Genomic DNA, 57,671 nt, shown 5'->3' on the forward strand with positions numbered 1-57,671 from the left:
CCCTGCCGCCTTATCCGTTTTTGAATAACGGACCATTTATAAAGATGAAGATGTCTTCAACATTTTCTCTTTAATGACCAAGGATCCAGCTAGTAGGCCATTTTTCAGAAGGACTCTTACTAAGTTAGAAGTTATTTAGTGATGTTTCCGTTTCTCTCATACACGCAAGGAGGTACGGGAAATTGCGAGACTCCAATGGGAGGATAGTACATGGTGAGATCCCGCAGGGCTTTAGCCCGAGGAAGCTCACCGTACCCCCATGGAAAGCGAGTAATTTCCCGAACCTCCAAACCCGTTACTACCATAACGGAAACAAACTATCTCGAAACTGAGTCTTCAGCAATTGGGAGCTTTATTGTAATATCAACACGGAGGTTTAACTGAGCGTTATATTTAAAGCAACTTATTAATACATTCTCTTTCCGTGACCATCTTCCCTGCTTTTTTCATTAGCACGTAAGAAGATGAATAAGATGTTAAAAACGCAGGAAAAGAGGTGAATATATGGACTTCACTGTGAACGACCTTGATCCGTGTGATCTTCCATTTTGTGCCCATACGAATGACACTGCCCCTTCCTTCCAGGCAGAAGCTTATGATAATGTCTCTAAAAAAATTACATCAGTAGACTTAGCAAGCTACCGTGGCAAGTGGGTCGTACTCTTTTTCTATGCCAGTGATTTTACCTTTGTATGACCGACCGAACTGGCAGCGGTCGCTGCCATTCATCCTCACCTGAAACAGTTAAATACGGAAGTGCTGGCTATCAGTACCGACAGTGTCTATGCTCATAAAATTTTCACCGAGACCTCGCCATCGGCTTCCAGGGTAACCTTCCCACTTGTCAGTGATCGGACACAGGTAATCAGTAAAGCATACCGGGCGTTCAATACAAAAACCGGAGCGGCACTCCGCACCACTACCATCATCGATCCGAATGGTATCATTTCAGCAAAGCTCACCAACCCGCCGGAAGTTGGACGTAACGTCCCGGAAATTTTGAGGCTAATACAGGGAATACAATACGGCAGACAAACAGGAGAAGGCGTTCCCGCTAATTGGATGCCAGGACAGCCGGGAATCAAGCGAGACCCTAATATGATTGGTAAAATATAAGAGATACTGAAAGCCCGGATGATTCTCACATCCGGGCTTTCAGTATACGAAGTAAAATCCGGGGTTCCACGTTGGGAACTCCGGATTTTATATTTACCTTAAAATATTCCTTTCATTGGCGCTGACATCTTTTACTTGTGTGACAGATACTTTTTCTCCTTCGTTTAAATTAGTAAATACGATTGGAGAAATCGTGGATGGTACATTCGCTTTCAAATGCTCAAGATCTGCCTGCAACAGCTTATCACCTTTGTTAACCCGCTGTCCTTCAGAGACAAATACTTCGAATCCTTCGCCTTGAAGTTTTACTGTATCGAGACCAACATGGACTAAAATTTCATGACCGCTGTCAGCTTTGATTCCGATTGCATGCTTTGTCGGGAATACATTGATAATCTCTCCATCTACAGGGGAAACGAATAATCCGTCTGCAGGGTCGATGGCAAAACCTTCCCCCATCATTTTCTGTGCGAACACTTCGTCAGGAACATCGCTTAAATCCATTAATTTCCCTTTCGCAGGAGAAACAATGTCCGCTTTATCGAAAGCAGGTAACCCAGCGCCATTAGTTGTTGTTTCTTCCTGAGCCTCTTCCCCACCAGGTGCCTGCATGTCATTATTGTCCATTCGCTTACGCATGGCATCAGCCAGGAAATCGACCGTCGTACCGACGATGACATGCAAGCTGGTTTTATTAAGCTTCATAACCCCATTTGCGCCCTGGCGCTTTAATGCTTTTTCATCTACCGCTTCCATATCCTTTACCTGGAGGCGAAGACGAGTAGCGCAATAGTCTAATGTTCTAATATTTTCCGGACCTCCAAGCGCAGTAAGGTAATGATACGCTTTTGCATCATAATCTCTTCCTTTACCGCTGGCAGGCTGACCGACCTGTTGATTTTCTTCTGCAAGCTCTTCGTCTTCATCTTCGCGCCCAGGTGTTTTCAGATCAAGCTTTACAATGAGGAAGTAGAAGACGACAAAATAGATGGCCGCAAACACCAAGCCTTGGACAAACAGCATGATCGGTTTCTGTGCAATACCGAAGTTCAGCAAATAATCAATGAACCCGGCAGAGAACCCGAATCCATGCCTGATATCCAGCCATAAGGAAACCATCATGGATAAAGCTGTCAATAATGCGTGCACCACGTAAAGTAACGGTGACAGGAACATGAAAGAAAATTCAATTGGTTCAGTAACACCAGTCAGGAATGATGTAACGGCGATACTGAACAACATCCCACCGACCGCAGCTCTACGATGTTTCTTCGCTGCCGCATACATAGCAAGACATGCCGCAGGCAGACCGAACATCATGATTGGGAAGAAACCGGCTAAGAAGCTTCCCGCACTAGGGTCTCCCGCCAGGAACCTGCTGATCTCACCACGGACCGCTTCATCAGCACCTGGTGGCATATACGAGCCGAAATCGAACCAAACAACCGTATTGATAACGTGGTGCAGACCGATTGGAATCAACAATCGGTTGAAGAAACCGTATGCACCTACACCGAGCGCTCCTGCGCCAAGCATCCATTCCCCTAACCCATTGATTGCTGCCTGGATTGGCGGCCATAGGAAGCCGAAGACACCAGATAATATAACCATAACGACAGCTGTGACAATTGGGACAAACCGCTTGCCTCCAAAGAAGGAAAGCCAGTCAGGAAGCTGGGTCTGGTAATAACGATTGTATAAAAGACCTGCAATAATCCCAGCTATAATACCTCCAAAAACCCCCATGCTTAAATCATCACCAAAAGACTCTACCCCTCCTGTCAGGACGAGGTAACCTACTGCCCCCGATAACGCCGCTCCCCCGCTGCCGTCTTTGGCGAAGCCCATGGCAACACCAATAGCAAAAATCAGCGGAAGGTTAGCCAATATACCATCCCCCGCTGCAGCGACAAACGGGATGTCCAGCATGTCATCCGCACCCAGCCTAACAAGCAGTGCAGCTGCCGGAAGCATCGCGATCGGGAACATCAATGACTTACCGATACGTTGCAAAAATGCTAACATTTCTTTTCCTCCCTTTTATGTAATTGAAATTTGAAACCGCTTAATTGAATTATAACACCCGCTTATATAGACGTATAGACCAGAAATGTAGGTACTCCGCTATAATTTATTAATTAACCTTATGTAATATAATTCCTGCCTTATTAAAAAATAAAAGTGAATGGCTTCGTTTTGCTGCCATTCACTAACACGCTAGTTTTGTAACTCTACTCTCACCCAGCCTCTGACTCCATTAATCAGCCAAACGACTTCAGCCTTATCCAGTTCACGCTTGTTAATTGGTCTCTCCATGACGACTCCTTTCTCCATTAATTCTTGTCGGAACGTACCATTTAAAAGTCCACATTCCACGGGAGGGGTGTACAGCTTCCCATGTTTTTCTATCACCACATTACCAATGGTGAATTCTGTGATTTCTTCTTTTTCATTCCAGAGCAGCACAGAAAAAACGTCTTCGGGCGAAGCTTTGGTGTGCCCATCATAAACATCACGATGAGTCGTTTTATGATATAAAAAAGGATCCTGCTTATCGACTGGAGATTGTGCCAGAGAACAAACTACAGTTTCCAGCGGACGGATGGCAGCAGCTTCTGCTGTAACTTCCCCAGCCTTGCTCATCAGCAGACGAACTTTGAAGTCCCCCACTGGATGATCAGCGGCAACATTTTGCAAAGCTTTCGACACGATTTCGGCATCCATGGAAAAACCAAAATAACGGGCTGAGGAGATCAGCCGGTTCATATGCCGCTGATACAAAGGATAGTATCCATCCTGCAGTTTCAGTGATTCCAAAAGATGAAATTTCTTTCTTTTTTCCTTTAACAGCCGGGCTTTTGCCATTAGCTCCTCATACTCCCCGTCCACGGTAGAATCCCATGTAACACCACCTCCGGCCCCGTAAATGGCTGTTTCCTCTTCTTTATCTATTAAGACTGTTCTGATAGGAACGTTAAATATCGCCTTTCTATCAGGAGTAATGTAGCCGATCGCTCCACAGTATACATGACGAGGGGATTTTTCCAATTTGTAAATATAATGCATCGTGCTGATCTTCGGCGCACCTGTGATGGAACCACATGGAAAAAGAGCATAGAACCAATCCAAAATGGTAGTATCAGGCTCCAATACCGCTTCAATAGTAGAGGTCATTTGGTGAACGGTCGGATAGGAATCAATAGCGAATAAGTTGGGCACCTTTACCGTTCCCGGCTTTGCGATACGTCCCATATCGTTGCGCAACAGGTCAACGATCATGAGATTCTCTGCCCGGTCCTTTTCAGAAGTAGAAAGTTTATGCTTAAACTGCTCATCTTCTTCCATACTTTTTCCCCGTTTTGCTGTTCCTTTCATCGGTTTTGTTGTGATGACCCCATCACTGACTCGAAAAAAGAGTTCGGGAGATGCCGATAAAATCCGGTACCTCCCTATATTCAAATAAGCGGCATAGTCAGACTGCTGATTTTCCTTCAATTGCTGATAAAAAGAATAATCATCCCCTTGAAACTGGGCGGCCAGTCTTGCTGTATAGTTGACCTGATAGGTGTCTCCTGCTTCAATTGCCTTCTTAATGGTCATAATTCCCTGCCGGTATTCTTCCTGGGTCGTATCGAGTTCCCAATCAGAAATCTGATACTCGGAAAGGGACTCAGTCCGGGAATTAGGTTCGACAGGATTTTCAAAAATCCCAAACCAGACGAGCGGGAGGTCTCCTGTTGCCTGATGGACCTGGTACGCTGTATCAAAACCTGGAGCAGCTTCATAAGAGACAAACCCCGCTGCATAATACCCTTCTTGAATGGCAGCTTCTATTTTTTGAAAAGCTGCTGGAACTTCTACCGGGCTATATACCGCAATCACCTGGATAGGGTTCACAAAACATATTGGCTGATTATTGTCTGCTTCAGTAAAGTCAAATTGTAAGAACGTTTCCATATCACACCTCTTCCTGTATCGACCTCATTGCCCAGCGTTTGGCGTTACGATAAACATTCCCAAGCATTTGTAAGCCGGTTTCTGACAGGATGGATTCAGGATGAAATTGCAACCCCTCGATGGGGTATTTCTTATGCCGGACCCCCATCACTACTCCATCTTCTGTCTCGGCGGTTACCATCAAGCTTTCTGGCATGGTATTTCGTTCCGCTACCAAAGAGTGATAGCGTGTCACCAAAGCAGGAGAAGGCAGATTAAGATATGCACCCTGATGATCATGAATAATTCTGCTTACTTTTCCGTGTACCGGCCTTGCCCCTTTGACTACGTTTCCTCCAAAGTACGTAACAATTGACTGATGTCCAAGACATACTCCCAAGATCGGAGTTATGGCATGGAATGCAGCCAGAATAACCTGGTTTCCCAATGTATCCTCCGGTCTTCCCGGGCCGGGTGATAGGACAATCAAGTCCGGACCTAAGCGTTGGAGTTCTTTCACGGTCACCTGATTATTTCGATATACAAGAACTTGTTCATCCATCTGCCTGAAATATTGAACCAAATTGTATGTAAAAGAGTCATAATTATCTATGATGACAACCATCTTGCCCACCACTTTCTGAAGGATGCATACCCACTTATTATAAACCGCTGGAACATTAGTCACAAACTAAAAAAACCCTGAGAACTTTAGTCTCAGGGGAATCTCTTTATTGTTCAACTCTTACCCAATAAGCAGACTTTCCACTTTCAGGGGCTCCCGGAAATTGTTCATCCTGTGCTACCCGAATCACCTTATTCTCCTGCTGCTGTGAAAAACCTTCGACCAGACTGTCAAACCGGTACTGTCCTGTCTCCGGTGCCTTATCACCTGTTTGATAACGCTCTTCTGACATTGTGCTCACCTCCATTAGGGATCTGCTGACTATTTAGGTGTATTTTTACCGATTCCCCTCATTCGTAAACGTCGCCAGGTGAAATATTAACTCCCAAGACATGAGCTATAAGAAGATAACAGGGGTGCTCAGTATTTATGGTTTTCAAAAGGATATTTACGATGAAGGACAATCCTGGCTATATATTTGTGAAAAAAATATTCACCGACAGCCATGGTAAATGCAACTATTGCCCCGGAAATAATAAGCGATACTGAATTATTAACCAAAAGGTTTCCGAGCAGCCATATCACGCCAAACACTATTGCAAAATCGACCAGCGTTGCTACCATATTACCTGCTTTAGGGAATACTTTCAGATCACCCAATGGATAGGAAAGCGCCGCGATGGTAAGAGTCAAGATCATAACTTGCCCTAATGTCATCTGCCAACCTAAACCAAGGATAAAAAACACAGTAGCAAAGGTCATTACACTTTTGATTCCAATAGCTTTAAGGTGTTCCATCATCGACCTCCTTACCCGAGTTCTACAAGAAAATATTTCCTGGTTTTATGTGATACAAACATAATCTGACAAATCGTAAAAATAATGTAAACTCATAGAGAGCATTGTCTTCTACTTGTAATTCTTATCAAGTTTAAAAACGCAGTATAGGTGAAATGAGGACACAAAGACGATTACTAATAAGAGAGGGTGTTTGGATGACAGACCAAAATAAAAACGGACGGTATGAGGACTCTCCAGAACAAAAGATCAAGGAAAAAGATAATCAAAAAGATATTGATCCACAGCGTGAGCAAGTAGATTCAAAAAAGGTTAAAGAAAGCGAAAAGAACCCGGATGATTTCGAACAATAATTCCCCCTTCGTAAAAGCTGCTTTCCCAGGAAAGGAAGGCAGCTTCTTTTATATTGGTAGGTCTTTCGAGGGATAGTGGTAGGCTGGAATGACATCCCCGCTTACCCAATTGCAGGGTATCTAACAGATTATGAAACAAGTGGATATTAAAAGTGGAACTGCCGGCAGTAAATTGCCGGCAGTTTTTATATATAATGTGACCATTTTCCCTTACTAGTAGATAAGGGTTATTTTTTCGATACCCTTCTACAATTCTATCAATTAATCGACACGATTTTCAGGATAAAAGTATCACTTCCACTAATTAAATTCCATTTTATGGAATTTAAGAAATTTACTTACAATTGAAAAAATAGGATAATGTCATTGTCTATTAATCTATCAGTACAAGGGAGGATCTTTATGTACCGTAAAACATTAACAGCTATTCTGGCGGCCGGACTGGCAGTAAGTTCAGGGATTTTACCGGCAGAAGCAGGAAACAACGCTCCAAACGAACAATCGGATCACGCTTTTGACAACAAAGTAATCAAAAAGGTTGATTCGGAAAACATGTATGAACACATCGAAGTATTGGCGCAACAGCCGCGTGAAGCAGGAACAGATGGAGAATGGCAAGGTGTCCAATACATTAAAGAGCAATTTGAAAGCTATGGGTACGAAACAGAAATACAGCCCTTTGAATTCAATAAGGGCTTTGAACGTGGCACTTCTTCCATCTCTTTGAACAGCGAGGAGTTTTCCGGTGATGTCCATACGTTTACTGGCTCTGTCAATAGTGAGGCAGAAGCACCACTCGTCTATGTCGGTCTTGCTTCTGAAGAAGAAGTCGATGAGGAAGTCGACGGAAAAATCGCTTTGATTGAACGAGGTCAGATACCTTTTTATAACAAAATCCAAAACGTCCTCGATAAGGGTGCCGTAGGTGTCATAATGTTTAACGGTGAAGGAAATACAGGCAATCAATTCGGTACAGCTTATGAAGGACAAGATATCCCTGCTGTCGCTATTACACGTGAAGGCGGTCTGGAATTGGTCGAGCGTCTGGCTGCGGAAGATGTAATAGCGACGGTTTCGGTAGAAGGTGCAGGTTATATTACAGGGACAAGCCATAATGTCATTGCTAAAAAAGCCCCACACCCTAACAAGGATAACGGACAAATTGTCATGGTCGGTGCCCACCACGATTCGGTAAGTGCTGGTCCAGGAGCGAATGATGATGCCTCTGGTGTCGCAGCCGTTCTTGAACTGGCAAGGGTTATGGCAAACATCCCTACCGATACGGAGCTTCGGTTCGCCACTTATGGTGCAGAAGAAAAAGGCCTGGTTGGATCGTATCATTATGCTGGTTCTTTGAGTGACGAAGAAGCAGATAATATCGTTGGTCACTTCCAGCTCGACATGGTGGGCAGTCGTGATGCCGGCGAATTAATCATGTTCACTCCCGACGGAGAAAAGAACTTGGTGACAGATTACGGATCAGCCGCTGGTGCCCGCGTTTCCGAAACTGTGCCATACGGACAGCTTGGGCGCAGTGACCATGTTCCTTTCTTTGAGCGTGGAATCCCGGCAGCATTGTTCATCCATGCTCCACTGGAGCCATGGTACCACGGTCCTGAAGATACGATCGATAAAATCAGTAAGGAAAAGCTGCAGGACGTTGGGGAAATTGTAGGAGCGGCGGTCTACCAGATTGCCAGACCGGATACGCCTGCTTTAGAGAATGCTAATGTTGCCCCAGGACCAGTAGAATATGACTTCGACGACCGCCCACTTTAATCACAGCTTAATTTTTGCATTGTAATAACTTCACCAAAACCTAATTACAGGAGGTACGTCGTATGAATAAATTCAAAAAGAAAGCAGCGGTTTTATTGTCAGCGGTCATGCTGTCCAGCGGGCTGGCTTACTCCCCTGCAGTTTCACTACCGTCAGCGGATGCAGCTCCTTCGGAATATAAGAGTGCTTTTGATCAAAAGGTCATCAAGCGATTTCAGGCTGAGCGAAGCATCGAGCATATTGCCTACTTAAGCGAAGAGATCGGACCACGTGTTACTGGTACAGAAGCAGAACAAGAGGCTGCTGACTATATTAAAAATCTATTAAACTCTTATGGCTACGAAGTCGAAGAACAGGAATTCGCAATTCCGGACCGGATGTCGGGCATATTAGAGACAGTGGATGGAAATGAAGTGCAAGTGAATATTCCTTCCGGATCTGGATCTACAGACACAGATGGAATCACGGGCTTGTTATTTGATGCCGGCCTAGGTTATCCGGAAGACTTTTCAGAGAAAGCAGAAGGAAAGATTGCCCTCATCTCCCGTGGCGAATTCAGCTTTGCTGAAAAAACACAAAATGCGGTTGAAGCAGGTGCTGTTGGTGTATTGATCTATAATAACGCAGCAGACCAGCCTCCCCTCAATATGTCACTCGGAGACTATGAATCTCCAGTTCCGCTAGCAGGGTTGACCATGGAAAGTGGTCAGGCGTTGCTTGAAGATGTGGCAGCTGAAGAAAAAGAGGTGACATTTGCTGTCGAACGGTTGGAGGATGCCACCTCGACAAACATCATTGCTTCTAAAAGTCCAAAGCATGTCGACAATCCTGAGATTGTTCATGTGACCGCACACTTCGACAGTGTCCCTTATGCCCCTGGAGCAAACGACAATGCATCAGGAACCAGTGTGGTTCTCGAACTAGCACGTATCCTGAAAAGCTATCCGGTCGATAAAGAACTTCGGTTTGCCTTCTTCGGAGCTGAAGAGATCGGTCTTGTCGGTTCCGAACATTATGTCAGTGAACTTTCTGAAGATGAAGTAAGCCGAAGTATCGGTAACTTCAACCTTGATATGGTGGGAACCAATTGGGAAGAAGCTTCTTCCATTTATATGAACACCCTGGATGGACAGGCCAACACGGTGACAGAAAGCGCGGAAGCCGCAGCTGAGAGAATCGGTACCTCCTCCCCACTTACGCTGTACCAGCGCGGTGCTTCTGATCATGTTTCCTTTTATGAAGGAGGCATTGATGCCGTCAACTTCATCCGTCGTGAACCGGAAACAGCCAACCTTGAGCCTTATTACCATACACCAGATGATCTCATACAATACATCAGCGAAGAACGGCTACAGGAGATTGGAGAGCTGGTTGGAGCAGCAGTATATGAATTGATAAGAAAATAACTTCACCTCCCCTCCTTGTGAGGGGATTTTTTCTGTTTTTGTCAGAAAATTTTAAATAAAAGGGTGACATTTCCTGTTAATTTGTTATACTATTTTTAACGGAACATTTAAGGAATATTTCCTTAAATAAAAAGGAGTGACCTAAACGATGAAATCTACCATCCAAACTTATATAAATGAAATACAAGATGAAATGATAGAAATTCGACGTCACTTGCACCAGCATCCGGAATTAAGCGGAGAAGAATTTCAAACATCCGAACTGGTGCAAAAGAAACTGCAGGCGTATGGAATCGAGTACAAAACCGGTTACGCAGGAACAGGCGTGCTGGGCATCATCAAAGGCAGCAATCCCGGTAAAACAGTTGCTTTACGCGCTGATATGGATGCCTTGCCTATTCAGGAAATGAATGACCACCCTTACATTTCTAAAGAAAATGGAAAAATGCACGCTTGCGGTCATGACGCCCATACTTCCATGCTTCTCGGTGCAGGTTATGTATTAAATCAAATGAAGGAGCATATATCCGGAACAGTCTTATTAGTATTTCAACCAGCCGAAGAAAACGCGCCTGCCGGGGGTTCGAAGCAAATGATGGAGGATGGTGTATTTTCGGAATACCAGCCCGATGTCATTTACGGACAACATGTCTGGCCCGGCCTTCCTGTCGGTGAAGTCGGTATAAGAGATAAAGAGATGATGGGAGCATCGGACCGCTTCAAGGTAACGGTTACCGGACGTGGCGGCCACGCTAGTATGCCCCAGGACGGCAATGACGCGATCATAATTGCGAATCAAATGATTACCAGCTTGCAGACGATTGTCTCCCGCAACGTGAATCCGCTTGATTCGGCAGTACTTACAGTCGGAAAAATTGAAGGCGGTTACCGCTATAATGTCATAGCAGATAAGGTGACGTTCGAAGGTACAATTCGCACTTATCTTCCGGAAGTGAAACAAAAAGTCAAGAGCCGCTTCCATACCATTTTATGGCAGACTGCGGAAGCTTTTGAAGGTTCGGTCGATATCGAATATTTGGATGGGTACCCGGCAACAATCAATACGCCGGAATGGGCACATGTAGCGCGCAACTCTGCTAAAGACCTGCTTGGCGAGCAAGCTGCACCTGAAGTGGAGCCCTCCATGGCTGGAGAAGATTTCGCCCGCTTTTTAGAACATTATCCAGGCGCTTTTATTTGGCTGGGAACGCAGATTGAAAACAAAGAAGAACAAAAACCTCTCCATGATCCGAAGTTCAAACTGGATGAACGAGCATTACCGATGGGCAGCTCTTTTTTAGTAAAGCTGGCCATAGATACTTTAGATAAACTCGCAAGGAGGTGATGACATGAATGATAATTTCACCAAAGAAATTACTCCTCTGCTAATGGAATGGCGCCGTACCCTCCACCAGAAACCCGAACTTGGTTTCATGGAGTATTACACCACTTACCGCATCGGTAAGGAGTTAGAAAAACTCGGCTTTAAAATTCATTTGGGAATCGATGCCCTTGAAAGCACGTCTCGCATGGGCGTTCCTGATGAGACCTTATTAACGGAACAGGAAAACAAAGCGCTTCATTGGGGAGTGGAAGATACCTGGATGGAGAAGATGCGTGGAGGCAATACAGGGATAGTTGCTACATGGGATACCGAAAAGAAAGGAGAACATCTTGGCTTCCGGTTTGATATCGATGCCTTGCCGATAAAGGAAGCAGAATCTAGCGACCACTTCCCTTCTCAACAAGGCTTCCGTTCCCAGGAAGAAGGCGTTATGCATGCATGCGGGCATGATGGTCATACTGCCATCGGCCTTGGAGTAGCTCATTTTATTGCAAATTATGAAGAATCATTAACTGGGCGCTACACCCTTATTTTTCAACCGGCAGAAGAAGGCGGACGCGGAGCGAAAGCGATAACAGATAAAGGCTGGCTCGATGGTGTGGATCATTTTTATACCGGCCATATCGGCATCAATCCTTACCCTGTCGGCACCATTGCAGCAACGACGAGAGGCTTCCTGGCATCTACCAAGTTGAATGTCCATTTCACGGGTGTGGCATCCCATGCCGGCATGAAACCGGAGGAAGGGAAAAATGCACTGCTCGCAGCCGCAACTGCAGCGACACAACTCTATGCTATCCCCCGCCACAGTGGGGGCCCGACTCGAATCAATGTCGGAAAAATGACTGCCGGCAGCGGGCGTAATATCATCCCCGAAACTTCGTATATGGAAATCGAAACCCGGGGAGAGACGAAAGAGATAAACCGATACGTTCTTCAGGAAGCAAAACGTATTCTTCAAGCCGCAGGTGCCATGCATGCTGTAGAGGTTACGATGGAGTTTGTAGGTGAAACAGAAGAAATCGAATGTGATGATTCATTGATTCCTTTTATCACCAAAGCTTGCGAAACCAGCACCTATGTTACCGAGGTACTCCCGTATGCTAAGGTGTCTGGTTCAGAAGATGCCAGCTTCATGACCAATGCTGTACAAAAAAACGGCGGAAAGGCGACATACATGCTGTTTGGTACAGAGCTCCCATATGGTCATCATCACCCTTCCTTCGATTACCAGGAAGCAGTTATTTCTGTAGCTGTTGATGCATATATTCACATTTTAAAAGGAGGGATGTCCCATGAGTGAAGATTCCCATTGGTTGAAAGAAAAGCTATTACAGTTGAACCTCGCAGATACCATGGATCAACCAGGAGGATTCACCCGGCTTAGCTACAGTCCGGAAGAATCCCGCTCCCATGAAGCTTTTCGAAAAATAGCAAACGAACTCGACTTACTAGTGACTAGCGATGAAGCAGGTAACCAATGGGCTGTTTGGAAAGTGGACGTTTCGGCTCCTACTGTTGCGGTCGGGTCCCACCTCGATACGGTCAATGCAGGCGGTGGTTATGATGGGGTAGCCGGTGTTCTTTGCGGCCTTGCAGCAATTAAGCAGATGAAAGATCAGTCTTTTACGCCAAAGAAAAATATTGCGGTCATTTGTTTCGCTTCTGAGGAATCGGCCCGTTTCGGCGTATCAACTATCGGAAGCAAAGCAGTTAGTGGATTGCTGGATAAACAGGACCTTGAGTCCGTCACCGATGGAAATGGTGTAACGATCAAACAGGCGATCGAGGAGTTTGGATTGAATTGGGAAACCATTGAACAAGCAGAAGAGCCACCAGATTTTTTAGAGAGTTTTCTGGAATTGCACATTGAACAAGGGATGCAAATTGAAAATAACGGAGCAGACATCGGGATCGTGAGAGGAGTAGCCTGCCCGATTCGTCTCAAAGTTACCGCCACCGGCATGTCCAATCATACGGGGACTACTCCAATGGACAATCGGAAAGATGCCTTCGTTGCTATCGCTCCCCTTGTTAATTTTGTCGAACAGGAAGCAAACAAGATTAACGATAGACAGGAAGTCCCCCTTGTAGCTACGGTAAGTACCGTTCAATTAAAACCCAATGCCATGAATGTTATCCCTGGTGAAGTCGAACTGGGCATAGATATCCGCAGTGTAGACGACTCCGTCAAATATGAACTGGCAGACCTGATCAAATCCTATTGCAGCCAGGTCGAAACAAAACGGGAAATATCGGTCAAAGTAGAGACATTAGTTAACAATGATTCTGTCTTTCTAGCCCCGCAGGTTCAGGGGAAACTTCAGAAGTTAAGTGAAAAACTTGGATATAAGGCGTTGCTGATGGATAGCGGTGCAGGACATGACGTCATGAACATGGCGGTCCGTTGGCCTTCTGGTCTGATATTCATCCCTTGTAAAGAAGGAATCAGCCATCACCCTAAAGAATATGCAAGTATAGCCGATTTACAAAAAGGAAGTAACATAATCGCAGCATATTTATTAACAGAAACAGGTGATGATGATGAAGACAAGAATTGGAGTAATCAGTCCAGCTGACTCGATGCAGCGGATTGAATATGTGGCACAAGAATTTAAGAATATAGAATTTGTACCTTTTATATATGAAGAATTGTCGGAAATTACTAACATTTTAACCGTTCACAGGTATGAGGTGGACCAATGGTTTTTTTCCGGAGTCCTGAACTACACCTACGCTACCGAAAATCAATTGATTACGGAAGAAGAAGCGAGCTTCCCTCCCCTGCATGGTTCCAGTTTTTTCGGTATTCTCCTGGAAGCACAATTAACCGAGCAGACAGTATTCCAGCAGGTAGGAATCGATACGATTTCTGATGAAGAGATTTCGAAAATACTGTCGTATTACAATCTCGAAAAATTGACTTATTACAACCATCCATTTGAAGGTTACGACAAAATCCAAAACCTTGTTGAATTCCATAAAGACTTATACGAACAAGGGAAAACCGAGGTCGTCATTACCTCAATCAAAGATGTATTTTTTCAATTAAAGAAGATGGACATTCCCGTTTATCGTGTAACTCCTTCTTATTTATCAATACGCATGGTCATTCAATTTTTAGAGGAAAGGGCGCAATCGAAACGGTATCGCAACTCACAAACGGCGATTATCGGCTGCCGTGTTCAATTTAATATGGATACACTCGATGACCTTTATTATTCCTTTAAAACTAAATATCAGGAATTAGACTTGAGAAGGTCACTGCTTCAAGTAACTGAAAAAACAAATGGCTCGCTTATGCAATTAGGAGATGGATTGTTTTTCATCTTTACGACACGCGGAGAGGTCAGTGAAGATGCTTATGAAGACTTACTGGAACTGATTGAGGAAGTCAAAATACAAAATAACATTGAAGCGAGCATTTCTATTGGTTTCGGAGAGACAGTATCACAAGCAGAGCAGAATGTCCGGTTCGGGTTCAGGAATATGACCAAACAAGAACAAGCAACCATACTATTGGTAGACGAGGATCAATCGATTACATTAAAGAACAAGCAAACGAAGGATCTGTCCTACCAAACGGTCGAAACTGGTGCTGATTGGCGCAAAAAAATTAAAGATGCCTCCATAAGTCCAGGAGTTGTTTCAAAAATCATTGCTTACGCCAAACAATATCAACGGGATCAATTCACTTCCCAGGATATTTCCCGCTGGCTCCAAAGTACAGAACGGAACGGACGAAGAATTTTGACAGAGATGGAAAAAACGAATGTCGTAGAACAATGCGGGGAAGCACAATCAGGCGAAAGGGGCCGTCCTCGTAAAGTATATCGATTCACTCCATTGTAATTTTAAAAAGTTTTTCTGTCAGTAAAATAATAATTTTGTGTATTTTCGGAAGTTTAACGGTATATTTCCAATTTTATGAAGGAAGGTGAAACATATGGCTACTCAGTCAAATGCTTCGGAAGGAAAAGGACTCAGCCGCTTTTTGAATGTAATTGAACGTGCAGGTAACCGCCTGCCTGATCCATTCATGTTATTCGTATACCTTGCTCTGTTTGTTATCCTATTGTCCTGGTTCATCTCTTTATTTGATGTTTCATTTCAACAACCCGGCAGCGAAGAATTAATCACCATCAAAAGCCTTGTCTCTGCAGAAGGACTCCAATACATTCTTACTTCGATGCTGGACAACTTCGTCGGTTTTAAGCCGCTGGGACTCGTACTGGCCATGATGCTCGGAATTGGCTTGGCTGATAAAATTGGTCTGCTGGAAACAGCCATTAAGAGTACAATTCTTAAAGCCCCACCTGCTCTCGTAACTTATGCAGTAATTTTTGTCGGTATATTAGGTAACCTCGCCTCAGACGCAGCTTTCGTTATCGTCCCGCCACTTGCTGCAATGGTATTTTACACGGTCGGACGGCATCCACTCGCCGGTCTTGCTGCAGGTTTCGCTGGTGTCGGAGCCGGGTTTACAGCTAACATCATCATCGCTGGTACAGATGCCTTGCTTTCAGGTATCTCAACAGAGGTCATGCAAAATCTGGATTCCAACATTGTTGTCACACCAGTCGATAACTGGTATTTCATGATGGTATCAGTAGTTGTTCTCTCTATCACAGGCGCTCTTATCACAGAAAAAATTGTTGAACCTCGATTAGGTAAGTATGAAGGAAAAGGCGGCGAGGCTCTGAAAGCTTCGACCAGTCTGGAGAAGCGTGGGCTTAGGAACGCTGCTATTGTAGCCCTCGCCTATGTAGCATTAATCCTGTTAGTCATATTCCTTCCGAATTCTCCACTTCGAAATGAAGAGGGCGGCATTATTCCTTCTCCATTTTTAGATGGGATTATCCCGATTATCTTATTCTGGTTTGTCGCGGTAGGGGTAACTTACGGTAAAACGGTTGGAAAACTGGAAAGCTCAAGAGATATCTCTAAATATATGGGCGAAGCTATGAAAGATATGTCCGGTTTTATCGTACTGATCTTTGCGGCAGCTCAATTCATCGCTTACTTCGACTGGACGAACTTAGGAACATGGATTGCTGTTAGTGGGGCAAACTTCCTCGAGTCCATTGGCCTTACTGGAATAGCCGTCATCATCGGTTTTGTCTTATTGACCGCTGTCATGAACTTATTCATCTTCAGCGGGTCAGCACAATGGGCTTTAGAAGCTCCAATTTTCGTAAAGATGTTCTATTTCTTAGACTATCACCCGGCATTCATTCAGGCAGCATATCGTATCGCCGACTCATCAACCAATATCATTACTCCAATGAACCCTTATATCATCATCGTGTTAGCGTTCATGAAAGAATATGATAAAAAAGCCGGACTCGGAACATTGATTGCACTTATGCTTCCCTACAGTATCATTTTCCTATCTGTCTGGATCGTGTTGTTGCTTATCTTCGCATTCCTTGGTATACCATTCGGGCCAGGAATCGGTATCCACCTCTAAATTACCTGGTTAATTTTTCTGGGGTATTTAACAGAAACTTCTTAACCATATAGTAACTAAGTAACAGGGCTGGTTTTCCCGATCAAGGGAAGACCAGCCCTGTTTGTTTAAAGCAAGCAATTAAGGGTAGAGTACCTTTGAAATAATTCCAATGATAAAGGAGATGAGTGAATGAACAATGTTCAATGGTCAGGTTTCCTGGAAGGAATCCCCAACCTGATAGTTGCATTATTAGTCTTACTTATTGGCTGGATTATTGCCAAAGCCATTGAAAAAGGTGTCAAGAAAGGACTGGAGAAGACCGACCTTGACGACAAATTATTTTCTGGAGGAAAAGAAAGAAGGAATGACAATAAAAAATGGACATCCGAGAAAATAATCAGTAAAGTCGTCTACTGGATTGTACTTATTTTTGTATTTGTCATTTTCTTTAACATTTTAAACCTGGATATCATCGCTGCTCCACTTTCCGATATGTTATCCACCCTATTTGCAGCCATTCCTAACATCTTGAAAGCTGCACTTATTCTATTGGTTGCCTGGTTAGTCGCAAAAGCGCTAAGCTGGCTTGTCATTAAAGCCGGTGAAAAGTTCGACCTTGGACACAAAATGGAGAGATTCGGATTAGCAGAGGATGAGCATTCTTCCAATCGTGGCATTCAAAGCGCCGCTAATATTGTTTTTTATTTAGTATTGCTGCTCTTCCTGCCAGCTGTTCTGGCTGCATTACAGATCACTGGGATTTCTGAACCGTTCACGAACATGATCCAATCTTTCTTAGCCTTTATTCCAAAGCTGTTTGCAGCGGCTCTCATTCTACTGATTGGATGGTTTGTAGCTAAGCTTGTACGGGATATTTTGACTAAATTCCTTAAGAGCATCGGCACAGAACGGGCTGCTCATCGCATGGGGCTCGACAAAGTTCTTGAAGGTACGAGCTTGTCCAGAATCATTGGTACGATTGTTTATATCCTGATCTTGATTCCTGTTGTAATCTCCGCGCTGGAACAACTGGAAATCAGAGGTATTACGGACCCGGCGATCAACATGCTGAACAACGTCCTTGCCATGATTCCAAATATCGCGATTGCCATTGTACTTATTTTGGCAGGTATTTGGGTCGGTAAATGGGTCGGCCAGATTGTAGCCAACTTACTAGAGCGCCTTGGCGTCAACTCCATGGCAAGAAACATGGGAATCGGAAACTGGGATCCTAACGAGAGCAGTTACAGCATCTCCCGTATTATCGGACGTATCGTTCAAATCCTGATTGTCGTCCTATTTACTGTGGAAGCTCTGCAGATTATTCAGCTGGAATTCCTTGTCGATCTTGCAACTGGCGTTATCGCTTATCTGCCTAGCGTGTTTGCAGCTATTGTAATCCTATTCGTAGGGCTCTATGTCGGAAACCTTGTTCAAAAACTATTGCACAACATCCTGCATGGTCCTGGTTACCGCATGCTGTCTGCAATTGCTAAATATGCCATCTTCGCTCTAGCTGTATTCATGGCACTGGATCAGCTTGGTGTAGCAGACAGTATCGTGAACGCAGCATTTATCCTGATCCTGGGCGGACTGGCTATCGCCTTCGGTCTTTCCTTCGGTCTTGGTGGACGCGAGCTGGCAGCTAAGTATCTGCATAAATGGGATACTAAGTTAGAGAAAATCGAAGTCCAGAATCAAAATAAATCGAAGTACGACCAGACAGGCAACGATATGCAGAATAGACCAAACCGACCAGACACAGATCCAAACAATCCATTCAACGGTCCGGACAACAAACTTTAATAGTTAAACAACTGGGAAAGCGGCCACAAGGTCGCTTTCTTTTTTATGGCACAACTTGTCACACAACTATCATTTAACAAACCATACGAACTTTGATAAAGTTTAAGAAAGAAAAGCTTTATACAAAGGAGGATTCGCCTTGTTACAGCTGTTCATCGCATTCATTGCAGCAATTCTAATCATCAGTGCTTTTATAATAAATCGTTATTTCGCGAGAAAAGGTCAAATCACCAACAGCATGATCTACCCTTCGGTCATCGTAGGGGGGAGTCTCGGTCTTATAATAGGAATTGTGGGCGAAGGCTCGGTTGCAGGAATTATCCTGACCATGGCTATTTTAACATTGCTCGTTTTCATCCAGATGTTCATCATACATCGTATTTCTAAATTGATTGGTCCTATGAGAAAACATAGAGAAGAATAATAACCGGTCAGCTCTTGCAAAATAGGGAGCTGACTTTTTAATGAGCTTGTGCATCGTAAAGTTGTAAATCAGTAACTGAACAAAAAAATAACACGCCGGTTAAGCGTGCCAAGAAAAGGGGGTTACTTATCAAAATTCAGGACAGCGACTACAAACATGCCAAAGCTTAACATTAACGTCAGTACTTCAAAGGTGTTCATCGATTATCGCCTCCTTATGTTAAGCATCCCCAAACATATGTTTGTCCTATTCAATTTTCTTAAAAAAAGTTAAATTTTTATAAACATCTAAAAACCCCCTTTTTAGCAAGGGAGGCTAGATGCTTATTTCATTTTTCCTACGTAACTCAGTTCTTTCACATTCTTTGTATCACTTGCCCCATCTAATATCTTCCGGACATCTTCCAGTGTTTCTTTTAACGATACTGTTTCTCCTTTTTGGCCTGTAAATTCTTCTGCTACGTAAAATGGCTGAGTTAAATACGCTTCCAGTAATTCCCCTCGCTTATATGTTTGCTTTTCTGTGGCAGGTAAACTGTCCAGTCCTTTCACATTAACAATCGAACGTAGCTCCCTATACCGTCTTAACAGCTTTTGGGAACGTTTTTGTATCGTAAGGTGTGTTTGATCCAGGTGTGCCCCTTCTAATACAGAGGAGGTAGAATAAACGGGGTTGATAGCAGGAAACATGTGCCTTGCAGCTAAATCTGCATCAAACTGCAAAAGTGTTTCCAATGGACCATAGGGCAGGTCTTCATCGACGGCTTCCCCTTTTAAATCAACTAAAAACGTTGTAACGGAATCCATTCCAATATTCAGCAGGCGTTCTTGCAATTCCTGAATTTCTCCAGTTAAAACATGGGAGCGGTCAGCAGCGAATAGGACCTGTTGCTGAGTCCCAAGTTGCGCAATATGTTCGTAGGCTTCTTTAATAGATTCTACTACTGTTTCAGCTGCATCCAGGATGTCATTAACCCCTTGCTGATTATCATCTGGCTTCCATAGTACAGTAGCATGACCTTGCTGTCTCAACCGATAAAATACTTCTGATAAAATAACCAGCTGCCCCATCCCTGGTCTTGCCACCAATCCTATCGTTCCACCTTTTGTCAACGGTGCCAACAAATCCAACGCTTTAATGCCCGTCTCAATCATCTCTACCTTCTCCCCTCTGATAATCAATTCATCCAGGCTGCATTCTGCAAGTGAGGCTAATGCGACCAGCGTGCGCACTTCCGCTCTTCCCACAGGAATTTTTCCAGTACTCAGGTTAGATACAGTGGCTGGTCTCAGTCCAACTGAACGGGCGGCACTTGTCAAATTGGGCACACGTCTTCGTAGCAATGCTACATTCAACCGTAAATCTTCCATTAACACACCTCCTATTACTTTATATAGTAATTCATATTACTTTTTAATGCAACAAATAATTACTTTTTAGCGTAATTATAATTACAGAATATTATTTCACAAAAAAGAACGGTTGGCTTCAACCGTTCTTCTCTATATTTTCTGGCTTGGTTAATATGATTCCGATTAAAGCACCAATACTGATAATGCCAGCCACTGTCATTACCTGGCTTCCTGTATCACCATTGATGATAAATGTACCAATCAAGGAAATCGTAATACTGATGAGGGAAATAACATATAAGGTGGCTACCGTTTTTGACTTTTTCACATAACCGCTAAATCCCAGCGTTCCGATTAACGTCAATACGACCGCTACAAATATCACGTGCAGCCACGCTCCTTTCCATACTGAGTATCTTCTTATAGGTTCCCTTGAATAGTCATTATCATGCCTTCTTCTCTATATTTTTCTTGAAGACTACTGGTTAGCGCACGTTCATTTCCGAAGGCTTCGGCCCTTTGCGTTCGTTACGGTCCAGCGCATCGATTTGCTCCATATCCAACGTATCCAATTCAAAATCAAACACATTAAAATTTTCTTCAATTCGTGAAGGTTTCACTGATTTCGGAATGACAATTGTATCGTTTTGTAAATGCCAGCGAATGATAACCTGCGCCGGGGTTTTGTCATGCTTTTCAGCAATTGTCTTAACTGTATTATTCCCCAGCACTTCCCCACCTTGCATCAAAGGGCTCCAGGCTTCAACGTAAATCCCATGCTGCTTACAGAAGTCTTTCATTTCTTTTTGAGCAAGGTATGGGTGGCATTCGACCTGATTCAATACGGGTGTCACTTCACATTCATCAAGGAGACGCTGCAGATGGTCGATATCAAAATTACATACCCCAATGGCTTTTGCCCGTCCATCGTGATACAACTTTTCTAACGCTTTATAGGTTTCTACGTAGTCATCGAATTCCGGTGTCGGCCAATGGATCAAGTATAAGTCTACGTATTCAAGACCCAGTTTTTCTAAACTCTCATCAAAAGCTTTTAACGTGTTTTCATAGCCTTGATCGGTATTCCATACTTTTGTAGTAATAAAAAGCTCCTCACGCTGTAAACCACTTTCCTGGATGGCCTTTCCGACTCCGCGTTCATTTCCATAAATAGCAGCGGTATCAATGGAACGATAACCAGTTTCTAAAGCCTTTTTCACTGCTGGTACCGCCTCATCGTCCTCTACTTGCCATACGCCAAATCCAAGCTGGGGCATGGTAAGACCGTTATGTAAGGTTACTTTCTGCATAAAAACACTCCTTTATTTATGATAATTGTAGTTTATTATAGGAGAATAGGGTAAGGCCTATATAACAGCTTTTTAATTTCGTAGACCGGAGGGATCGCATGCATGCTGGATAAGGCTAAACTATTCGCAGAAAAAGCCCATGAAGGCCAAGTGAGAAAAGGGACCGGCAAGCCATATATCGTTCATCCTACACGTGTAGCTGAAACCTTGCACCAGGCTGGCTGCTCAAAGGAATTGATTTGTGCCGGGTACTTACATGATGTAGTGGAAGATACCGATTATACGATTACAGATATTGAGAAAGAGTTCGGCAAGAAGGTAGCAGACCTCGTAGCAGCTCATACGGAAGATAAAATGAGGTCCTGGCAAGAACGTAAGCAGCATACAATCGATACCGTAAAAACAGCATCGAGGGATATAAAATACCTAATAATCGCTGATAAACTCGACAACCTGTTATCAACGGAAGAGGAAATGAAAACGAAGGGCGCACAAGTTTGGCATAACTTCAATGCAGGCTACGAATCTCAAAAATGGTATTACGAATCAGTAGCCAGCCATATGTATGACAACCTTCTCAAGAAAGATGCTCCAGAATTCTTCAAAACTTATGAAGAAGCTGTTTTGCGAGTATTCACTTAATATTACAAAACGATTAATAGTACACCAAATACGTTAAAAATGGACAGTTCCATTTAATGGGCTGTCCGTTTTACGTATGTCCAATAATTGTTTTATGCATCCAGATGGCAGCCTGCAGGCCATCTCCCATCGCGATCGCGACTTGCTCTGAGTGAGCGACCACATCTCCTGCGGCCCAAACACCAGAGACATTGGTCATTTTCGTACGATTGTCGACAAGAATATGACTGTTTTGATGCAATTCTACACCAAGTCCCTTTGCTAGTTCTGACTTTACCTTATTCCCCCCAAACGCTATAAAAGCATAGGGCGCTTCTACCTTTTCCCCATTTTGCAGGATGACTCCTTTAACAGCCTCCTCCTCCGTAAGAACACATGCAACTGGTTGATGAATGTAGGTGATCTCCTTCTCCTCTAATGCATTTTTCAATTGCTCATCTACATCACGTAATTCGTGATTGATATACGTCAAGTCCTCCGTCCAGTAGGACAGGGTTAAAGCCATATTCGCTCCTGGGTTCCCTGTCCCTAACACCATTGTCTGCTTATTTTTAACTTCATAACCATCACAATCCGGGCAAATGAATACACTCACTCCTAAACAAGGATAAAGCTCTGCAAATACAGGTGGAATACGGTCAACTACTCCTGTAGCTAATAAGACAGTTTTGGTAACGATACGGAAGCCGTCATTGGTGACAATACGAAAGGATTCACTCTCCTTCCTAATATCAGCAACCGTATCCTCGAGGAATTCTACACCCAAATCAACGGCTTGTTTTCTTCCAATAGCCCTTAAATGCTGGCCACTGACCCCCACAGGCCAACCAAGCAAATTGTGATAACTGCGACAAAGGTTCGAGCGCCCGCGATCAGAATCAATAACCAGCAACTGGTGTTGATATCTTCCCAGTTGAATAGCCGCCTGAAGACCGGCAATACCCCCGCCTACTATTACCGCCTCATAGTTTTTCAATACACACCCTCCTCACACGCACCAATTTACACTTTTCTTATTGTCACATTTTCAAGAGATATCATGCATCTAATTTCCTTTTCACTGCATATTCCCCGGGAAATACGCAGTGAAAAGATAAAAAAAAGAAAGTATTTCTAAGGCACAAAAGCGCAAGCGCCTTGTTCACCCCCGACAAGCTTAAGACAATCCTCGCCGTGACGTTCTATGTCACAGAGAGGATTGTCTTAAGACCTCGAGGGGGTAGGCGCTGGAGCTGGATGTAACCCACCACGTAAAGTTACCCACAAAAATAAAATTTTATAATTTCCTAGACAGTAAATAAACCTCTCAAATGAGAGGCTAACTCTTTATTGAATCTAATAGTGGGAGTCCTAATTCCTCAAAGGAATACAATAGAAACTCTACTTCAAACATTTCAGAAGTAACAGAGGTAACATTAGCATCCAGCTTTCGTAATAGCTTTTCTTTCGCCTCATTGTTGAAAGTACTAACGATGACGTAGCTCACATGAAGTTTTTTATTTCTGGGAAGCAGCTTTTTATATTCCGCTGTTTGGTGGAGTATATGCTGGACGGATTGGTATAGAGGTTCTAGTGGAAATGAAGCATGAGGTATGATTTTTGAAGCGCAAATGATACTTTTATTTTTCAGTTCTAGCAAGCCATCAAATTCTAATTCTTTATCTGGAGAGATAATCCGTATATGACGCTGTATGGGTTTATTATAACGCCTTTCTATTTCCTTAAAAGCAAAGTCTTCGGCAATCAGAACAAGCTGCAGCGGGCTCAATGATTCACTCATTCCTGTTTCAAAAGCAGGCTTGGCTGACACTGGCTCCGTATCTTTTTTCTCAGGTTCTTCGTGTTTGAATTCGATTATATCCTGAAGTTTATGATCAAATACTTCCTTATTCGACACGAACTCTTTTTTGTAATCAAAATAATCTTTATTCCCTCGTATTATAGCAGCTAAATTCTGCAAATACTCGGTCCTTGTGACAGCTGTTGCAATAATGAATATGCCAGCAAGGTAGCTCCAGGTGTTATTGGCGAAAAGGCATAAGCCAAGCAGCAATAAAATTCCCGCAATTTTCAGGGCATGGGTCTTCCATTGCTTCTTAAAAGACAGAAATGAACTGACCAGCCCTAATACCAGGATGACAGCAGCTAACCCTTCACGGAAGTTTGCCGGTAAAAGTATTTCGATCCCCTCCACCTCCCCGGTTATTTCTTTCATTATATGCGCCAAAACATGGAAAAACAACGAGCCATCCTCACTAAATATATAGGGAGGGATACTTATTTAATTGCTCCTTTTTATTTCATCTTTCACTAAATTTTATATAAAAAATGACTTTCAAGAAAAGCTGCTACTTTTCTGAAAGCCATTTTTATTAATTATTCATTTTAGAAAGGAAACCACCGAGCAGATCTTCATCCGACTCTTCTTCTTCCTCATTTCCGTCGACCTGTTGTTCTTTTAGCTGGTCTTTCATTTCATCAAAATTCAAGTCATCTAAAGCCTTATCCATTTCAGACCAGTCTTTCTGATCTTGACCCTCACTTTGAACTTCAGGCTCCGGAACAGGTATTTCTTCCGCCTGCACCGTTGTAGCTGCTACTTCTTCCTGTAAGTATAAAGCTTCATCAATATTCACCTGATTACTGTTCATCGAAGCAAGAAGCGCAGTAGCCCGGACGGGATCAGCAAGCAAGTGGTGGATAATGCTGCCCAGCAGCGCCTCCGAATGCTCATGTTTGAGCCAGTTGCGCTGTTCCTTCGTCAATTGTCTTGGTAGTGGAATCGTGACAGTTTCTCTATCTTTCGAAAAAGATTGATTGACACCTTCTAAAACAAACTGAGCGATTTTACTGGAAAAGTTTCTTCGCTCTGTTTCTTTTAATTTACTTAATTGCTTTAAAAGATGGTCAGGCGTGTCAGAGGGGACACGAAAGGTAATCGATTGTCCCCTCTGAATGCCTTTCCCTGCATTACTCATACAATCACCCTATTTTGATGAAGATGCTTTTTGCTTTTCACCTTTTTTATCTTCCACTTTACGGCTGTCATTTTTGCGGATAAAGTCAGAAATCAACTTGTAGTAGGCATTGGACATCATCCAGATGCTTTCCTTTTCATCCTCGAAGAACTCAATATTGAAACCATCAAGGTTGTTGTTCAATGTTTTCAAATAATCTTTAAGCACGGAAGCTCCGCCACCAACAAAGTAGCAGATTTCAGACTGTGAATTCTTTTGCCAGACATTACGAAGGAAACGGTATTCCTTCTTCGCAAGCTCAAGCAAAATCCGGTCAGTAATATCATGGACACTCGTTCTGCTTCCTTTAACCATGATATGATTGCGGTCATTTTTACGAGTGATGATATCCACCACATCTCTACGGCTATCTAGTTCTACACCATGCTTGCTTCTGATCTCTTCACGAATTTGCTCAAGAGATTCCGAAACTCCCAGGTTGAAACCTTGTGCCTTATCGTCATCAACATTACGGTTACGAATAACAGCAATATCTGTGGATAGTCCACCAATATCCTGAATCAAAATCTGTTTATCTATCAGATCTTTGTTGATGATATTCAGGTGGTTGTCCATTACCAGGTTGATATAGGCCGCAAATCCTTCTGGATAAACTTTAACTTCATCAAATTTAATATTTACTTTTTTCCCCTGATATTTAGGTGTAACTAGAAATTCCACCTGGTGCACAGAGCCTAACAATTGGGAACGATAACCAACATCTTTTCCTTCTTTTACTTCTCTTAGAGGAAGTCCAGTACCCAAAGTGTAGTTGGCATCTATCACGCCATTATTTGTTTTAAATCCTTTTTCCGGCGTTTTTTCATTTACAGCATCCATTGCCAAGGCCGCAAATAGCATGACCAATGTCTGATCCTCTTCCGCTTTACTGCTTCCTGGATCAAGTTCTGTAGAGTTGCTGCTTTTAGTTGCCAGATTTCCGACACGGTAAATCGCATTATTCTCTGATAGGGCAGGGGAGTGGACACGAATGTGGATATTATCGAGCGGATCTTTATCATCCAAATCTTCTATACCGATTACCGGACGATCTTCTACCTCACGCGCAATCACATTAGGTATGTACAGATCAGAATCTAATTTCCCAAATAGTGCTTTCACAGCATCATTTCCAACATCAACTGCTGCAATTCTTGAATTTGTCATATTCACAACTTTCCTTTCTATTATGAGATTACTAATAGGCTTATACCAAAAACTACCTATATAACCAGTAACTACTTTAAAGTTATAGTAGATTGCTAATATCGTCAATAAGAAAAAAGTTGCATACAATCAAGCAAACATGCATACAAAACTGTATTCTTGTAAGACAAAATGTACACATCGCTTTAAATAAACATGCATTCGAGTTTGTATACATGTACACACAATTGTGTACGTTTCGTATTCTTTTTGTGTACATGATTTCAATTTTGTGTACTTGTATACGTTTTTGTGTACATAGGGTGTTTCCAAAGGGGAATATATGGAAGATCGTAAAGCTTTAATTTAAGTGAAGTGATTGGAATTTAATAATAATCGGATTTGGTGGAGCCTGGTAAAATTAAATAGATAAGGAAGGTGTGGAGAAGATAGAAAAATTGTAGGAATGTACAGGCGGAAACCAAATAGAAACGGAGGAATTTAGAGGAAGGGTTAAAACAGGAGGACCAAAGCTCTCTCCCCACCCATAAGAGGGGGAGAAGAGGAATAGAAATATAAACAATTACATATTTTGTAACTTAGATCGAAAACCCATACTATACACGTCTATTGAGAATAAAAGTTACAAAGGCAGGAGAACTCTATTATCCCCTGCCTTCAGCCTGTGTTTAAGCTATCATTTTGTTGAGTTTTTATCATATCAGCATAAAAACCATCATTTTTAAGTAACTCCTCATGGTTCCCCTTCTCGATAATTTCTCCATCTTTCAAGACAAGAATTAAATCCGCTGAGCGTATGGTATGGAGGCGATGTGCGATCACAAAGCTGGTACGTCCCTTCATCAATTTACTTAATGCTTCATTAATTTTAATCTCTGTCACAGTGTCTATGCTGCTTGTAGCTTCATCTAATATTAATAAAGATGGATCGGCAAGCAATGCTCTAGCTATCGACAACAGTTGGCGCTGACCGTGGCTGATACCTTTGCCATCGGCATCAAGGACAGTATCATAGCCATCGGGAAGGCTACTGATAAAGCTGTGAGCATTGGCTGCCTTTGCAGCCGCCTCTACCTCTTCATCACTGGCATCCAACCGGCCGTATCGCAAATTTTCCCTAATTGTCGTATGGAATAAAGTCGAATCCTGCAATACTACGCCCATTTGTTTGCGAAGGCTGTCACGGCTAATTGTCTTTATGTTTTTTCCATCGATCAATATTTCCCCCTCATTCGTCTCGTAAAAGCGTGACAGTAGCGATATGATCGTAGTTTTACCGGCTCCAGTAGGTCCTACTAATGCAACAGTCTCCCCTGGTGCTGCATGAAAAGTGATATTCTTCAGTGTCGGCTGTTCATCTTCATAGGAGAAATAGACGGATCGAAACTCAATGTTACCCTGTAGTTCTCGAATAGCTTCGGCATTCCCTTCATCTTTGGTCTCTATCGGCTCATCAATAATTTGAAAGACACGGTCTGCACCTGCCACTGCGGAAAGTATCATATTGAATTGATTGGCCAGATCATTTAAGGGCCTGGTAAATTGTCTGGAGTAGGTCGTAAAAGTGACAATTACTCCAATCGATACAGCTCCATTAACAGCAAGGATCCCTCCCCCACCGACGATGATGGCAAAGCTGACGTTGTTCAGCATATTCATCAACTTCGGAATAAAACCAGTATAGGTTTGTGCCCAGTAGCTCGCATGCCTTAAAGCTTCGTTCTTCTTTTGAAATGTGTCGATGACTTTCTGCTCCTGTGAAAACATTTTGATGATTGTCTGCCCGGAAAACATCTCCTCTACGTACCCATTCATGTCCCCCAGTTCTTTCTGCTGTTCTTTAAAGAAGCGTCCTGTCCGTCTGGTAATCCACTTCATCCCGGCATACATCACTGGGACGATTGTTAGTGTAAGTACTGTCAGCAAAGGACTAAGCCATAGCATCATGCCTATCGTACCGAAAATGGTGATCAGACTGGTTGTAAATTGAATAATTGCCGTGTTCAACGTTCTGCTCACATTTTCCATATCATTGGTAAGGCGGCTCATCAGTTCACCGAATTGTCTTTCCTGGAAAAATAGGATCGGTAGCTGCTGGAGATGAGAGAATAAGTGGTTGCGCATCGTAAAGACGGTGTTTTGAGATATACCGATCATCCAAAAATTTTGCAGCCATAACGTCAAGGAATGAAAAAGATAAACCGTTCCCAACAGTACCACCATTTGAAGCAGTGTACTGGTTTCAGGATCTTCAATCACTCTGTCGACTGCTACTCCGAGCAGGTATGGGCCGAGTAAGGATAACAGCGAACTGATCAGGACAATAACCAGCACCAGCCAGAATAACCGCTTCTCCCTTCTCAGATAAATCCACACTCTTTTTATAGTGGCCTGGATGTTTTCTACTTTTGGCAGGCGCGTGCCAATGCCGTGGTGGTGAGCCCTGGGCCCACGGAGGTTATCTGTCGTTTTTTGACTTCCTTTAACTGCCACTTATAACGCCTCCGTTTCCTGCTGGGACTGGTAAACCTGCTGATAATAACCATTGGTACATAACAAGGAGGGATGATCGCCACTTCCGATTATTTTCCCCTGGTGCATCAATAGAATCTTATCAGCAGCTTTTAGCGAACTTATTTTTTGAGCTACAATCAAAACCGTACAGTCTTTTTTGCGTAAAGAGGTCAGTAATCGCGATTCTGTATGGGCATCCAGAGCGCTTGTACTATCATCCAGCATTAATATATTTGGATTGCGAATGAGAGCCCTTGCTATAGATAATCGCTGCTTTTGTCCACCCGAAAAGGTAACGCCTTTCTGGCCCAACCTTGTTTGATAGCCATCCGGCAATGTGGAAATAAAAGCATGGATTTGCGCATCCTTCGCTGCTTTGATCACCTCTTCTTCACTGGCTTCGTTCTTCCCCCACTGAATGTTTTCCATCACCGTTCCTGAAAACAGATGGATTTCCTGAGGTACAAGGCTAATTTGCTTCCGCAATGCTTTCACATCATAGTGTTCGATAGGGAGACCATCGATAAACACTTGTCCACTACTGGCTTCCTGAAGCCGTGGAATAAGGTGTAATAGGGTGGATTTTCCTGAACCGGTTTCTCCCAATATTCCAATTGTCTCCCCTGCTTTTGCCTCAAAAGTAATCGCTTCGATAGCCGGAACCTTCATGCCTGGATAAGTATAGTTAACCTCTTGGAACCCTATCGCACCTTGTATTTTTTTGTTCACGCCATCCGTCTGGTCATGGTCCTTTTCCCCTTCAGCATCCAGGATTTCCGTAATCCGGCTGGCAGAAGCTTTCCCCCGAGAAAAGACCATGATTAAAAACGTAAAGACAGAAAAGGTGAACATCATCCGGGTAGCATAATTGATAATGGCAACAACCTCACCCGCCTGAGCAGTACCGACATTCAATCCGATGGCTCCAAACCAAAGTATGACTAATATAATCAAGTTCATGCCAAGCATGACCATTGGCATGGCCAGCTCCATCAGCCACAATGCTTTTTTGTTATCGTTCATTAACGAGGTGTTAGCTCCTTGAAAACGTGATTCTTCAAAGTCACCCCGATTAAAGCCCTTAATCAGCCGGATTCCGGCAAGATTTTCACGGATAATCGTATTAAGGTTATCTAACTTCTCCTGAACACGCCGGAAATACGTGACCCCTTTTGTCAAAATCCAGAATAAGAACAGCAGCATAACCGGCACAGACACTAATAGAATGGTCGCCAGTTCTTTATGCACGGTAAACGCCATCACCAGCCCTCCGATGATGAATAACGGGGCTCGTAAGGCGATTCGCATAAACATGAATATCAAGTTCTGGATTTGGGTGACATCATTTGTCATTCTGGTTATTAATGTCGGGGTGGCAAAACGCTGAAAGTTCTTACTTGTAAATTGCTGGACTTTCCGGAACATATCATCACGCAGATCATAACCTGCCCCCTGACTGACATTCGCAGCGAAAAAGGAATTGATGATACCGGCTGCAAACGCAATCAAAGATATAGCTACCAGAATGCCGCCCCAAATCGCCACCGTTGTCAAATCTTCCTGTAAAATTCCATCGTCAATGATTTTCGCCATGAATAAGGGTTGAATCAACTCGACGACCAGCTCGACAAGCATCAGAAATAATCCAATATACATGGAAGTTTTGTATGTATAAGCATAAGTGAAAATTCTTCGCATCCAGCTTCCTCCGTAAGTTCTGAAAGTTCTTATAATTATACAGGAAAAATCATAGTGAGCGTACTAATTAGGCAGGTCTAATAACCCTCCTTTTTGGAAAAGATGCTAAGAGCTGCAAATAGGAGTGAAACCTGATGTTAGATATGATAAAAGAATCGCTGCTTGTTGTCGGAAGGATATCAACCATTGTTCCATTAATGCTTGTCATAGCTATTTTCATGGGAAAACGTGCCATTGGCGAACTGCCGATATTCGATCTGTTAATTATTTTGACACTTGGTTCTGTAGTAGGGGCCGATATCGCAGACCCCAATATCAACCATATTCCTACCGCTGTCGCTATCGTAGCGTTAGGGGTATTGCAGCGGCTTGTCGCCAAACTGAAAATATCCAGTCGATCGTTCGGACGGTGGATCACCTTTAAGCCAACGGTTGTCATCCAGAATGGGAAATTCATAGATGCTAATATGAAAAAAATCCATTACTCCATTGACAATGTTCTTCAAATGCTGCGGGAGAAGGATGTATTCGACATCAATGAAGTACAGACAGCGATTGTCGAGGCAAATGGTGAGTTAAGTGTGCTGAAGCAACCCCGCTATCAAACCGTGACGAGAAAGGATATGAACATCATTCCTTACTCCTCAGAAATTGCGCTGCCAATCATTATTGAAGGGGACATCTCAAAGGAAGTGATGAAACATTTCGGCGTGAAATCCTCCTGGATTCGCCGGCAGCTGGCACAGCATGGGGTAACCGATATTTCTGAAGTCTTTTACGCATCGCTCAACCGGGAATTGGAGTTACACTTTACTCTGAAGAATGAAGTCGAGCAGAATATTCCTCCGTTTCAGCATTAACATTACTTTTTCGCCTTAGAGACGAAGCGGTTCCCTGTCACCCAAAAACGCCATGGGTAATCCCGGGCTTCCCCGCTGTTATCAATCCCGACACGAGGTCCTGTCGATATTGAATCAGGCATTCTCCCTTCTGCGATATATAACGGCGGTTTGTTGAACGGAAGCCCATAATCGGATTTCACAATCCCTAACGCTTTCGTCAGCTTACCAGGGCCACTGGTCAGTTCGATTTCCTTCTTATTTTCGCCACGACGCTGGTACATCAGGTCAATCCCTTCCAACGGTTCGACTGCACGAATCAATACGGCTTCTGGTTCCAGCACATCTCCACTCACGACATTGACCAGACAATGCGTGTGCATCACATACGTATAAACGTTACCCGGCGGCCCAAACATTACGTCGGTGCGTTTGGTCCTCCGGTTCCCATAGCTATGGGCTGCCCGATCACCAGGACCTATGTAAGCTTCCGTTTCTACAATAATTCCTGATGCTGTTCCTGCTTCTGTTTCTTTTACTAATATCTTTCCTAATAAAGATTCGGCCAACTCTAATGTCGGCTGCTGAAAAAACTCCTCATTCATGGGCTGATAATCCATACAGATACCTCCTCTACCGTTTGTCATACCCGATTTTTAATCAGGTTAAAGATTTTGCTTCATATACCCTTCTACCGCTTCCCCCCATAATGTGAAAACTTATATTATTACGTACTTTTTTCTTATCAAAAATACCTATTCATAGAATGCACGTTTTTTGTACATACTTTTACTATCTTAATTTACAATAGATGGGTTTGATGGAAATGAAAAAAGTGACGATCAGCATTAATGGTCAGGAAATTGAAGCGTCAGAAGGGCAGTCGATTTTTGAAGCAGCACGCGACAGTGATATCTACATGCCAGGGATTTGTGCTTCGCAGCCTGATTTAGGCATAGGTGTCATCCAGACGTGTGACACTTGTTTTGTTGATGTGAACGGAAAGCTTGAGCGGTCTTGTTCCACAAAAGTCGAGCAAGGCATGAAGGTGACAAATAACTCACATAAGGTTAAAGAAGCTCAGCTCGAAGGTATGTCACGGATTCTGGAAAATCATGAGCTCTATTGTACGGTTTGTGATAACAATAATGGGGACTGTGTGGTACATAATACAGCGGAGCACTTGCAAGTGAACCACCAGAAATACCCGTTCACTCCTAAGCCTTATACCGCTGACAACACCCATCCGTTCTATCGTTATGAGCCGGATCAATGTATCTTGTGCGGGTTATGTGTGGAGGCTTGCCAGGACTTGCAGGTGAGCGAAGTATTATCCATTGACTGGGAAAGAAAAGAACCACGTGTCATTTGGGACAACGATGTGCCGATCGATCAGTCTTCCTGTGTCTCCTGCGGGCACTGTGTCAGTGTCTGCCCTTGTAATGCCCTCATGGAAAAATCGATGCTCGGGGAAGCCGGTTATCTGACGAAAATGCCGAAAAATATCCTTGAGCCGATGATTGACGTTACAAAAGAGGTCGAGCCAGGCTATAGCGGCATTTTCGCAATTTCTAACGTCGAGGCATCGATGCGTGAGAGCAGGATCAATAAGACGAAGACGGTATGTACCTATTGTGGAGTCGGGTGCAGTTTTGAAGTATGGACAAAAGGTCGCGATATCTTGAAAGTGCAGCCACATCCGGAGGCACCGGCCAACGGTATTTCTACGTGTGTCAAAGGTAAATTCGGCTGGGACTTCATCAACAGCGAAGAACGCCTGAAGGCTCCATTGATCCGGAAAGGCGATAAGTTTGTGGAAGCCACGTGGGAAGAAGCCCTGTCACTCATTTCGGAAAAACTGCAGGGAATCAAGCAGCAAAATGGCTCCGATGCCCTCGGTTTCATCGCTTCATCCAAGTGTACGAATGAAGAGAATTACCTGATGCAGAAACTGGCTCGCCAGATTTTCCAAACCAACAACATTGATAACTGTTCGCGTTACTGCCAGACTCCAGCATCTGCCGGCCTGATGCGCACAGTCGGTATCGGCGGTGATTCCGGTACAATTGAAGATATTGCTGCAGCTGAATTAATCATCGTCGTAGGGGCGAACCCGGAAGAATCCCATCCGGTTCTTGCGACGCGGATCAAGCGCGCTCATAAATTACATGACCAGAAACTTGTTGTAGCAGATTTACGGAAAAACGGTCTTGCGGAACGTGCAGACTTACATCTTCACCCTAAGCCGGGCACGGACCTCGTCTGGATTTCAGCCGTTGCCAAGTACATGATCGATCAGGGCTGGGAAGCAAAAGACTTTTTAAAAGAACGAGTCAATAACGTGGATGAATATAAGCAATCTCTTGATAAATTCACGCTGGAATATGCAGAAATTGTGACAGGACTTACCCAGGAAACCATGAAAAAGGTGGCGGAGATGATCCATGAATCCAATGCTACCTGTATTCTCTGGGCGATGGGTGTCACACAGCATATGGGCGGGACCGATACGAGCACCTCAATCGCAAACCTGCTGCTTGTGACTGGAAACTTCGGTAAGCGCGGCACTGGCGCTTATCCACTTCGTGGTCATAATAATGTCCAGGGAGCCAGTGATTTCGGTACGATGCCGAACTTCTTCCCTGGTTATGAAGCGGTTGAAGATGACACGATTCGCGGCCGCTATGAAAAAGCATGGGGAACCAAACTGCCGAAAGAACCGGGCCTGAACAACCATGAAATTGTCGCAGCGATTCATAAGGGTTCTGTTAAAGGGGTTTACTTGTTCGGGGAAGAAATGGGCCTCGTGGATTCCAACATCAATTATGTTCATGAAGCTTTTGAAAAGCTTGACTTCTTCGTAGTCCAGGATGTCTTCTTCTCCAAAACAGCACAGTATGCCGACGTCGTTCTTCCAGCTGCACCAAGTCTTGAAAAGGAAGGTACATTCACTAATACAGAACGTCGCATTCAGAAATTGAACAAGGTAATGGAACCCTTAGGCGATAGTAAGCCGGACTGGGAAATTTTCCAGGAACTCGCTAATAAACTCGGGGCGGACTGGAACTACCAAAACCCTGGAGAAGTAATGGCCGAAGCAGCATCGCTTGCTCCTGTTTTCGCTGGTGTAGACTATAAGCGGCTGGAGGGCTGGGACAGTCTCGTATGGCCAGTTGATAAGGGCGGGCAGGATACGCCGCTCCTCTATGAAGATACATTCGCTTTTCCAGATGGGAAAGCGAAGCTATTCCCTGTTGATTGGACACCGCCTTATGAGGCAGGCGAAGGTTATGACCTCCACTTGAATAACGGGCGGATTCTGGAGCATTTCCATGAAGGGAATATGACGTACCAATCAGATGGGATCACTCATAAGGTGCCGAACCCTTGGCTTGAAGTATCACCGGAACTTGCGAAAGAACGGAACATTGAAACCGGTGCCCTTGTACGTCTCACTTCCCCTTATGGAAAAGTGAAGCTGCGCGTCTGGGTGACCGACCAAGTGAAAGGCAAAGAGCTTTACCTGCCGATGAACACGCGTAAAGAAATTGAAGCTGTCAACAAACTGACAAGCAGTTACCATGATAAAGATACTCACACACCGAACTATAAAGAGATGCAAGTGAAAATGGAGGTTCTGGAAACGAAGGGCGAGTCCCCTCTTGTGGTCGGAAACTTCCGCCTCGGTAATCCCAAACCGCAAATCGGTGTCCGGGTGGCAGATAAATGGGGACGGGAAGACTTTACCCCAATCCCTGAATTAATTGAAAAGGAGGATCTGACCGATGGCCAAAGCGATACAGCAAATTGAGCTGCAGCAATCAACCGCAGAAGAAATGCAACAGAAAGATATGGAAAGGATAGTCAGCCAGATTGCAGATAATAAGCAGGCGATCAGCAGCATGCTTGAGATTGTCGATCAGCTGGAGGCCACCGGCGTCCTTGATATTTTGAAAGGGTTCTTAAGTGCCCGTGAAAAAATCGGCACCATTGCGGTTGAACAAATCAACCAGCCGAACATCCATCACACCATTAAAAATATGTTTTACACGATGGGATTTGTCGGTCATTTGGAACCGGAAAAATTAAGGACGATGCTCGAAAGTGTTCAAAAAGGTGTGGAAACAGCGTCTACCCCTGCGGAAGAGTACGAAAAAACGAGCACCTGGGGACTGCTCAAGTCCTTCCGTGATCCCCACGTGGTTCTGGCGCTTTCCACAATGGTCAGCTTTTTAAAAGGAATGGGAAAAGAATTAGAGGAAAAAGGTGATGCCCAGTGATTACACGTACGTTTTCCATTGCGGGTTTCCATAAAGATGATGAGGCACGAGTCGAAGAGATTTTACATGACGTATGGGGAGTGAGAAATGTAGCAGTTAACTCCCACTTAGGATTGGCAACCGTTTCCTTTGATGAAAAAGCGGCTTCCTGGGAAGACTTTACCCAGGCAGTCGCTGATTCTGGATTTGAAGTAAACGGATAAAGTAAACAGCAGGGATGAATGTCTCTGCTGTTTTGTATGTCAGCGCAATATACTATGTTCTGCCCTAACTAGCGTATATTTTGACTTAACGGAGGGGTGTTCTGCCCTAACGAAGCAATCTTCTTCCCTAACAGGCGCATGTTCCGACTTAACGAAGCAATGTTCTGACTTAACGCACAAAGAGGCACAAATCCCGATAAGGATTGTGCCTCTTTTTCAATATTTATTTCCCGGGAAATAATTTGTTTACCTGCCACTGACGGAATCACGATGGAAGCGGCCATTCGCCTGGTATAACAGTTTTTCCGGCACAACCTCTTCAATCATCGGAAAAACCGTCCGCTCTTCTAACCGGACATGTTCATCCAGCAACTCTCCCAGGTCGCGGAACTGTTCTGCAGTCAGCCGCGGCTGCTCTCGAATCCGCTCGACCATGCCTCTGATTTGCGCATGCTGAATCAGCATCTTTTTAATGGAGTCCTGATTCACATTTCCATATTGAGCGTATAGGGGAAGCAGTACCTCTTCTTCATCGCGAAAATGTCCCCGGCCGTCCTGATTCCAAAAATCGATGACGCTTCTACGAAAATCCTGCAAACTTTTTTCTGTCTTCTCCGTGCCTGCTTTTTTCAACTTCACTGCCGTCACCAACGCATGATGATGGTGATGAGACAATGGGTATAGCGCTTCGTGCCTTTTCATATCGCTTCGACCTCCCATCGAAATAAATATACTACTTTAATTATATAACATTCGACTTTATTAAGAAGTGACCTGCCCCACAATACATAATTAACTTTCCCCTTTATTATCTGTGCTATATCTCCTATTTTCATCAAACAAAAGCACCGTTTTCAGATTATTCAGCAAAGTTTTACTAATTTTGTCTTATAATTTCAGTTATATGATAATAAAGGAGGAAAATGGTGTGAAAAAGACAGGATTAATGCTGATGCTTTGTGCCAGTCTGGTGCTTCCTTCAGCTGCCCATGCTGCCCCTGTCAATGACACCCCTGCTACATACAACACGAACATTGAGATTGAAGACGGGATGACGCAGCCAATTTACAACATGGATGATGCAATAATGGAAGAGGTGTTTATTGAAACTTCTGTCGACAGCGACAATGACGGAGAGTTGGACCGGGTTAATGCCAGGATTATACGTCCAGGGGAGACAGAAAATGGTCTCGAGGTTCCTGCCATCTATACGATGAGCCCCTATAATGCCGGACTTAATTATCCATTGGAATTTTATGATGTCGATAAGGATTTAAATGTTGTCGACCACCCTGGCAAACCGTTGGTTACTGGGGCAGGAAACGCAGCCGGGCTGCCTGGGTATCTCGATGATTATTTCGTACCAAGAGGCTATGCTTATATCTCTGCCGATAGTATCGGAACTGGCGAATCGAATGGATGCGCAACGACAGGTGACTATCAGGAAGTCGAAGGTACAAAAGCAGTGATAGACTGGCTCAACGGAAACGCGAAAGGTTATACAGAAGACGGCGAAGAAGTGACGGCTGACTGGTCTACCGGAAATGTCGGGATGACCGGGGTTTCATACAATGGTACACTTCCAAACGCCGTTGCTACTACTGGTGTCGAAGGTCTGAAAACAATTGTTCCAATCGCCGCCATCAGTGATTGGTATGATTATTACCGCTCTAATGGTGCTGTCATTGCACCAGGCGGCTATCAAGGGGAAGATGCCGATGTTCTCGCAAAAGCAGTTTTGACACGGGAAAACCCGGAAGTATGTGCTTCTGTCATGGAAGAGCTAACAGAAGGACAGGATCGTGAAACAGGGGATTACAATGAATTCTGGGATGCGCGTAATTATGTCAACGACGCTAAAAATATGGAAGCCAGCGTATTACTGGTGCATGGTCTGAATGACTGGAATGTCAAAACAGAGCAATTTTCCCAGTGGTGGGATGCGTTGGAAAAGCATGATGTTCCGCGAAAAATGTGGCTGCACCAATATGGTCATAGTGATCCCTATTACATCCGCCAAGACGAATGGATGACTACGTTGAATAAGTGGTTCGATTACTGGTTATATGAAATTGATAACGGCATTATGGATGAGCCGGTGGTCGACATCCAGCGGGAAGACTTGTCCTGGGAAACGATGGCAAACTGGCCAGCGGAAGACGCTAGGGACACGAAACTTCATTTCAGTGCTGCAGAAGGAACCCATGGCTCCCTCAGCTTCTCGCCGGTACCGAACAGAGATAAGACAAGAGATACGATCATCGATGACCCGACACTTACGGTAGAAACACTCGTAGAGGATCTGGAGGGCGATAACGAAAACCTCGCCGCCTATCTTACAGAACCTTTTGAGGAAAAGATGCGGCTAAGCGGGGTACCTGAAGTTTCACTCCGGGCAGAACTGGATGCACCGACCGCAAACCTTACCGCTTTGTTAGTCGACTATAGCAGCGAAGAAACGGAAATTATTACTCGTGGATGGATGGATCCGCAAAACATTAATTCTGATTGGAAAGCAAAACCCCTCTCCCCCGGAAAGGAATATACATTCCAATGGGACCTGCAGCCGGATGACTATATCTTTGAAGCCGGACATCAACTGGGTGTCGTAATCATTTCAACGGATTATGATTATACACTTCGTCCGGAAGGTGGTACGACAATAACTATTAATCCTGCAAGCAGCTACATCAAACTCCCATTAGTGAAGTAAATCAAAACCCAGTATGACTGCATACTGGGTTTTTGTATGGAAAATAGCCTCTTAAGGTAGTTTATAGCTAATAAACTCTATTGCCTCGCAATGGGTCCTCTTCTTCCTTATTATTTTCAAATTTATGTTTTGCAACTTCTATCAAAGGAAAGAATAATATAACCCAGATTACTAATTACAATTTTTTCAAAAATAATACACCACATGGTATAATGGATGTATTCGGAGGTGCCCTTTTGTGAACAACTTAGAAGAATTAGAACAAAAAATAGAAGAGATGCGAATATATATGTATTCCCTTTATAATCACAACCCCTTGGATGATAAGCTGATTGAAGCCTCTCAGACGCTTGATCGGTTATTAAATGAACTGTCTGCGGCAACCAGGGCATGCAGATGACACATTTGCTGTAAACCAAAACGTTACTAAAAAACTGCCGTTAGGAATTATTCCACAATTCCTAACGGCAGTTTTTTCAAGAGAGCTGCTTACGCTTCGATGAAGCTGGGATGCGCAGCTCCTCCCTATATTTAGCTACTGTCCTCCGCGAGACGGTGATTCCTTCTTTTGTTTTAAAATAATCCGATATTTTCTGATCGGATATCGGTTTGTTTTTATCTTCTTTTTCTATCAATTGCTTTAACAGCGCTTTCACTTTAGTGGAAGATGTATCACTGCCCGATTCACTGCTGAGCTTCGAGGTAAAGAATATACTTAACTCAAAACATCCCTGAGGCGTTTGAATTACTTTATTCGCTTTCGCCCTGCTTACCGTAGACTCGTGCACACCGATTGCTTCAGCCACTTCCTTCAGCGTCAACGGTTGAATGGCGGTAAAACCTTTTTCAAAAAACTCCGCTTGTTTGTCGACGAGCACTTCTGCAATCTTCATCATTGTCGCCTGCCGTTGTTCAATACTATTCATGAGCCATATCGCTTTTTGGTAATGGTCCTTTACATACTTCGCCGTCTGGTCATTTTGTGTGATCAATGAACGATAGTTGGTATTTACTTGTATGGAAGGTAAATAACTGTCGTGAAGAATGATTTTATATCTTCCCTGGTGCTTTTTCACGGATATATCCGGCCGTACGTACTCTGCAGGAGTTTTAGCGATTCCCGCTAGCGGTTTCGGTTTCAGCTGTTGAATGATTTCTGCAGCTTCCCGGATTTCTGTTAGGTTTGCATCTAATTCCTCCGCAAGCTGTCGCCATTTCTTTTCTGCCAGTAAATTCAAATGCTGAACTACCATCTGTTCTGCCAACGAATCCTGTTCAAGCCTTTGTCTTAATTGAAAGACAAGATAGTCTGATAGATTCTTTGTGCCGACACCTGCCGGCTCCAGCTGCTGCAAGCTTTCCAGCACCGTAACCACCTGGCTTTCCGGAAGCCCGAATTCTTCGGCGATTTCTTTTTCCGGGATAGGAAGGTAGCCATTGTCATCTATATTCCATATTAGATACTGCATTAATAATCGATCTATTTCCGACAATTCCAGCAGACGCGCCTGATCCCACAAATCTTCCCTGATATCTTTCTCTTTCGTTGCAAAATCAAGGGGACTGACGTTGGGCTGGTAAGATTTGGGGTAATTGCCTGGTTCATGATCGACATCGGGGCTTTTTTCCTTTAATTCAATCAGCGGATTTTCCAGCGCTTGTTCCTGGATGAACGCCGTCAGTTCCATCGAAGAGAATTGCAGCAGTGATATCGCCTGTCGTAATTCTGTTGTCATAGCCAGATTCGTCGTTTGTCGTTGAGACAGACTGAGCTCCATCATGTTTCTCCTCCCTGCTTTAACCTTCATGAACACGCTTACATTTAACGGCAGACTGTTTTATGAATGTTATTCTATTTTACTATGTATCTCTTTGAATTAGAAGTTGTTCGAGGCCTTCCTTTATTACATTTTGGGGTATCTGCCGTGGATTTGCAAGCTGCGTTCCGTAGAAAAAACCCCTTAATAACCATTTCCTGGTTATTAAGGGGCGGGAAGTGTTAAAGCTGTCGAACGGCTCGTGGTATATCAGCTGCCTGGGTGACGGCGCTGATAACTGCTACCCCATCAGCACCTGCGGAAAGGACATCCTTAGAGTTTCCACAACTGATGCCGCCAATTCCGACTATCGGCAAAGAGGAGTATTTTCTCCTCAACTCTCTTACCCATTCAGGACCGACAGGATTTTTCGCATCTGCCTTGGTAGTGGTGGGAAACATGGGTCCTGCACCCAGGTAGTCCACCGCTGCTATCGTGCTTTTCTCAACCTCCTCCCAGCTTGATACGGATAATCCGATGATTTTGTCGGGAAAAATTTCACGCAGATCGGCAGGCGATTCATCGCTTTGACCGACATGTATCCCATCTGCATCGAGTGATTCAGCCAGGTCTGTATCATCATTGATGATAAACAGGACACCATGTTGCTTGCAGATTTGCCGTAAAAGCAACCCTAGTTGTACTTTTTCTTTTCCTTGTAAAGCTCCTTCTCCTTTTTCCCGGTATTGAAAGGCGGTGATCCCCCCCTTGATGGCTGCTCTTAAAATTTCTTCCGGTGCTCGGTCGCAATTAACGCTGCCCATCACTAAATATTTACGGAGCCTATCTTTTAATTTCACGAGTTTGTCCTCCTCAGTTGAGCAGTTTCCAGAGAAAGAGCATCGATAAATGCAGGTACAAACGTGCCTGGTCCGGTAACCGCAACACTATTCGCGGCATACTCGGCTGCTAACCCATAAAACTCTACCGCTGCCAGTGCCTTCCTTTCAGCCGTGCCTTCTACTGTCAGACAAGCAGCCAAGATCGATCCTAACAGACAGCCTGCTCCGGTTACTTTAGAAAGGATGGCATGCCCGGTCTCATTGGTTTCCATACGCTTACCATTACAGACTACATCCGTAGCACCCGATACGACCGCCAACGTGCTGTAACGGTTAGCTACCTGTTTTGCCACCTCACCGATATCCCCCGATCCGCGCGATTCGACACCTTTCATTTCCCAGGAAATATCGACAAGGTTCGCTAGTTCAGCAGCATTCCCTTTGATAGCTGTCGGTTGGACTACTTGTAATATTTCCTCGACGGCATGTCTGCGAAAAGGGGTTGCGGCCACACCAACTGGGTCTAGGACAACCGGAAGGCCCTTGTCGTTGGCTGCCTGTCCCGCTTTTACCATGGCTGGAATCTCTGGAGCAGTCAGCGTGCCAATATTAATTAGCAGGCCATCGGCATTGGCAGCCATTTCTGCTGCTTCCTCTTCAGCTTTTGCCATGACTGGCGCTCCACCAAAAGAGAGCAGGCCATTAGCTGTAAAATTCATAACCACCTGATTGGTCAGATGATGGATGAGTGGTGTATTTTTTCTAACCTCTTCGATTACATTCACTGCCTGACCTCCTCCCGTATCGCCCAGTGATTCGTTGGACCGTTTCCATATCCCAGGTTGAATGCATGGCGTATCGCTGCTGTAATATAATGCTTCGAGCGTTCTACCGCCCTCACTAATGGAAGGCCCTGGCTTAAAAAGGCCGTAATTGCCGCAGAATACGTGCACCCGGTGCCATGCGTGTTTTTGGTAGAAATCCGGTCTGTTTCAAATACATGCACTTTATTACCGTCATATAACACATCAATGGCTGCCTCTTGCAGGTGTCCTCCTTTGATAAGGGCTGCTCCTGCTCCGAAGCCATGGACAATATGCGTTGCCGCTTCCTTCATATCGGCTACTGTCTCCACCTTTTCTTCCGTAATATAGGCTGCCTCAGCGATATTTGGTGTGATGAGAGTGGTGAGTGGAATCAGCTGCTGACGTAAATATTGCCGTGCCTCCGGTTCAATCAGTGCTTCACCGCTTGTCGCTACCATCACAGGGTCCATGACATAAGGCACCTGGAGTTCAGGAAGCGTATCAACTATCACTTTCATCATTTCTTGATTAGCAATCATGCCAGTTTTCACCGCGTGGATAGGCATATCGGAAACGATGGATGCCAGCTGCTGCTGGATCATCGCTGTCGGCAAATGATGAACAGCCTGGACGCCTGTTGTATTCTGTGCCGTCACGGACGTGAGAACGGACATACCGTAGCATTTCAGCTCTTGAAAGGTTTTTAAATCAGCCTGAATGCCTGCTCCGCCACTTGAATCGCTTCCCGCTATCGTAAGAGCACAAGGGGTTGCGGTACTCATCGTTGCATCACCCTTTTCTTCACCGGCCATTCTTCACACGTATAAGCCATCTCCCAGAATGCAAGTTCCAGCTGACAGCTTTTTCGAAAAGCTTCTTTCATGCGAATGCGTTGCCGCCCGGATGCTTCTTCAGCTAATCTATCCAGTCGTTCGCACAGCTTTCCAGTCAGGCCTCTCACCTCTGCCTCTGCATAGAAAGTTATCCATGGATAAAATGGATGATCATCATTCGGTTTATATTTTTCCATCAGTACCTGACCGATTTCCAGGTAAGTCCATGGACATGGCAGCAGGGCACAAAGAATTTCAGCTAAGTCTCCTGTTTGGGCATGGTACATCATGTGCTTGATATAGTGGTCTGCCGTTGGCGGGAGCGGGTACCCTTGCATATCTTCATAAACTACACCCGCCTGCTCACAAAAGTTATGGTGTGGATGGGTTTCACTGTTTAAAACAAAGCCTATTTGATCATGGAAGAGAGATATATCGTCTCGATTGCTTGATTTAGAGACGGCAATACCATAAATGTGCATAAATGCATTCAAATACTCAAAGTCTGCCTTAATATAGTGCTTAAGGGCTTCTTTAGGCACCTTACCTTTTCCAATTCCGTCTACAAATGGATGGTTGAATATCTCCTTAAATATAGCGTCATTTTCTTTTCTTAAACTTTCTGTGAAAGTCATGGTAAGCCTCCTTTAATAGTCAGGAAGCTACTAGGGGGAATAAAAGTAGATAGATAGAGGGTAATGAAGTTAGTCCTCTCCTACTTCCCTGCGCTGGCATTATCCAGATCAGGTTCCAAGGGACAAAGGAAAGATTCCTTATCTCAGCTGAACGCGCCCCTAGCAGTTTTCCGTAAATGGGTTATTTAAGAAACTCTTCTTACAGAATGAAATAATTGATCTTACCTGATTTTTATGACGTACCGATAGCTACAAACACCGCCATCGTCGTAAACAGAAGCGTCCGGTTCATCTTCTTCCTCCTTTCTCTACCGGGGGTGTCTGAAATGAAAAAAGCCAGATCCTCAGAGGACCTGACTTGGTAGGTTAAAAGAAAATAGACGTATCTTCCGACTACTTCCCTCCGCTGGTACTAACCAGATCAGGTCTATAAGAGTCGGAAAGCTTTACGCGCTTTCCTCTCAGCCCGCCATTCAGGGCACCCCTAGTAGTGTTCATAGTTATTCATTTGAATGTTACATATATATCATAGCAAAGATCCGTCAGCGCTTTCAATAGCTATTATTGATTGTTTACAGGCTTTCCAACAACAAGTACATACCGGTAAAAAGTAGAATGATATAGGTTCCCACCCGAAACAGCCGCTGGCTAATCCTATGAAACAACAGCTGCCCCAGAATGAGTCCGGCAAACACCACCGGTAAAGCAAGCCCACTCGCTTTCCACACCTCCAAATTAGTTCCTGCGAATACCACTTGAATGATTAAACTAACCAAATAGATGAATAAATAGAAAGCAAGTGTCGTTGCGCGCAGTTTTTCCTTATTCGTATCGGTACCGGAAAAGTAAAGGAGAATTGGCGGTCCGGGCATACCGATACTGGTCGTCATCGCCCCCGATAAGCCTCCTACTACAAAGTCCCTTTGTAGAGACTGATGGGTTCGGAACCGAAAGATCAAAAGTACGGTCAACACTAAAATGACGATGCTGATACCGAGCTTCAATTTCGTCATATCTGCCAGCAGAAACAGGAGGATACCAGCAGGAAGCCCTCCCACACTTCCGATCACGAATCTTTTTAACACACCGAGGTCGACATCCTGGCTGATTTTTCTGATCAACACAGCAGATATGACAAGAGAAAGTGCCAGATTAATCTGGATAGCCTCTCTGGGTTCAAATAGAAATAGTAAAAACGGCGTCGCCATGATGGAAAAGCCGAAGCCGGTACTCGTTTGTAAAATAGAAGCAATAAGAATAATGACTATGAATACGAGCAGGGAATCCACATAAACACCTTCTGTCTGAGACTTTTAAACTTCCTTTTGCTTTATAGCAAGACAGCATCCTTTTCACCAATGTATAGAAAGTATATAATCAAAGAAGATTGTCAAAAAATATCAATATTTTTTCGCGTGAATGATGTCTTTCTATGATAACATGTTGATGTTATTGGTTTTGGTTTAAAATAAAAATATCTACATAGATACAGGAGTGTAATTATGGCGGAAAACAAAGGATCCATGAAGTTTATTGTAATACTGACGGTCGTAGTCATTGGACTGATCGCTGCTTTTGTTATGTTAGACAATAATGGCAATGGCGGTGAAAGCGATACGGCTTCTTCCGGCGGTGATGCTCCGGCAATCGATGGTCACCCGACAATCGGGGAATCGGATGCACCGGTTGAAATCGTGGAATTTGGAGATTACTTGTGCCCGGCATGTAAAGTATGGAGCGACCAGGCATTTCCCCTGGTAAAACAGGATTACATTGACACCGGAGATGCCAACTTCACGTATATCAATGTGCTATTCCATGGCGAGGACTCCGAGCTTGCATCCTCGGCAGGCGAAGCGGTTTATAAACAGGACCCTGATGCATTCTGGGATTTTTCCAAAGCGTTATATGAAGCCCAGCCGGAAGAGCATGAGGAAGGCTGGCTGACGAAAGAAAAGATCATTGAAGTAGCGGAAGATAGCGTGCCATCTATTGATACCGCACAGATGAACGAAGATATGGACTCTGAAGAGATCCAGCAGGAAGTGGAAAAAGATGACAACCTGGTCAAGGAACATGGCGTCCAGGTTACACCGACCATCATGATCAATGGCGACATGGTGGAAGATCCATTTAATTATGAAGAAATCTCTACGAAAATTGAAAAGGCGATAGAGGAAAGCAATGAATAAGAAAACGAATGGTCAGCCAATTTTTCTTTATCTGGCATGGCTCGCTGCTGTCATTGCTACGTTAGGCAGCCTTTACTTCAGTGAAATAAGAGAGTTCATTCCGTGTGAATTATGCTGGGTACAACGGATTTTCATGTACCCGCTCAGCATTATTCTTGGTATCGCGACTTTCCTGAATGACCGCAGCATCATTAAATATGCCTTGCCGCTTTCCATCATTGGCGGACTGGTTTCCATTTTTCATTATATGGAGCAAAAAGTCCCTGGATTTGCGAGCATCAAACCTTGCGTCGGCGGTGTTCCTTGCAGTGCGGAATATATCAACTGGCTAGGGTTCATTACGATCCCTTTCCTGGCACTCCTTGCCTTTACACTGACTACAATTTTCTTATTCATCGCAAGGAAGAAATAAACTTTTTAAGCTTAGAGCCTGACACAGATGCTCTGAGCTTATTTTTTGTGGTAATGGGAAAGCTGTTTTAAAGAATGTATGACTCTTAGGACATATGTCCTTTCCAAAACTTTCAACTTCCTTTTAAATAAATGCAGAAAAGGAGGATGAAGGATGAAAGGTGCTTTATTTTCCCTGCTTGGAGGAATCTGTATCACGATGCAGGGAATATTCAACGCAAGAATGAGCGATGCGATTGGTGGATGGCATACGACGGTAATGGTCCATATCGTAGCCTTTACAATCGCTATGATTATTTATATAAAAGTAAGAGATGGAAAAGGAAAGAGCTTTAGAAACGTTCCATTTCTATATTTAATTGGAGGGTCATTTGGTGTCATTGTCGTTTTTTCAGAGTTGACAGCCATTCACAGTATTGGCCCTGCCGCAGCTATTGCTATCCTTCTCGTTGCACAGATAGGAACGGCGTTTATTATAGAATCACAAGGATGGTTCGGGGAAAAGAGAATTCCAATTACGCTGCGGCAAGGACTCGGGCTAACGATGATGCTTGCCGGTGTTATTCTTTTTCAATTGTAAAAGAAGGTGTGTAAACGGTGAAAGAATTCAAAACCGCTGATGCAGAAGTCTATATCAAGCGTTATGAGCTTAGTAAGGTCTTTCCAGAGCATTTCAGACCCCTAATGAAGGTTTATCAGTTCAAGAAAGGAAATGTGTTATTCTCAGCAGGCGACGAGCTGGAGGAACTCTATATTCTGGTGGATGGGAAAATAAAAATCTTTACGCTTACTCCTGAAGGAAAATCATTAATCAACCGGTTCAAGCGTCCTCTGGAGCTCATCGGAGATGTGGAGTATGTCAAAAGAAATACGGTGTTCAATTCCGTTGAGGCTGTAACGGATGGCGTGATGCTTGCAGCGTCATTTGCCGATTTGGCGAATCTGGAACAAGATCACCCGCCATTTACACGTTTTTTACTGGAAACGTTAGCCCGAAAGTTTTATACCGAAGCCCATACCACGAACCTTAACATGCTTTACCCGGTGGAAGTGCGGCTCGCCAGCTATTTATTATCGATTTCCTCCGTCAGTGAAGGAACGATTTTCCATCAGGAAATGCATACATCGAATTTAATGGAGCTGGCTGAATGGTTAGGCACCAGTTATCGTCATTTAAATCGTGTGTTAAAGAAGATGGCGTCTGACAATATCATTGAACGGGCTAATGGCTCGATTGCTATTAAAGACCTGGAAAAGCTCAGCATCCTTGCAAAAGGGAACATCTATGAATAAGGAGGAACATCAATGACTGGAGTGTTATTAGCGGTTATTGCAGGTATTTTAATCAGCCTGCAGAATGTATTCAATGCCAGAGTTAGTGAAAAAACAGGTCCGTGGGCAACGACTTCTCTTGTATTGGGGCTAGGGCTTATCTGTTCATTACCCGTCTTTTATTCCATCGAGAAAAAAAGCATTTTAGAATTTGGAAATGTGAATCCTGTATTTTTGTTTGGGGGAGTATTTGGCGTAGGGATCGTTTTCTTTTTAATGAGAGGGGTAACTTTGATTGGCCCGGCTTACGCCATTTCAATTGCACTTATTTCGCAAATTGTGATAGCTTTTATTATTAATACAGGCGGTTGGTTTGGGTTTGAAGCTTCTGCCCTTTCCTGGCAGAAGCTGCTCGGAATTGCTTTATTAATCGGCGGAGTTCTTGTCTACAAGCTGGAGAAACAGACCAGTGAGAACAAGCGTGAACAGGAAGCAGGAAAGTCAGCTTCTTTTAAAAGAAAGCAGGCTTCCTACTCGGCTAAACAGGAATTTTATCAGGAAAGGTCCTAAAGATGTAGTCCTCTCGTGTTTAGGAGCAGAAAAGAGCGAATTTTATAATTCCTAGACAGTGAAAAAAGAAGCCGTCTCTGGGGAACGGCTTCTTTTTCATTTGGCTCTATTGTACCGGTACTTCGATGCCCAATAATGGCGGATATTGCTGTGACCCGAAGATATCTCCCTCTCCAGGGTCTCCGCTTGGTGCAAACCGACGGATCGTGAATTTAATGGCATTGGCCGGGTCATACTCGACAAAATCAGTAATCCGGTCCTCTTCGATATTGTACAGGGAAGCAAGCTTTTCCCTGTTGATCGATTTACTGTTCTTCACCATCTCATAGGTATCTTTTTCTTTAAAAATGATATCAAACGTAATTTTATCGGTACCGGCATTTTTACTGCGAATGGTTTTTGCCAGTTCATTTAAAGTACTTGTCTTCATTTCCATTCCTCCTCTTAGGCCTTTACTGGTTCGCCGATCATTTCTGTACGTACATCAAACAACTCCAACGGATCATCGACTGGCATGGTGTGGTTCATGGTCCAGGAGTAGGATGCTGTTGCAGGTAAGACATCATCGACAATGAATGCGGCTGTTCCAGCTGTACCTTTCACCTCTGGAAGGCGTGCGTAGAATATCTGCCGGGTGCCGAATAATGTCAGTGCTTCTGCCTCTTCGGCTGTTTCAGCAATCCCTTCCACGACTATACACAACTCATGGGATTTGATTTCTTTTACCGGCTCAAGGTCGCCCATGACACCGTTTTTACCAAAGACACGGAAGCTGATCTTATAATCCTGGTCTTTGAACTCCTCAGCCACTTGCTGTTCTGCCATCTCTACTACTTTATCGATGTTTTGAATGGTATAAGGATCCCGGACACCGGCGATTCCAATATATTTTTCACCATTTTTACCGGAACCTTCTAATTTGACTTTCACTTTTCCTTCCACTGGAACAAACTCCATGCCAGTGATGCGTGTCGTCTTCTCATCATACTGCTCATATTTGCAATTGGTCATATCCAGCATGCCGCCTGCGACATATTCAAAATAAGGGTTGGCACGTTCATACATGGCATGGCCCGCTACAGAGGCAATTGTACAGCGCTGGTTCGGATGCATCGCCGTGACTTTTACATCTTCATGGCTAATCGTTCCGACGACACTTTCCTTGGCACCATAAGGTTCAGCACAAAAGGAAGCGCATTCAAGAACTTTCCCAAGATAGTATGATTGTGCTTCCGGGAAGCCTTCCCTGATCGCTGGTGCTGCAAAAATGGCACAATCACTGGAGCGACCGCCAATGACAACATCCGCTCCCATATCCAATGCCTTGATGTAAGGGTGGACGCCTGCAACTCCGACGATACGTTCTGTTTTATCGACTTCTTCTTTCGAAAGCGGTGGGCGTTCATCCAGCCCCTCGATGATGACGTCCTGATCTATTTTACCTTTCACATCTTCCTTATCGACTTCTGAGTAAAAATATCCGATTTTAAAAGGAGGAAGATTATGTTCCGCTGCAATCTCCTTGATTAAATCTACATACATATCAACACGGCTGTTGGATCCGGAGTCTCCTGCTGATCCGACAAGCATAGGTACATTCTGTTCTCGTGCGGCAAGAAGCATTAATTCCAGGTCATGTTTCTGCCATTTACGCATGCTGACGGAACGGTCAGCTCCAAGGGCAGTTGCCCCGATATCATCACTTCCGGAATCACAGCAATAATAATCCGGTTTCGTAGCCGCTGCTATTTTAAAACTTTCTTCTTTCGTGGGTGCGAATCCTAAGTGGCCATTCGGGCACACAATGCGAAGTTGCTCTTTCATGTAAAAGTTCCCCTTTCGGAAAATAAAAGTGTATGACATGTTATAACCAGTTGAACCGAGTATAAGACATCTAAATTTGTTTGTCAATTCTGAATTTTAAAATTGTTATTTTCAATCATTATTTATTGCCCCGACCATCAGGATAACCACCACGTAGGGCGGGGCACTGGAATCTATTAAATTCCTGAATCATTTAAGAGTATCCATCAAAAAAAGAACCTATGTTTAATAGGTTCACTGGATGGATCTTGTTATGAAAAATTTGTATTTATCACCTTTATAGTAAGAAGTACGGTATTCGATTGCTCTGTCTTCAGCATAAATGATCGATGTCACTTTAAAGATGGGTGTTACTTCGTCCAATCTTAATATTTTTGCAAGCCGATCATCGGAAAGCACAGATTCAAACGTCTGCTTACTATGGGTCGGCGATATGGCTCCTATATTTTTATATAAATCTAATGTCGTAAACGGTCTTCCCGCTTTCTTTTCCTCCCTGGCTGCTTCAATCACCTGTTTACCGATATCTATTGGAAAGAAGCTGTCGTAGAATACTATCGGCAATTCATCCCCATACCCGACCAGTTGCAGGTTATAAAGGCTGTCTATCATATCAACCCCTAATAACGTACCAAGCTGCAAATCTGTCACTGTCATTTCAGCTTTAACGATATCAGTAGATGCCACCAGTCCTTGCTGGGATAAAGTAGATTGAAAGCTATCCACCTTGCTTAGTTCCTGCTTGATCGTAGGTGTTGCTACAAACGTCCCTTTACCATGTGTACGATATAACAGGCCTTCATTCACCGCCAGATCGATCGCCTGCCTGACGGTTATTCTGCTGACTTCATAATCCTTCCCGAGTTCCCGTTCGGAAGGTATCTGCTGTTCCGGCGCCCATTCCCCAGCGTTTATTTTATCTGCTATGATGTTTTTCAATTGTATGTAAAGCGGAGTCGAGCGATCTCGTTTGATATCCAACATTTCCTCACCATCATTCTCTAATAGTTGTATGCACTGATTATAACAACATTTATGACCAGATAAAACTATTACGCTGTTAAATTATAGTAATACACAAGTTTTTTAAAAAATTGTTTGATAATTATTAATAATCTGATATAATCGAAAATACATTACATGTTATAACCAGTTGAAATAGTGTTAACGTCAAAACTTTTATTTTTACCATTAACTGAAAGCGCTTTTATGGAGGTGTACGTATGGGAATCCCTTTACCGATGTTTTACTTGATCGGCTTGATTGTTTTTGTTGCTGTCCTGTTCATTGGCTTTAAGCGTCCGATGTACGAAGTCATGACACTTTCCTTCTTTTTCATCGTCCTGATATCCGGCCAGTTGGATATCATGTGGTCCGCTCTTCTTTATCCATCAACCAGCAGCTTATTTTATGCCATCTTCGCATTTATGGTGGTTGCTGTGTTATTTGATGCTACCAAAGTAGTTCAACGCATCATCAATCTCATGCTGTCCGTTGTAGGAAAATTCCGAGGCGGGGCTGGTTATGTTTCTTTATTAGGAAGCACGTTCATGGCCTCTCTTTCCGGTACTGGTCCTGGAAACGTGGCAGCTACCGGAGTATTCACCATTCCGACTATGAAGAAAGCAGGTTACCCTGCCCCATTAGCTGCTACAACTGAAATGTCCTCCAGTATGCTCGGGAATATTATCCCTCCGTCCGGAATTGTCCTGTTAACCTTTGGAATATTGAACGAAGTCAACCCTGGCAGTATTACCCTCAGCCAGTGGATCATCGCTGCCTATGGTATCGGCTTATGGTTCTTCGTTCAGCGCTGGCTCACGTTATGGGGGCTTTGCAAGTACTATAAAGTACAACCCATTGCGAAAAAAGAACTCCCGTCTTTCAACAAAAGCCTCCGTATCGGCTGGCCGGCACTGGTTTTGCCTGCATTGATTTTTGTACCACTGTTTGCTGATGCTCAGTTCAAAGACCTGATCACTGCTCGTATTGGAGCGGATGGATCGGACGCTTTTTCTGCATCGGTTCTTATGTTCACCCCTGCGATAGCAGGTGCCTATGCGATCGGAATTGGAAAGAAAGCTTTTTTCAACACGAAACGCTCTCATATGGACAGACTGATTGAAGTTTTCAAAGACTCCTTGCCCCAAGTAGTTCCGATCGGTATCACCATTTACATGGCGTACGCCACTTCCCAGGTATTCATCGGCATGCAGATGGAAGAAGTTATCCGCAACTGGTTTGTTTCGATGGGGATGACGATTCCAGTGATGATTCTGATTCTGCCGTTTTTCTTCATGCTGCTTGGCATGGTGCTTCCTGGTTCCGCACAAATCGCTATCCTTGGCGGTGCCATGATTGGTGCGTTTGGTGCCCTTGGAGGAGATCCGGTACTATTTGCCCTCATGCTTCCTGCCATGACCGGCGCACTGGAAGGAATGACTCCACCGCTGGCACTCGGGCTTTTTGTCGCCATGGGGATTGCAGGGTCTGGATTCAAAGAAACCTCGAAGCTCGCGATTATTTGGATACTGCTCCATGTGGTGTTAAGTATCATCTTATTGACTGGTGTCCTTCCGATTTTTGGACTATAACCCGGAGGTGTGTATAATGAAAAAAACGATTACTAATCTTTTCGCTAATCTATATGCCTGGATTGCTTTTTTGACGATGTCCCTTGGACTGTTGACTGCTGTCATGTTTGGCGCTTCCCTTGTCATCGGCGGCAGTGCCGGTGAGTCTGTTGCTGTATTGGCAGGAAACATGATGAGCTGGGGCATCCGGTTCGCTGCCATAGCGATGGTAGTGGGTATTGTCCATACCTATGCTGCAAAAGAACACAGCCTGACACTAAAATCTGAATCAAAAGAAGTAGCAGATAAGGAAATTCAAAATGCACGTGTAGAGGAAGCGATGTAATTAAACGAGGTGAAACGTTTTGAAACCTTGGGTTGGTGTCACTGTCCACATGGACGAGGGGAAAGAGGACGACCTATACCCTCATCATCCTTTGTTATATGTGGAGCGTGACTATATACAAGCATTAGAAGAGCATGATATGAATCCTGTATTAATTCCGGTATTGAGTAATGCGGGTAATGTTCCTGACTACCTGGAAAAGCTGGATGGTCTTATCATGACCGGCGGTGGCTATTTAAACTTAAGTAAACCGTTGTCTGCCTCTACCCGCCTTCGGGAAACGGGCAGCAAACGGTTCGCTTTTGAAGAACAGTTTTTGAAAGCGGCTGTAGAGAGTGGGATGCCTGTACTTGGTGTCTGCCGGGGCATGCAAATGATCAATGAAGTGTTTGGAGGAAATCTACAAAACCTCAAGAACAACGACCACCACCAGGAGGTAAAAGGACTTGAGGGCTCTCTTCCTGTTCATGGTTTAGAGCTCGATAGTTCTTCTTACCTGGCAAATATTATCGGCAATAAGCCATTACAAGTGAATTCACGCCATCGTCAGGTCATCAGCCAGACAGGCAAAGGCCTGAAACCTGTCGCCTGGTCCAAAGACGATCAGTTGATCGAAGCCATTGAAAGTGTAGAAGACAGGTGGTTAATCGGCCTGCAATTCCACCCGGAACAACTATATAAAAAGGAACAAAGATGGTCCTTGCTGTTTCAACCTTTCAAAGATGCAGCACTAGCCTATCGGAATTCCCAGGTTTAGTCAAAAAGTACAAAGGCGCGTTGCCTTTGTACTTTTTTAATGCATGAAACATTTTATTTGGTGCCCGTTTCCTGTAATTGTTAAACTGTACGTATGTTTTAAGATTCAAACTTTGATAGAAAGAAGTGGAATAACATGTCTTCTGAATATAAAACATTACAGGAAATGCCGTTTTCCGTACTGGATTTGGCTCCCATCATTGAAGGCGGGACACCGCGGGATGCTTTCAAAAATACAGTAGATTTGGCTCAGCAAGCAGAAAAGCTGGGATACAACCGCTATTGGCTGGCAGAACACCATAATATGCCGTTCATTGCCAGTTCGGCTACTTCTGTCATCATTGGTCATGTCGCTGAAAATACATCTACCATCCGGGTCGGCTCCGGTGGCATCATGCTCCCTAATCACGCTCCTCTGATTATTGCTGAGCATTTCGGCACCCTGGAGTCGCTTTATCCAGGACGGATTGACCTTGGACTGGGACGAGCTCCCGGAACGGATCAACTGACCGCTCAGGCCCTTAGAAGAGGACGAAGAAGCGATGGACAGGACTTCCCTCAGCTTCTCCAGGAATTAAGGGCTTATTTCGATCCTGCATTAGCTGTTAGCGAAAAGCCGATCCGTGCCGTACCTGGACAAGGGCTGGACATTCCAATTTGGCTGCTTGGCTCCAGCGGATTCAGCGCACAGCTTGCCGGACAGCTCGGTTTGCCATTCTCGTTTGCCAGTCACTTTTCACCAAACAATACGCTGGCAGCGCTTGATTTATACCGCCGACACTTCCAGCCTTCAGAAGCGCTTGAAGAACCTCACGCCATGATGGGCTTGAATGTAGTTGCTGCGGAAACAGATGAGGAAGCGGAATATCTGGCGACTTCCCTTTACCAGCAATTCCTGAACCTGATCCGCAACGATGAAGTACCATTGCAGCCTCCAGTGGATAATATGGACGAACTGTGGTCGCCGCATGAACATGCTGCATTACAACAACAGCTGGGTGCTTCGATCATCGGCAGCAGAGAAACAGTGAAGCGGAAGCTGGAAGAATTTATTGAGGAAACAAAAGCGGATGAGATTATGGTTACTTCTCAAATCTATGATCACGGGAAACGTCTGCGTTCATTTGAAATTGTGGCAGACATCATGAATGAAAAATAATAGTAAGAGTCAGGCTCAACAGCAGCCTGGCTCTTCTTTTATCATTTTTGATAGGATTCCAGCATCGCTATTCTTTCCATCATCGTCGGATGCCCGTAACGCAAGTATTTTACCAGGGCAGGCGGGTTGACATCGCTGAGCGATGTGACGGTCAATTGCTGAAACGACCCCACGGCGGCCTCCCTATCCTGTGTCATTTCTATCGCATATTCATCAGCCGACTTCTCGGCACTTCGCGAGACAGCGAGTTCCACCGGGTTAGCAATAAAGGACAACAAAGAAAAAATCAAGAGCAGCGCTGGAAGAGACGCGACATCCGTAACCCCTTTTACCTTCCATATGTTTCCCCACCGGTTAATAACCACATGGAAAATACGATAACCGACGTATAATCCACCGAACGTGACGGCAATAGATCCTATCAACATCCATAATAAATGGTTTTTTACATAATGGCCGATTTCATGCGCCATAATGAACAGCACTTCTGATTCGTCCAGTTTATTCAAGGTCGTATCCCACAATACGATACGAAGGTTCGACCCAATGCCATTGACATAAGCGTTCATGGCGTTAGTTTTCTCGGACATATCAACTTCATAAACACGGTCCGCCGGGATCTCCGCTTGTTCGGCCATCGCCAGTATTTTTTCTTCCAGCTGAGGATTGCTCAACCGGGAAAAGTCATTGTAAAGCGGGTCGATGACAACCGGCTGGATGTACATCATAAAAATCATAAATGGAATCATCAATATCCAGGCATATAACCACCAGCGTTTTTGAAAGCGCCGGATTAACATATAAAGGACCGTAATGAGCAGTGCCATAATAAGTGTACCGATCCAGAAGCTGATCAATTGATCGCGCATCCATCCCGTGAAGCTTTGTGTCCCGATCCCATAGTTGACCGACAGGGTCCGTCTCGCGTAATCCAGCGGGAATGTCAGCAGCCATGTCAATGTGGACAGCAGCAGTACATAAATGGGAATATTGATAAACATAAAGCGGGACACACGTTCACCGAAATCTCTGAACAGTCGTGATACCCCAAAAACCAGGACGCCGAGGTAAATCATCCACTCCAGGGGCAGGCCAAGGAAATACAACATGGATTGATAGCGGGAATAGTCCTGGCTCAGTTCAAGCTGTCGATCTGTCATGAATGTAGCCGGATCTGCCCCGGTCCCCTCGTAAGCTTCGGGCACGCCAAAATCAGCCCACCAGAATAAGTAAGCCCCCATAATGAGGGCATAAAGGATATAGATACCGGCAGTCCAAAGCACAAACCGCTTTCTCACAACGCACACCTCCACTACTTGTACTACTTCTATCTTATGTTCAAAAAAATGAATTATCTCGTTATCTACCATTTTACCATGTATGGATCGTCATCCTTTATCAGGGTTTATTGGAGTAACACCCATTTACTGTATAGAACGATTTTAGGAGCTACTCGATTCAGAGATAATTTGGTCCGTTGCTAAGTTGGAATTAGGGCGGCTGGGAAACGGTGAGACTCCTGTGGGAACAACGGACTAGGTGAGACCCCGGAAGGCGATAGCCTGAGGAGGCTCAGCGTTCGCCCGCGGAAAGCGAACCGTTTCCCACGCCCCAGTCAGTCTTTTTATAGCAAATGGAACCGATCGATGTTCAGCGAACGGGGCTTTGAGGGAATAAGGCACATAAAAAATCGTCCTTTGGCGTATAACCTGGACGATTTTTTATGTGCTATTTTCTTTTGTTTACCATTTTCATTCGAAACTTTATGGCAATACGGTGGAGCCCATGAGGTAGCGGTCGCATTCGCGGGCTGCTTCGCGTCCTTCATTGATTGCCCAGACGATCAGGCTTTGACCACGACGCATATCTCCGGCAGCAAATACGCCTTCAACATTGGTACGATAGTCGCCGTATTCCGCTTTGATAGTGGAACGTTCGGTAGTTTCGACACCAAGCTGCTTGATTAAATCCTGATCCGGACCTTTGAACCCGATAGCGAGCAGGACAAGATCAGCAGGCCATACTTTTTCAGTGCCTGGAATTTCTTCACGGATGCGTTTGCCGTTTTCATCCTTGGTCAACTTAACGTTTACCGTGTGGACTTCTTTGACGTGACCGTTTTCGTCACCGACGAATTTCTTCGTCATGACGGCATAGGCGCGTGGGTCGTCGCCTAACACAGCCGCAGCTTCTTTATGGCCATATTCGACACGGTGGACAACCGGCCATTGTGGCCATGGATTGTCTTCTGTATCACGGGCAGAAAGCTTTTTATCATAAATATCAAACTGGGTAAGACTCTTGCAATTGTGACGGACAGAAGTCGCAAGGCAGTCTGTTCCCGTGTCTCCCCCACCGATGACGATTACGTCCTTATCTTTCGCAGAGATATAATTACCATCTTCGTGGTTGGAATCCAACAAGCTCTTCGTATTGGAATGAAGGAAATCCATCGCATAATGGATACCTTTTAATTCCCTGCCGTCAGCCGGGATGTCCCGGTGCACCTGTGATCCTCCGCAGAGAATGACAGAGTCAAAGTCTTCGCGCAGTTTATCTTCTGGATAGTCTTTACCGACTTCCGTATTCGTTACGAATTCAATGCCCTCCGCTTTCAGGATATTAACGCGTCGTTCGACTACCTCATATGGCAGTTTCATCTCAGGAATGCCATAAGTCAAAAGGCCGCCGACACGGTCACTGCGTTCATATACAGTCACCCAGTGTCCGGCTTTATTCAATTGGGCAGCAGCTGCAAGTCCAGCAGGCCCAGAGCCTACTACAGCAACTTTTTTACCAGTACGCTGAGCTGGTGGTTCCGGTTTTACCCAGCCCTCATCAAATCCCTTTTCAATGATGGCGCGCTCGACACTACGGATAGCCACGGGCGGTTCATTGATGCCAAGGACGCAGGCACCTT

At 44.3% G+C, this 57,671-nt stretch carries 55 protein-coding genes and 2 riboswitches (1 of these 57 running past the window's edge); of the genes, 27 read left to right on the forward strand and 28 right to left on the reverse strand.

Translation table 11 applies throughout. The features are described 5' to 3' along the window. Nucleotides 1–504 precede the first annotated feature (504 nt). Nucleotides 505–1,116: a peroxiredoxin gene (locus ACGTNI_RS11395; RefSeq protein ID WP_394462470.1), complete on the forward strand. Its 612-nt coding sequence runs from the start codon at nucleotides 505–507 to the stop codon at nucleotides 1,114–1,116. Between the two features lie 93 nt (nucleotides 1,117–1,209). Here the strand turns inward: ACGTNI_RS11395 and nagE are convergent, their stop codons facing one another. From nagE to ACGTNI_RS11420, 5 genes are all read right to left on the reverse strand, one after another. After that, the gene (nagE, locus tag ACGTNI_RS11400) at nucleotides 1,210–3,141 is read right to left on the reverse strand and encodes an N-acetylglucosamine-specific PTS transporter subunit IIBC (protein ID WP_394462472.1); all 1,932 of its coding nucleotides are present in this window, start codon (nucleotides 3,139–3,141) and stop codon (nucleotides 1,210–1,212) included. Between the two features lie 192 nt (nucleotides 3,142–3,333). Next, nucleotides 3,334–5,073: an aminodeoxychorismate synthase component I gene (gene pabB, locus ACGTNI_RS11405; RefSeq protein WP_394462474.1), complete on the reverse strand. Its 1,740-nt coding sequence runs from the start codon at nucleotides 5,071–5,073 to the stop codon at nucleotides 3,334–3,336. Nucleotide 5,074: 1 nt separating this feature from the next. Next, nucleotides 5,075–5,677 carry an anthranilate synthase component II gene (locus ACGTNI_RS11410; protein ID WP_394462476.1) on the reverse strand — a complete coding sequence of 201 codons (603 nt, stop codon included), beginning with the start codon at nucleotides 5,675–5,677 and terminating at the stop codon, nucleotides 5,075–5,077. A 106-nt stretch (nucleotides 5,678–5,783) separates the two neighbouring features. Next, entirely contained in the window at nucleotides 5,784–5,969 is a 186-nt protein-coding gene (locus tag ACGTNI_RS11415) for a YjzC family protein (RefSeq protein ID WP_394462478.1), read from the reverse strand. Between the two features lie 128 nt (nucleotides 5,970–6,097). After that, nucleotides 6,098–6,475 (reverse strand): DUF2512 family protein, encoded by a 378-nt coding sequence (locus ACGTNI_RS11420; RefSeq protein WP_394462480.1) that lies wholly within the window; start codon nucleotides 6,473–6,475, stop codon nucleotides 6,098–6,100. Nucleotides 6,476–6,672: 197 nt separating this feature from the next. Between ACGTNI_RS11420 and ACGTNI_RS11425 the strand changes: the two genes are divergently transcribed. The 10 genes from ACGTNI_RS11425 to ACGTNI_RS11470 all read left to right on the forward strand — a co-directional run bounded on the left by ACGTNI_RS11425 (nucleotide 6,673) and on the right by ACGTNI_RS11470 (nucleotide 19,040). Beyond that, nucleotides 6,673–6,828 carry a hypothetical protein gene (locus ACGTNI_RS11425; protein WP_394462481.1) on the forward strand — a complete coding sequence of 52 codons (156 nt, stop codon included), beginning with the start codon at nucleotides 6,673–6,675 and terminating at the stop codon, nucleotides 6,826–6,828. 402 nt (nucleotides 6,829–7,230) lie between these two features. Beyond that, nucleotides 7,231–8,607, forward strand: a complete 1,377-nt coding sequence (locus ACGTNI_RS11430) for a M28 family metallopeptidase (protein ID WP_394462483.1) — start codon at nucleotides 7,231–7,233, stop codon at nucleotides 8,605–8,607. A gap of 62 nt (nucleotides 8,608–8,669) precedes the next feature. Next, nucleotides 8,670–10,013: a DUF4910 domain-containing protein gene (locus ACGTNI_RS11435; RefSeq protein ID WP_394462485.1), complete on the forward strand. Its 1,344-nt coding sequence runs from the start codon at nucleotides 8,670–8,672 to the stop codon at nucleotides 10,011–10,013. Between the two features lie 148 nt (nucleotides 10,014–10,161). Then, nucleotides 10,162–11,358 carry a M20 metallopeptidase family protein gene (locus ACGTNI_RS11440; RefSeq protein ID WP_394462487.1) on the forward strand — a complete coding sequence of 399 codons (1,197 nt, stop codon included), beginning with the start codon at nucleotides 10,162–10,164 and terminating at the stop codon, nucleotides 11,356–11,358. 4 nt (nucleotides 11,359–11,362) lie between these two features. Next, nucleotides 11,363–12,661: an amidohydrolase gene (locus ACGTNI_RS11445; protein WP_394462489.1), complete on the forward strand. Its 1,299-nt coding sequence runs from the start codon at nucleotides 11,363–11,365 to the stop codon at nucleotides 12,659–12,661. After that, nucleotides 12,654–13,937 carry a M20 family metallo-hydrolase gene (locus ACGTNI_RS11450; protein ID WP_394462491.1) on the forward strand — a complete coding sequence of 428 codons (1,284 nt, stop codon included), beginning with the start codon at nucleotides 12,654–12,656 and terminating at the stop codon, nucleotides 13,935–13,937. Before ACGTNI_RS11445 ends, ACGTNI_RS11450 begins: the two co-directional genes overlap by 8 nt. After that, entirely contained in the window at nucleotides 13,903–15,210 is a 1,308-nt protein-coding gene (locus ACGTNI_RS11455) for a hypothetical protein (protein WP_394462492.1), read from the forward strand. The genes ACGTNI_RS11450 and ACGTNI_RS11455 overlap by 35 nt, the downstream gene beginning before the upstream one ends. Nucleotides 15,211–15,304: 94 nt before the next feature. Further along, complete coding sequence (locus tag ACGTNI_RS11460; RefSeq protein WP_394462494.1) at nucleotides 15,305–16,828, forward strand: AbgT family transporter; 1,524 nt, start codon at nucleotides 15,305–15,307, stop codon at nucleotides 16,826–16,828. Nucleotides 16,829–16,999: 171 nt separating this feature from the next. After that, on the forward strand, nucleotides 17,000–18,616 hold the full coding sequence (locus tag ACGTNI_RS11465) for a mechanosensitive ion channel (protein WP_394462495.1): 1,617 nt from the start codon (nucleotides 17,000–17,002) through the stop codon (nucleotides 18,614–18,616). Nucleotides 18,617–18,755: 139 nt separating this feature from the next. Further along, complete coding sequence (locus ACGTNI_RS11470; RefSeq protein WP_394462497.1) at nucleotides 18,756–19,040, forward strand: hypothetical protein; 285 nt, start codon at nucleotides 18,756–18,758, stop codon at nucleotides 19,038–19,040. 122 nt (nucleotides 19,041–19,162) lie between these two features. Here ACGTNI_RS11470 and ACGTNI_RS11475 read toward each other — a convergent pair whose 3' ends face one another. From ACGTNI_RS11475 to ACGTNI_RS11490, 4 genes are all read right to left on the reverse strand, one after another. Further along, nucleotides 19,163–19,240: a putative holin-like toxin gene (locus ACGTNI_RS11475; protein WP_220387482.1), complete on the reverse strand. Its 78-nt coding sequence runs from the start codon at nucleotides 19,238–19,240 to the stop codon at nucleotides 19,163–19,165. Between the two features lie 123 nt (nucleotides 19,241–19,363). After that, the gene (locus ACGTNI_RS11480; RefSeq protein ID WP_394462499.1) at nucleotides 19,364–20,410 is read right to left on the reverse strand and encodes an ATP synthase beta subunit C-terminal domain-containing protein; all 1,047 of its coding nucleotides are present in this window, start codon (nucleotides 20,408–20,410) and stop codon (nucleotides 19,364–19,366) included. 118 nt (nucleotides 20,411–20,528) lie between these two features. Further along, nucleotides 20,529–20,777, reverse strand: a complete 249-nt coding sequence (locus ACGTNI_RS11485) for a hypothetical protein (RefSeq protein WP_085506456.1) — start codon at nucleotides 20,775–20,777, stop codon at nucleotides 20,529–20,531. 100 nt (nucleotides 20,778–20,877) lie between these two features. After that, nucleotides 20,878–21,702, reverse strand: coding sequence for an aldo/keto reductase (locus ACGTNI_RS11490; RefSeq protein WP_394462501.1), 825 nt, complete (start codon nucleotides 21,700–21,702; stop codon nucleotides 20,878–20,880). Between the two features lie 102 nt (nucleotides 21,703–21,804). Between ACGTNI_RS11490 and ACGTNI_RS11495 the strand changes: the two genes are divergently transcribed. Beyond that, nucleotides 21,805–22,344: an HD domain-containing protein gene (locus ACGTNI_RS11495; protein WP_394462503.1), complete on the forward strand. Its 540-nt coding sequence runs from the start codon at nucleotides 21,805–21,807 to the stop codon at nucleotides 22,342–22,344. Between the two features lie 70 nt (nucleotides 22,345–22,414). Here ACGTNI_RS11495 and ACGTNI_RS11500 read toward each other — a convergent pair whose 3' ends face one another. The 6 genes from ACGTNI_RS11500 to ACGTNI_RS11525 form a co-directional block, all read right to left on the reverse strand. Then, the gene (locus tag ACGTNI_RS11500; protein ID WP_394462505.1) at nucleotides 22,415–23,320 is read right to left on the reverse strand and encodes an NAD(P)/FAD-dependent oxidoreductase; all 906 of its coding nucleotides are present in this window, start codon (nucleotides 23,318–23,320) and stop codon (nucleotides 22,415–22,417) included. A 342-nt stretch (nucleotides 23,321–23,662) separates the two neighbouring features. Next, nucleotides 23,663–24,586 carry a hypothetical protein gene (locus ACGTNI_RS11505; protein WP_394462507.1) on the reverse strand — a complete coding sequence of 308 codons (924 nt, stop codon included), beginning with the start codon at nucleotides 24,584–24,586 and terminating at the stop codon, nucleotides 23,663–23,665. A gap of 130 nt (nucleotides 24,587–24,716) precedes the next feature. Next, complete coding sequence (locus ACGTNI_RS11510; RefSeq protein ID WP_394462509.1) at nucleotides 24,717–25,322, reverse strand: hypothetical protein; 606 nt, start codon at nucleotides 25,320–25,322, stop codon at nucleotides 24,717–24,719. A gap of 9 nt (nucleotides 25,323–25,331) precedes the next feature. Further along, the gene (locus ACGTNI_RS11515) at nucleotides 25,332–26,528 is read right to left on the reverse strand and encodes a ParM/StbA family protein (protein WP_085506462.1); all 1,197 of its coding nucleotides are present in this window, start codon (nucleotides 26,526–26,528) and stop codon (nucleotides 25,332–25,334) included. 657 nt (nucleotides 26,529–27,185) lie between these two features. Further along, nucleotides 27,186–29,021 (reverse strand): ABC transporter ATP-binding protein, encoded by a 1,836-nt coding sequence (locus ACGTNI_RS11520; protein ID WP_394462511.1) that lies wholly within the window; start codon nucleotides 29,019–29,021, stop codon nucleotides 27,186–27,188. Continuing rightward, nucleotides 29,022–30,740, reverse strand: coding sequence for an ABC transporter ATP-binding protein (locus ACGTNI_RS11525; RefSeq protein WP_394462513.1), 1,719 nt, complete (start codon nucleotides 30,738–30,740; stop codon nucleotides 29,022–29,024). A 134-nt stretch (nucleotides 30,741–30,874) separates the two neighbouring features. Between ACGTNI_RS11525 and ACGTNI_RS11530 the strand changes: the two genes are divergently transcribed. Next, on the forward strand, nucleotides 30,875–31,600 hold the full coding sequence (locus ACGTNI_RS11530) for a DUF421 domain-containing protein (RefSeq protein WP_394462515.1): 726 nt from the start codon (nucleotides 30,875–30,877) through the stop codon (nucleotides 31,598–31,600). Nucleotides 31,601–31,602: 2 nt separating this feature from the next. Here the strand turns inward: ACGTNI_RS11530 and ACGTNI_RS11535 are convergent, their stop codons facing one another. Next, entirely contained in the window at nucleotides 31,603–32,199 is a 597-nt protein-coding gene (locus ACGTNI_RS11535; RefSeq protein WP_394462517.1) for a DNA-3-methyladenine glycosylase, read from the reverse strand. A 200-nt stretch (nucleotides 32,200–32,399) separates the two neighbouring features. On the opposite strand from ACGTNI_RS11535, the gene fdhF reads away from it, so the two are divergent. From fdhF to ACGTNI_RS11550, 3 genes are read left to right on the forward strand one after another with little or no spacing between them, the layout of a single operon-like run. After that, complete coding sequence (fdhF, locus tag ACGTNI_RS11540) at nucleotides 32,400–35,390, forward strand: formate dehydrogenase subunit alpha (RefSeq protein ID WP_394462519.1); 2,991 nt, start codon at nucleotides 32,400–32,402, stop codon at nucleotides 35,388–35,390. Further along, nucleotides 35,365–35,859 (forward strand): helical membrane plugin domain-containing protein, encoded by a 495-nt coding sequence (locus ACGTNI_RS11545; protein ID WP_394462521.1) that lies wholly within the window; start codon nucleotides 35,365–35,367, stop codon nucleotides 35,857–35,859. Before fdhF ends, ACGTNI_RS11545 begins: the two co-directional genes overlap by 26 nt. Further along, nucleotides 35,856–36,062 (forward strand): heavy-metal-associated domain-containing protein, encoded by a 207-nt coding sequence (locus tag ACGTNI_RS11550; protein ID WP_394462523.1) that lies wholly within the window; start codon nucleotides 35,856–35,858, stop codon nucleotides 36,060–36,062. The genes ACGTNI_RS11545 and ACGTNI_RS11550 overlap by 4 nt, the downstream gene beginning before the upstream one ends. A gap of 246 nt (nucleotides 36,063–36,308) precedes the next feature. Here the strand turns inward: ACGTNI_RS11550 and ACGTNI_RS11555 are convergent, their stop codons facing one another. Next, nucleotides 36,309–36,764: a hemerythrin domain-containing protein gene (locus tag ACGTNI_RS11555; RefSeq protein ID WP_394462525.1), complete on the reverse strand. Its 456-nt coding sequence runs from the start codon at nucleotides 36,762–36,764 to the stop codon at nucleotides 36,309–36,311. Nucleotides 36,765–36,990: 226 nt separating this feature from the next. On the opposite strand from ACGTNI_RS11555, the gene ACGTNI_RS11560 reads away from it, so the two are divergent. Together ACGTNI_RS11560 and ACGTNI_RS11565 are read left to right on the forward strand one after the other, a co-directional pair. Next, the gene (locus tag ACGTNI_RS11560) at nucleotides 36,991–38,775 is read left to right on the forward strand and encodes a Xaa-Pro dipeptidyl-peptidase (RefSeq protein WP_394462527.1); all 1,785 of its coding nucleotides are present in this window, start codon (nucleotides 36,991–36,993) and stop codon (nucleotides 38,773–38,775) included. 238 nt (nucleotides 38,776–39,013) lie between these two features. Next, on the forward strand, nucleotides 39,014–39,175 hold the full coding sequence (locus ACGTNI_RS11565; protein ID WP_394462529.1) for a Spo0E family sporulation regulatory protein-aspartic acid phosphatase: 162 nt from the start codon (nucleotides 39,014–39,016) through the stop codon (nucleotides 39,173–39,175). A 76-nt stretch (nucleotides 39,176–39,251) separates the two neighbouring features. Here the strand turns inward: ACGTNI_RS11565 and rpoN are convergent, their stop codons facing one another. The 6 genes from rpoN to ACGTNI_RS11595 form a co-directional block, all read right to left on the reverse strand. Next, the gene (gene rpoN / locus ACGTNI_RS11570; protein WP_394462531.1) at nucleotides 39,252–40,556 is read right to left on the reverse strand and encodes an RNA polymerase factor sigma-54; all 1,305 of its coding nucleotides are present in this window, start codon (nucleotides 40,554–40,556) and stop codon (nucleotides 39,252–39,254) included. A gap of 218 nt (nucleotides 40,557–40,774) precedes the next feature. Next, nucleotides 40,775–41,392 (reverse strand): thiamine phosphate synthase, encoded by a 618-nt coding sequence (gene thiE / locus ACGTNI_RS11575; RefSeq protein WP_394462533.1) that lies wholly within the window; start codon nucleotides 41,390–41,392, stop codon nucleotides 40,775–40,777. Continuing rightward, nucleotides 41,389–42,159, reverse strand: a complete 771-nt coding sequence (thiM, locus tag ACGTNI_RS11580; RefSeq protein WP_394462535.1) for a hydroxyethylthiazole kinase — start codon at nucleotides 42,157–42,159, stop codon at nucleotides 41,389–41,391. Before thiM ends, thiE begins: the two co-directional genes overlap by 4 nt. Beyond that, nucleotides 42,156–42,962 (reverse strand): bifunctional hydroxymethylpyrimidine kinase/phosphomethylpyrimidine kinase, encoded by an 807-nt coding sequence (gene thiD, locus ACGTNI_RS11585; protein ID WP_394462537.1) that lies wholly within the window; start codon nucleotides 42,960–42,962, stop codon nucleotides 42,156–42,158. Before thiD ends, thiM begins: the two co-directional genes overlap by 4 nt. After that, on the reverse strand, nucleotides 42,959–43,648 hold the full coding sequence (gene tenA / locus ACGTNI_RS11590) for a thiaminase II (RefSeq protein WP_394462539.1): 690 nt from the start codon (nucleotides 43,646–43,648) through the stop codon (nucleotides 42,959–42,961). Before tenA ends, thiD begins: the two co-directional genes overlap by 4 nt. Nucleotides 43,649–43,716: 68 nt before the next feature. Then, nucleotides 43,717–43,819: riboswitch (TPP riboswitch) on the reverse strand. Nucleotides 43,820–44,029: 210 nt separating this feature from the next. Beyond that, a riboswitch (TPP riboswitch) is annotated at nucleotides 44,030–44,144 on the reverse strand. Nucleotides 44,145–44,220: 76 nt separating this feature from the next. Further along, nucleotides 44,221–44,937 (reverse strand): sulfite exporter TauE/SafE family protein, encoded by a 717-nt coding sequence (locus ACGTNI_RS11595; protein ID WP_394462541.1) that lies wholly within the window; start codon nucleotides 44,935–44,937, stop codon nucleotides 44,221–44,223. A gap of 213 nt (nucleotides 44,938–45,150) precedes the next feature. Here ACGTNI_RS11595 and ACGTNI_RS11600 point away from each other — a divergent pair, with 213 nt between their 5' ends. From ACGTNI_RS11600 to ACGTNI_RS11620, 5 genes are all read left to right on the forward strand, one after another. After that, nucleotides 45,151–45,840, forward strand: coding sequence for a DsbA family protein (locus ACGTNI_RS11600; RefSeq protein WP_394462543.1), 690 nt, complete (start codon nucleotides 45,151–45,153; stop codon nucleotides 45,838–45,840). After that, the gene (locus ACGTNI_RS11605; RefSeq protein ID WP_394462545.1) at nucleotides 45,833–46,252 is read left to right on the forward strand and encodes a disulfide oxidoreductase; all 420 of its coding nucleotides are present in this window, start codon (nucleotides 45,833–45,835) and stop codon (nucleotides 46,250–46,252) included. Before ACGTNI_RS11600 ends, ACGTNI_RS11605 begins: the two co-directional genes overlap by 8 nt. Before the next feature lie 153 nt (nucleotides 46,253–46,405). Next, the gene (locus tag ACGTNI_RS11610; RefSeq protein WP_062443098.1) at nucleotides 46,406–46,831 is read left to right on the forward strand and encodes a DMT family transporter; all 426 of its coding nucleotides are present in this window, start codon (nucleotides 46,406–46,408) and stop codon (nucleotides 46,829–46,831) included. Between the two features lie 17 nt (nucleotides 46,832–46,848). After that, nucleotides 46,849–47,544: a Crp/Fnr family transcriptional regulator gene (locus ACGTNI_RS11615; protein WP_394462547.1), complete on the forward strand. Its 696-nt coding sequence runs from the start codon at nucleotides 46,849–46,851 to the stop codon at nucleotides 47,542–47,544. Nucleotides 47,545–47,556: 12 nt separating this feature from the next. Beyond that, a complete protein-coding gene (locus ACGTNI_RS11620; RefSeq protein WP_394462549.1) occupies nucleotides 47,557–48,093 on the forward strand; it encodes a DMT family transporter in 537 nt (178 codons plus the stop codon). A gap of 106 nt (nucleotides 48,094–48,199) precedes the next feature. Here ACGTNI_RS11620 and ACGTNI_RS11625 read toward each other — a convergent pair whose 3' ends face one another. The 3 genes from ACGTNI_RS11625 to ACGTNI_RS11635 all read right to left on the reverse strand — a co-directional run bounded on the left by ACGTNI_RS11625 (nucleotide 48,200) and on the right by ACGTNI_RS11635 (nucleotide 50,898). After that, nucleotides 48,200–48,523, reverse strand: a complete 324-nt coding sequence (locus ACGTNI_RS11625) for a DUF4387 domain-containing protein (RefSeq protein ID WP_394462551.1) — start codon at nucleotides 48,521–48,523, stop codon at nucleotides 48,200–48,202. Between the two features lie 14 nt (nucleotides 48,524–48,537). Beyond that, nucleotides 48,538–49,917: an acyclic terpene utilization AtuA family protein gene (locus tag ACGTNI_RS11630; protein ID WP_394462553.1), complete on the reverse strand. Its 1,380-nt coding sequence runs from the start codon at nucleotides 49,915–49,917 to the stop codon at nucleotides 48,538–48,540. 234 nt (nucleotides 49,918–50,151) lie between these two features. Further along, the gene (locus ACGTNI_RS11635) at nucleotides 50,152–50,898 is read right to left on the reverse strand and encodes a GntR family transcriptional regulator (protein ID WP_394462555.1); all 747 of its coding nucleotides are present in this window, start codon (nucleotides 50,896–50,898) and stop codon (nucleotides 50,152–50,154) included. Nucleotides 50,899–51,140: 242 nt separating this feature from the next. On the opposite strand from ACGTNI_RS11635, the gene ACGTNI_RS11640 reads away from it, so the two are divergent. The 4 genes from ACGTNI_RS11640 (at nucleotide 51,141) to ACGTNI_RS11655 (ending at nucleotide 54,751) form a co-directional block, all read left to right on the forward strand. Beyond that, complete coding sequence (locus tag ACGTNI_RS11640; RefSeq protein WP_394462557.1) at nucleotides 51,141–52,511, forward strand: TRAP transporter large permease subunit; 1,371 nt, start codon at nucleotides 51,141–51,143, stop codon at nucleotides 52,509–52,511. A gap of 16 nt (nucleotides 52,512–52,527) precedes the next feature. Continuing rightward, nucleotides 52,528–52,836 (forward strand): hypothetical protein, encoded by a 309-nt coding sequence (locus tag ACGTNI_RS11645; protein ID WP_085506485.1) that lies wholly within the window; start codon nucleotides 52,528–52,530, stop codon nucleotides 52,834–52,836. A 19-nt stretch (nucleotides 52,837–52,855) separates the two neighbouring features. Continuing rightward, nucleotides 52,856–53,593, forward strand: a complete 738-nt coding sequence (locus tag ACGTNI_RS11650; RefSeq protein WP_394462559.1) for a gamma-glutamyl-gamma-aminobutyrate hydrolase family protein — start codon at nucleotides 52,856–52,858, stop codon at nucleotides 53,591–53,593. A 135-nt stretch (nucleotides 53,594–53,728) separates the two neighbouring features. Further along, nucleotides 53,729–54,751 carry an LLM class flavin-dependent oxidoreductase gene (locus tag ACGTNI_RS11655; RefSeq protein ID WP_394462562.1) on the forward strand — a complete coding sequence of 341 codons (1,023 nt, stop codon included), beginning with the start codon at nucleotides 53,729–53,731 and terminating at the stop codon, nucleotides 54,749–54,751. A 41-nt stretch (nucleotides 54,752–54,792) separates the two neighbouring features. Here ACGTNI_RS11655 and ACGTNI_RS11660 read toward each other — a convergent pair whose 3' ends face one another. Together ACGTNI_RS11660 and ACGTNI_RS11665 are read right to left on the reverse strand one after the other, a co-directional pair. Beyond that, entirely contained in the window at nucleotides 54,793–56,049 is a 1,257-nt protein-coding gene (locus ACGTNI_RS11660) for a M48 family metallopeptidase (protein ID WP_394462564.1), read from the reverse strand. Between the two features lie 465 nt (nucleotides 56,050–56,514). Then, on the reverse strand, nucleotides 56,515–57,671 hold the 3' portion of the coding sequence (locus ACGTNI_RS11665) for a glutamate synthase subunit beta (protein WP_085506489.1). Its footprint extends 331 nt past the window's final position; only the last 1,157 of its 1,488 coding nucleotides appear in the window; its start codon lies beyond the right edge, outside the window — the gene reads right to left on this strand; the stop codon is at nucleotides 56,515–56,517.

Origin of the sequence: Thalassobacillus sp. B23F22_16 (assembly GCF_043496955.1) — a bacterium.
In the GTDB taxonomy this organism is placed as follows: Bacteria; Bacillota; Bacilli; order Bacillales; family Halobacillaceae; genus Thalassobacillus; species Thalassobacillus devorans_A.

Coding starts and splice junctions, on each gene's coding strand:
- nagE (WP_394462472.1), bottom strand. CDS start 3,141: ATGTTAGCATTTTTGCAACGTATCGGTAAGTCATTGATGTTCCCGATC.
- pabB (WP_394462474.1), bottom strand. CDS start 5,073: ATGGAAACGTTCTTACAATTTGACTTTACTGAAGCAGACAATAATCAG.
- ACGTNI_RS11410 (WP_394462476.1), bottom strand. CDS start 5,677: ATGGTTGTCATCATAGATAATTATGACTCTTTTACATACAATTTGGTT.
- ACGTNI_RS11415 (WP_394462478.1), bottom strand. CDS start 5,969: ATGTCAGAAGAGCGTTATCAAACAGGTGATAAGGCACCGGAGACAGGA.
- ACGTNI_RS11420 (WP_394462480.1), bottom strand. CDS start 6,475: ATGGAACACCTTAAAGCTATTGGAATCAAAAGTGTAATGACCTTTGCT.
- ACGTNI_RS11425 (WP_394462481.1), top strand. CDS start 6,673: ATGACAGACCAAAATAAAAACGGACGGTATGAGGACTCTCCAGAACAA.
- ACGTNI_RS11430 (WP_394462483.1), top strand. CDS start 7,231: ATGTACCGTAAAACATTAACAGCTATTCTGGCGGCCGGACTGGCAGTA.
- ACGTNI_RS11435 (WP_394462485.1), top strand. CDS start 8,670: ATGAATAAATTCAAAAAGAAAGCAGCGGTTTTATTGTCAGCGGTCATG.
- ACGTNI_RS11440 (WP_394462487.1), top strand. CDS start 10,162: ATGAAATCTACCATCCAAACTTATATAAATGAAATACAAGATGAAATG.
- ACGTNI_RS11445 (WP_394462489.1), top strand. CDS start 11,363: ATGAATGATAATTTCACCAAAGAAATTACTCCTCTGCTAATGGAATGG.
- ACGTNI_RS11450 (WP_394462491.1), top strand. CDS start 12,654: ATGAGTGAAGATTCCCATTGGTTGAAAGAAAAGCTATTACAGTTGAAC.
- ACGTNI_RS11455 (WP_394462492.1), top strand. CDS start 13,903: ATGAAGACAAGAATTGGAGTAATCAGTCCAGCTGACTCGATGCAGCGG.
- ACGTNI_RS11460 (WP_394462494.1), top strand. CDS start 15,305: ATGGCTACTCAGTCAAATGCTTCGGAAGGAAAAGGACTCAGCCGCTTT.
- ACGTNI_RS11465 (WP_394462495.1), top strand. CDS start 17,000: ATGAACAATGTTCAATGGTCAGGTTTCCTGGAAGGAATCCCCAACCTG.
- ACGTNI_RS11475 (WP_220387482.1), bottom strand. CDS start 19,240: ATGAACACCTTTGAAGTACTGACGTTAATGTTAAGCTTTGGCATGTTT.
- ACGTNI_RS11480 (WP_394462499.1), bottom strand. CDS start 20,410: ATGGAAGATTTACGGTTGAATGTAGCATTGCTACGAAGACGTGTGCCC.
- ACGTNI_RS11490 (WP_394462501.1), bottom strand. CDS start 21,702: ATGCAGAAAGTAACCTTACATAACGGTCTTACCATGCCCCAGCTTGGA.
- ACGTNI_RS11495 (WP_394462503.1), top strand. CDS start 21,805: ATGCTGGATAAGGCTAAACTATTCGCAGAAAAAGCCCATGAAGGCCAA.
- ACGTNI_RS11510 (WP_394462509.1), bottom strand. CDS start 25,322: ATGAGTAATGCAGGGAAAGGCATTCAGAGGGGACAATCGATTACCTTT.
- ACGTNI_RS11515 (WP_085506462.1), bottom strand. CDS start 26,528: ATGACAAATTCAAGAATTGCAGCAGTTGATGTTGGAAATGATGCTGTG.
- ACGTNI_RS11525 (WP_394462513.1), bottom strand. CDS start 30,740: ATGCGAAGAATTTTCACTTATGCTTATACATACAAAACTTCCATGTAT.
- ACGTNI_RS11530 (WP_394462515.1), top strand. CDS start 30,875: ATGTTAGATATGATAAAAGAATCGCTGCTTGTTGTCGGAAGGATATCA.
- ACGTNI_RS11535 (WP_394462517.1), bottom strand. CDS start 32,199: ATGGATTATCAGCCCATGAATGAGGAGTTTTTTCAGCAGCCGACATTA.
- fdhF (WP_394462519.1), top strand. CDS start 32,400: ATGGAAATGAAAAAAGTGACGATCAGCATTAATGGTCAGGAAATTGAA.
- ACGTNI_RS11545 (WP_394462521.1), top strand. CDS start 35,365: ATGGCCAAAGCGATACAGCAAATTGAGCTGCAGCAATCAACCGCAGAA.
- ACGTNI_RS11555 (WP_394462525.1), bottom strand. CDS start 36,764: ATGAAAAGGCACGAAGCGCTATACCCATTGTCTCATCACCATCATCAT.
- rpoN (WP_394462531.1), bottom strand. CDS start 40,556: ATGATGGAGCTCAGTCTGTCTCAACGACAAACGACGAATCTGGCTATG.
- thiD (WP_394462537.1), bottom strand. CDS start 42,962: ATGAGTACCGCAACCCCTTGTGCTCTTACGATAGCGGGAAGCGATTCA.
- tenA (WP_394462539.1), bottom strand. CDS start 43,648: ATGACTTTCACAGAAAGTTTAAGAAAAGAAAATGACGCTATATTTAAG.
- ACGTNI_RS11600 (WP_394462543.1), top strand. CDS start 45,151: ATGGCGGAAAACAAAGGATCCATGAAGTTTATTGTAATACTGACGGTC.
- ACGTNI_RS11605 (WP_394462545.1), top strand. CDS start 45,833: ATGAATAAGAAAACGAATGGTCAGCCAATTTTTCTTTATCTGGCATGG.
- ACGTNI_RS11610 (WP_062443098.1), top strand. CDS start 46,406: ATGAAAGGTGCTTTATTTTCCCTGCTTGGAGGAATCTGTATCACGATG.
- ACGTNI_RS11620 (WP_394462549.1), top strand. CDS start 47,557: ATGACTGGAGTGTTATTAGCGGTTATTGCAGGTATTTTAATCAGCCTG.
- ACGTNI_RS11625 (WP_394462551.1), bottom strand. CDS start 48,523: ATGAAGACAAGTACTTTAAATGAACTGGCAAAAACCATTCGCAGTAAA.
- ACGTNI_RS11630 (WP_394462553.1), bottom strand. CDS start 49,917: ATGAAAGAGCAACTTCGCATTGTGTGCCCGAATGGCCACTTAGGATTC.
- ACGTNI_RS11640 (WP_394462557.1), top strand. CDS start 51,141: ATGGGAATCCCTTTACCGATGTTTTACTTGATCGGCTTGATTGTTTTT.
- ACGTNI_RS11645 (WP_085506485.1), top strand. CDS start 52,528: ATGAAAAAAACGATTACTAATCTTTTCGCTAATCTATATGCCTGGATT.
- ACGTNI_RS11655 (WP_394462562.1), top strand. CDS start 53,729: ATGTCTTCTGAATATAAAACATTACAGGAAATGCCGTTTTCCGTACTG.